Below are 56,479 nucleotides of genomic sequence, written 5' to 3'. Positions count from 1 at the left end.
GGTGCTGCCGTACACCGAGGAGCAGGGCATCGCCTTCCTGCCGTTCTCGCCGCTCGGCCGGGGCTTCCTGACCGGCGGCATCACCTCCTTCGACGAGCTGTCCGCCGACGACTTCCGCCGCCGGCTGCCGCGCTTCCAGCAGGACGCGCTGAAGGCCAACCTGGCGCTGGTCGAGAAGGTCCGGGCGGTCGCCGGACGGACCGGTGCCAGTCCCGCGCAGGTGGCGCTGGCCTGGGTGCTGGCGCAGGGCCGGTACGTCTTCCCGATCCCGGGCACCCGGACGCCGCGCTACCTGGTGGACAACGTGGGCGCGGCCGGGATCGAGCTCTCGGCGGCGGACCTGGCCGAGCTGGACGCGCTCCCGGCCGCGACCGGCGAGCGTTACTGAGGCGGCGCAGCGAGCGCGGGCGGTGCCGCGCCGGGGGTCGGTGGCCCGCCGGGAGCCGGTGCCGCGCCGGGAGTCAGCGCTCCATCACCCACACCAGCTGCCGTCCGGTCTCGCCCGGAGCCCGGACGGCGGTCTCGGCGACCCGGTCCAGCCGGTAGCCGAGCTTGCGCGGGACGGCCGCGCTGGCGCCGTTCGCCCGGTCGCAGCGGATCTCCACCCGGGTGATCCCGGGCAGTGCCAGCGCGGCCTCGGTCAGTGCCCCGGCCGCGGCGGTGGCGATGCCGCGGCCGACGTGCCCGGTGGCGACCCAGTAGCCGATCTCCAGCGCGCCCGGCCCGATCCGCCCGTGCAGGCCGAAGGCGCCGATCACGCCGCCGGGTTCGGCGTCCAGGCCGGCCAGGTACATGAAGTCGGTGCCGGCCTCCCAGGCGGCCGCGCCGGCCCTGGTCAGCTCGGCGGTCCGGGCCCGGGAGGGGGCCTCGGCCGCCCACTCCATCCAGGGCCGCAGGTGGTCCAGGTTGGCGCGGACGGCCCGGTTCAGCGCGGCCGCGTGGGTGCTGCGGCGGCGCCGCAGCCAGAGGCCGCCGGGCAGCCGCAGCCGTTCCGGCGGCCGCCCGGTGGTCACCGCCGCCACCGGCGGGGCGAGGCCGCAGGACCGCGACTGTGCTTGGCTCATGACGGCGATTATGTCCTTGGCCGGGACCTGTCACCATCCGGTGTCCCCCCGGTGGCGGGCGCGCCCGCCCGCGCCCCGGCGCGTCAGAGCCGGACCATCACCTCGTCGAGCTCCTTGCGCCGCAGGTCCGGCACGCGCGCCCCCTCGGCCGGGTAGCCGACCGGGATCACGTACGCCGCGCGCTCCTCCGCCGGGCGGTCGCACACCTCGTTGAGGAACTTCATCGGACTCGGGGTGTGGGTCAGCGTGGCCAGCCCGGCCTGGTGCAGCGTGGCCAGCAGCAGCCCGACGGCGATCCCCACCGACTCCTTGGTGTAGTACGGGCGCGGCGAGTCGGGGCCCTTGTGCACCTCGAACACCACGATCACGGCCGGCGCGTCCTCCAGGAACGGCTTGCGCCAGTCGGTGCCGATCGGAGCGAGGGCGGCCAGCCACTCCTCCGACGCCCGGTGGCCGTAGAACTCGCGCTCCTCGGTCTCGGCCGCCTCGCGCAGCCGCCGCTTGCGCTCCGGGTCGGTGATCACCACGAACCGCCAGGGCTGGACGTGCGCGCCGCTGGGCGCGGTGCCGGCCGTCCGGATCGCCCACTCGACGACCCCGTCCGGGAGCGGGCGGGTGGAGTAGTCGCGGACGGTCCGGCGCCGGGCCATCACGTCGTGGAAGGACCTGCTGCGGGCCTCGGCCTCGTGGGCGGGCACCGTCATGGGGGCGAGCGGGACGGTCGGGTGGGACGTCCCCGCCACGGCGCTGTCTGTGCTGTCAACCATGGCGGACAGCACAGCACATGACGGCCCCTCCGGGAAGAGGTACAGACCGATAGGTACAGACCGATAGGTACAGACCGGGAGGTAGAGACCAATCGCCGGGTCGGTGCCGGCTCAGAGCTCGTGCACCCGCCCGTCCCGGACCTCGATCCGGCGGTTCACCGACACCGTGTCCAGCATCCGCCGGTCGTGGGTGACCAGCAGCAGGGTGCCGGTGTACGAGCCGAGCGCGGACTCCAGCTGCTCGATCGCCGGCAGGTCCAGGTGGTTGGTGGGCTCGTCCAGCACCAGCAGGTTGACCCCGCGGGCCTGTAGCAGCGCCAGCGCGGCCCGGGTGCGCTCGCCGGGGGAGAGGGTGGCGGCCTGACGCAGCACGTGCACCGCCTTGAGGCCGAACTTGGCCAGCAGCGTGCGCACGTCCTCCGGCGCGAGTTCCGGCACGGCGGCCGCGAAGGCCTCCAGCAGCGGCTCACCGCCCAGGAACAGGCCGCGCGCCTGGTCCACCTCGCCGACCACCACGCCGGAGCCCAGCGAGGCGCTCCCGCCGTCCAGCTCCAGCCGGCCGAGCAGGGCGGCCAGCAGGGTGGACTTGCCCGCGCCGTTGGCGCCGGTGATGGCGACCCGGTCGGCCCAGTCGATCTGCAGGTCCACCGGGCCGAAGGCGAAGTCCCCGCGTCGCACGCTCGCCCCGCGCAGGGTGGCGACCACCGAGCCGGAGCGCGGCGCGGTGGCGATCTCCATCCGCAGCTCCCACTCCTTGCGGGGCTCGTCGACCACGTCCAGCCGCTCGATCATCCGCTGGGTCTGCCGGGCCTTGGCGGCCTGCTTCTCGGTGGACTCGGTGCGCATCGCGCGCCCGATCTTGTCGTTGTCGGAGGACTTGCGGCGGGCGTTGCGCACGCCGTTCTCCATCCAGCCGCGCTGCATCCGCGCCCGGGCCTCCAGCCCGGCCTTGGTGTCGGCGTACTCGTCGTACTCCTCGCGGGCGTGCCGACGGGCCACCGCCCGCTCCTCCAGGTACGCCTCGTAGCCGCCGCCGTACAGGTTGACCTGCTGCTGGTGCAGGTCCAGCTCCAGCACCTTGGTCACGGTGCGGGCCAGGAACTCGCGGTCGTGGCTGATCAGCACGGTGCCCGTGCGCAGGCCCTTGACGAAGGCCTCCAGGCGCTCCAGACCGTCCAGGTCGAGGTCGTTGGTGGGCTCGTCGAGCAGGAAGACGTCGTAGCGGGAGAGCAGCAGCGAGGCGAGGCCGGCCCGGGCGGCCTGGCCGCCGGACAGGGCGGTCATCGGCAGGTCCAGCGAGACCTTCAGCCCGAGCGAGTCGGCGACCTCCTCGGCGCGCTCCTCCAGGTCGGCGCCGCCGAGGTCCAGCCAGCGCTCCAGGCCGACGGCGTACGCGTCGTCGGCGCCCGCCCGGCCCTCGACCAGGCCCTCGGTGGCCTCGTCCAGCGCGGCCTGCGCGGCCGCCACCCCGGTGCGGCGGGCCAGGAAGTCGCGCACCGACTCGCCCTCGCGCCGCTCCGGCTCCTGCGGCAGGTGGCCGACGTTGGCGCTCGCCGGGCTCAGCCGCAGCGAGCCGCCCTCGGGGGCGTCCAGGCCGGCCAGCAGCCGCAGCAGGGTCGACTTGCCGGCACCGTTCACGCCGACCAGGCCGATCACGTCGCCGGGGGCGACGACCAGGTCCAGGCCGGAGAAGAGGGTGCGTTCGCCGTGGCCGGCGCTGAGGTCCTTGACTACGAGTGTCGCGCTCATGATGGGGCCGATTGTAGGAGGAGCGGCCCGTGCGACGGAAAAAGCGGGGGCCGCGGCAGTCCTGCCGCGGCCCCCTGATCACCCGGCCCTGATCACCGGGCCTTGATCACTTGGCCTTCTTCGAGAAGTACTCGAACATGTGCTGGGCCACGTCCTCCAGGTACGGACCGGCCTCGTAGGTGTTCGCGCCGTTGCCGATGGAGGTGTCGCTGACCAGCGCCGGCTTGCCGTCCTTGGTCGCGTACCAGCCGCCGCCGCTGCTGCCGCCGGTCATGTTGCAGCCGATCAGCAGCATCGCCGGGCGGCTCGGGTCGCCGGTCTTCTTGGACGGCTTGCCGCCGTCGCAGTGCTCCAGCTCCACGCCGTCGAAGGGCTTGCCCTCGGGGAAGCCGTAGTTGCTGACGGCGCCGACCTGGTCACGCGGGGCGTTGAACCAGAGCGGGACGGAACCGCCGACGGTCTCCTCCAGCGACTTGCCGCCCGGGTTGGGGTTGGAGACCTTGATGATGCCGAAGTCGTACTGGCTCCACGGGCCGCCCTTCTCCGGGTCGGCCTCGCCGGCCCACTGCGGCGAGACCATGCCGGAGGTGGCGGTCCACTCGCCGTACGGCTCGGCGTCCTCCAGCTTGGCCTGCTTGTTGCCGTTGCTCAGCACGCCGTTGCTGTTGAAGGCCGGGGCGAAGGTGATGTCGGTGTAGTACTTGTTGCCCTTGCCGCCGTGCAGGCAGTGGCTGGCGGTCCACACCAGGTTGCTCTTGCCCGGGTTGGCCGGGTCGGAGACGACGGTGCCGGAGCACACGTAGTCCTCGTTGCCGTCCTTGAAGAAGATCTTGCCGTTGACGTGCATGTTCTTCGGGAACGGGTGCGCCACGGGCTTGGCCGGGACCACAGCGGGCAGCTGGTCCGCGCCGCCGCCCGGCTGGGCCGCGGTGGGCTGGGCGGCGGTGGGCGCGCTGGTGGCCGACGCGGCGCCGGTGGGCTGCGCGGGCGGCTGGGTCGCCTCCGGGGCGGGCTGGGGCAGCGGCTTCGGCTTGGCCTCCAGCAGCTTCTGCAGGGTCCAGTAGCCCTTGACCGCCGGGGTGATCACGTTCGCCTGGGCCCACTTGTCCCAGTCCTCCAGCTTCCAGGTCTTCAGCTCTTCGAGCGTCGGAAGCTTGATCGGCGCCGCGCCCGGGGTGCCGGCGGCGCTGGCCGCGACGCTGGGAGCCGCGGTCACGGCCGGATCGGCGTTGTCGGGGCCGCACGCGGTGGCGACCACCATGGTCAGCGCGGCGACGGAGGCGCCCAGGACGGCACGGCCCGGCCGGGATATCGGTGACATGAGTTCAAATCCCCCTGTTGACTACCGCCATGCGACCCGATCCCCGGGTGCGGCCCGCTTCGGCCGCCGGCATGGCAGGTGAGGAGTCTGCCATGCGGCCGGGGGACTCCTGACATCCGCCCCTGACCGGGACGGGGACGGCACCGGATCGGCACCGGATCGGCACCGGGTCCCCGCCGGGTCCCCGTCGGACCTTCGTCGGGGCCGGGTCCCCGCCGCGACCTCCGTCGGGGCCGGGTCCCCGCCGCGACCTCCGTCGGGGGTGCGTCCCCGCCGCGGCCTCGGGGCCGGTAAATCGGTTGCGGGTGGCGTACGGGCTGCCTAACGTGGTCCGGGTCATCAGCCAGACAAGGAGAAGGCCGTTGCTCTACTGAGGTCCCGGGACACCGCCCCCGCCGCGCAGGCCCTGCTGCCGTTGCGCGGTGCGCGAGTGTGCGACCTCAGTCACGGCCCGTGGCGCTCCTCTTCGTGACGCCACCCCTTCGTTCTCCTCCGGCCGTCCCCGGTTCCGCACCCGCGGTGTCTCCCCGTGTTGCTCACCACCCCTTCGGCAACCACCCCGGGAGGCCTGTATGGCACACCAACCCACCACCACCGCCGTCCTCTGCACCGAGCTCTCGTTCGAGTGGCCCGACGGCAAGCCCGTCCTGGACGGCTTCCAGCTCGCCGTCGGCCCCGGCCGCACCGGCCTGATCGGTCTCAACGGCGCCGGCAAGTCCACCCTGATGCGGCTGATCGCCGGCGAGCTCACCCCCACCGGCGGCACCGTCCGGGTCGACGGCGAACTCGGCTACCTGCCACAGGGACTGACGCTCGACACCACATTGCGGGTGGACGAGGCGCTCGGCGTCCGCGGCGCCCGCGAGGCCCTGCACGCCATCGAGTCCGGCGACACCGACCAGCGCCACTTCGACGTGATCGGCGACGACTGGGACGTCGAGGAGCGCGCCCGCGCCACCCTCGACCGGCTCGGCCTCCACCGCCTCGGCCTCGACCGCACCACCGGCGAACTCTCCGGCGGCGAGGTGGTGCTGCTGCGGCTGGCCGCCCTGCTGATGGCCCGCCCCGACGTCCTGCTGCTCGACGAGCCCACCAACAACCTCGACCGGGCCGCCCGCGAGCGGCTCTACGAGACGGTGGCCGGCTGGAACGGCGTGATGCTGATCGTCAGCCACGACCGCGAACTGCTCCGGCACGTCGACCGGATCGCCGACCTTCGGGACGGCGAAGTCACCTGGTACGGCGGCGACTTCGACGACTACGAACGCACCCTCGCGGCCCAGCAGGAGACGGCCGAGCGGCTGCTGCGCAACGCCGAGGCCGACGTCCAGCGCCAGAAGCGGGACTTGGCCGAGGCCCGCGTCCGGCTGGACCGCAGCGCCGCGTACGGCAAGAAGCGCTCGGTCACCCGCAACGACCCGCACATCTTCGCCGGGATGCTCAAGCGCAAGGGCCAGGAGACGGCCGGCCGCCTCCAGGGCATGCACACCGAGCGACTGGAGGAGGCCAGGGCGCGGCTCGGCGTGGCCGAGGAGGCGGTGCGGGACGACGCCGAGATCCGGATCGACCTGCCGCGCACCGCCGTCCCGGCCGGCCGTACCGTGCTCACCCTGGACAAGGTCCGGCTGCCCTACGGCGCCACCGCCGACCTCGACCTGCGCGGGCCCGAGCGGATCGCCCTGGTCGGCCGCAACGGCGCCGGCAAGTCCACCCTGCTGCGCACCATCGCGGGCGAACTCGCCCCGCTGGCGGGGGAGGTCATCACCCCGGTGCCGCTGCGGTACCTCCCGCAGCGGCTCGACCTGCTGGACGACGAGCGCTCGGTCGTGGAGAACGTCAAGCTGTTCGCCCCCGGCACCGGGGACAACGCGGTCCGCGCCCGGCTCGCCCGCTTCCTGTTCCGCGGGGCCCGGGCCGACCGGCCCGCCGCCACCCTCTCGGGCGGCGAGCGCTTCCGCGCGACACTGGCCGCCCTGCTGCTGGCCGACCCGCCGCCGCAGTTGCTGCTGCTCGACGAGCCGACCAACAACCTGGACCTCGCCAGCGTCCGCCAGCTCACCCAGGCGCTGGCCGCCTACCGGGGGGCGCTGATCGTGGCCAGCCACGACCTGCCGTTCCTGCGCGGCCTGGGGCTCACCCGGTGGCTGGAGCTGGACGGCGAACTGCGGGCGGTGGAGCCGATGTAGCGCCTGGCATCGCTGCCGTGCCTGCCGTTGTTACTCCCGGTCGCCCTGGGCGCCCTGGTCGGCCCGGTTGCCCTGGGCGTCCTGCCGGCCCTGGGTGTCCTGTCGGCCCCGGGCGTCCTGTCGGCCCCGGGCGTCCTCGACGAGCATCCGGCGGGCCGTGCTCAGGGCCGAGTCCCTGAGCACGGCCAGCTCGTCCGGGGTGAACACCGGGGTGCGGACGTTCGGCGGGATGCCCGGTCCGTCGAAGGTGCCGCCGTTCCGGGTGAGGTACTTCTCGTTCGGCAGGCCGACCATCAGGTCCGGCGAGAGCTTCTTGATCATCACGTCGGAGAAGACGCCCTGGGTGTTCTCGCCGACCCGCAGCACCTTGGGGGAGCGGCCCATCATGGCCTGGGTGAAGGTCTCCGCCGCACTGGTGGAGATCGAGGAGGTGAGCACCGCCACCGGGCCGTTGAAGCGCGTGCCCGCCGAGGGGTGCACGGTGACCGGCTCGGGCCGGGTGAACTTCGCCGGGTCGGCCGGGTCGTTGCGCGCCACCTTCCGGTAGGCGACGTAGGGGCGGTCGGTGAGCCGGGCGGCGATGTGCAGCCCGAGCGCGTCCGAGCCGCCGCCGTTCAGCCGCACGTCGACGACCAGTCCGGCCGGGCGGTCCGGGCCGGCCAGCAGGGCGTCCAGCGCGCGGTCCAGCTCGTCGAGCTGGCTCTGGTGGCCGCCCGCGGCGTACCTGCCGAAGCTGCTCACCCGGAGGTAGCCGATGCCGTCGGGGAGCCGGCCCACGCCGAGCCGGCCGTTGGCGAAAGGCTGCTCCGGACCGGTGAGCCGGGCGGCCGAGGCCTGCCGGGCGCGGGCGGCCAGCTCCTCGGTCTCCTCGGTCGACCCGGGCCGCTGCCCGCCGAAGACCAACTCGGGGTGCCCGTCGACCACCCGGGCCAGTGAGGTGTGGGCGTCGCCGAGCGGGCGGAGCATGTCCACGAGGACGGCCTGCAACTGGTCGACGGTCGTCGTCGGGGTGATCGTGCGCCGCTTCTCGTCCCGGACGGCGTGCCAGTCGATGCCCTTGGCGGCGAAGAAGGGGTAGTTCTCCTCGAAGTTCTCCCAGAACCGGTCGAAGACCGCGAGCGGGTCGTTCGCAGCCGGCGTGGCGCACAGCGGCGGCAGGGCGTCCAGACGGTTGAGCGTCTTGCTGCCGACCCCGCCCTCCTCGTGCTCCACCGCTCGGTTCCGGCCCCGGGGGGTGAGCGTCAGGGCGTTGTCGCCCATGCCGTAGCGGGTGGTGCCGTCCGGTCCGGGTGCCGCGGTCCGCGTCCCGGTGATCCACCCCGGCACGCAGCTGTGCGCCGTCACGTCGTAGGTGGTGAGCCGGTCCCCGGAGACCGCGACCAGCAGGCCGTAGCCCTCCGTCCGCCAGACCCCGTCCAGCGGGTTCGCCCGCCCTTCCTGGGCCGCGGCCGCCCCCGGCGCCGCCAACCCCACCGCCGCCGCGAGCGCCACCGCCGCGGCCGCCGCCCTGCCCGTGCTCCTGCGTGTCATCTCCGGCCTCCGCCGAACCCCGGTCTCCCCCGCGGAACCCCTCCGCCACCGCTCCCGGCCGACGCTAGGGCGGGCCCACCGTCGGGGCGTCATCCGGCGAGCCGCACCCGCTTCCTCCTGCGGGCCCATCCGCTTCCTCCTCAGGGCCCATCCGGGGCCGGGAGGAATGGTCCCCGGTGGTCTCGACAGCGGACCGGTGCGCCGTCGGGCAGGAGTTCGCCGAGGCTGAAGGTCTCCGTGGCTGAAGGTCGCCGAGGCTGAAGGTCTCTGCGGCGGACGGGCGTCAGGCCTGCGGCGCGGGCCGCAGCCGGCCCGCGATCCGGGTCCCGAGCCGGTCCAGTCCGACGACGAGGGCGGCGAGCACCACGAACTCGACGGTCAGCAGGGCGATCTGGCCCCAGACGTAGCCGTAGCCCTTGGTGGTCGGGTCGAAGAAGAAGTAGGGGTAGGGCATCGGGTAGTCGTCGAACAGCGCGTTGCGGGCGAGCACGATCGCCGCGTAGCCGAGCGGGAAGCCCAGCCAGAGCGGTATGTCCTTCCAGGCCGCGGCGTTGCGGGGCTTGAGCACCAGCCAGTCGACGATCACCATGCCCGGCGTCACGTAGTGCAGGAAGAACGACGACCAGTGCGCCAGCCTGTCCGGCCCGCTCACCAGCCCGGGCAGCGGGTTGGCGCCGTGTTCGAGCAGGATGTGCGAGACCAGCCCGGTGATCAGGATGTACAGCGTGGCGGCGCCGCGCAGCCGGGGCGCGGGCGCGTCCACGGTGCCGCGCTTGAGCATCCAGTACACCGCGCCGATGAAGTAGCCGAACACGATCACGTTGCTCTGCACGGTGAAGTAGACCAGCGGCGCGGTTCCGAGGATCAGGCCGAGGCCCGCCGAGAGCACGATGCCCATGCGCCACCACAGCGCGGGCCGGGTCCGGACAGTCATGCGGCCACCAGTTCGTTCCAGGCGATACGGGAGGTATCGGAGGTTTTCGGGGGAAAACCGCACTCTACTCGCTGGTGACGATCGGGTGGAATCCACGTTCGATTTGCGCGGCGCCGAGGAAGCGGTTTGAGCGGGTGTCAGCCCGGCAGCACGAAGCCCGACTCGTACGCCGCGATGACCGCCTGGGTGCGGTCCCGGGCGCCCAGCTTGGCCAGCACGCTGCCGACGTGCGTCTTCACCGTCTCCGGGCTCACCACCAGTTGCCGTGCGATCTCGCCGTTGCTGAGCCCGGTGGCCATCAGTCGCAACACCTGGCCCTCCCGCTCGGTCAGCCGCCGGATCGGCCCCCGGCCCGCCCGGTCCGCCCGCTCGGCCTCCCGGCGCCGGTCCGCGCCGTGGCGCAGCGCGAGTTCGCGGACGGCCGCCGGGAACAGCAGCGAGTCGCCGCGCGCGACCAGCCGCACCGCCTGCACCATCTCCTCCGCCCGGGCCCGCTTCAGGAGGAACCCGGCGGCGCCCGCGCGCAGCGCGTCGTACACGTGGTCGTCGTGCTCGAAGGTGGTGACGACCAGGATGCGCGGCGGCGCGGCCATCCCGTTGACGAGCTGTTCGGTGGCCCGGATGCCGTCGATGCCGGGCATCCGGACGTCCATCAGCACCACGTCGGGGCGCAGTTCGCGCACCAGCGGGACGACCTCGGCGCCGTCGGCGGCCTCGCCGACCACGGTGAGGCCCGGTTCGCTGTCGATCACCACCCGCAGGCCCAGGCGGACCAGCCGCTCGTCGTCCGCGATCACCACCCGGATGCTGTCCGCGGCCCGGCCCACGCCTTCGTCCGCACCTTCGTGCTCGTTCACGTCGTCCCTCCCACCGGCAGCCAGACGGCCAGCCGCCACGTCGTTCCGTCCTCGCCGGGCCCCGCCGTGCTGCCGCCGTGCAGGGCCGCCGCCCGTTCCGCGATCCCGCGCAGTCCGCGTCCGCCGCCGGGGCGGCTCGGCCGGGCGGGGCCGAGCGGGTTGGTCAGCTCGATCTCCAGCCGGTCGCCGGCCAGCCCGACCCGGAGCCTGGCCGGCGCGGGCCCGGCGTGCCGCAGCACATTGGTCAGGCCCTCCTGCACGATCCGGTACGCCTCGCGGGAGACCGCCGCGGGCAGGTCGCCCAGCCCGGGCGCCAGCTCGCCGTCCACCGCGACCCCGGCCCGGCCGAGCTGGCGCAGCAGGTCGTCGAGCCCGCCGAGGGTGGGCCCGGACGGCTCGGCGGCCTCCGGGTCCTCCTCGCGCAACAGCCCGAGGACGGCGTCGAGTTCGGCGACGGCGCCCCGGGCGGTCTCCTCGATCGCCGCGAGCGCCTCGGCGGCGAAGTCCGGGTTGCTGCGCAGCACCCGGGCGGCGGCCGAGGCCTGGATGCCGACGGCGCTGAGCGCGTGCCCGACCGAGTCGTGCAGCTCGCGGGCCAGCCGGTTGCGCTGGGCGAGCACGGTGGCCCGGCGCTCGGCGGCGGCCACCCGCTCCTCGGGGGTCGGGCCGAGCAGGACGGGCGCCCAGCGGGCGAGCAGCGCCCCGCAGGCGGCGTTGGTGCCGACGATCAGCAGCAGCACGCCGAGGCCGAGGGCCGGGCCGGTGACCAGCCAGCCGGGGAAGTGCCGCTCCCACATCCGGACGAACTCCCTGGTCCCCGCGAAGCCGAGGACCAGGACCACCGCGAAGGGGGTGCCGGCCAGCGTCATCCCGGCGACCACCCCGCCGAACAGGACGTGCAGCACGTACCAGAGCGCGGTGCGTCGGCGGGCGGTCCAGGAGCGGGCCGGTCCGGTGGCGAGGTCCTCCGGCCGGGCCACCGCGCACAGCGCCCGCGCGGCCGCGCCCTCCAGGCCCCGCACCGTCGGCACCAGCGCGGTGACCGCGGCCATCGGCAGCGAGGTGAGCAACGACAGGACGTACATCAGCAGTTGGCGGGCGGGTGACTGGTCCGGGTCGAGCGCCCCGTACAGCACCACCGACAGCATCCAGTACGGCATCAGCAGCGCGCCGCCCAGCACCAGGTGCACCCAGCGCAGGCGGGCCCGACGCCCCAGCGCGGCCCCCGCCGCACGCCGCAACCGGCGGCCCACCCCCGTGATCACCCGCGCGACTCTACGGCAGCGGCGCGCCGGCGGGCGCCCCATTCGGTCAACGCCGTCGCCCCGACCGCCAGGACCAGCACCGAGGCCACCACCTGGGCGCTCTGCACCAGGGGTGTCAGCCCTGGCACGGCCGTCCGCAGTTCGGTCACCCGGGTCGTCGTCACCCCGAAGGCCACCAGCTGCCAGCCGCCCCAGCCGAACAGCGAGCCGGCCGCCGTCCACACCACCAGCAGCGGCCCGAGCACCCGGCGCCCCGGCCGGATCCGGAAGACCAGGACCAGCAGCGCCGCCGCCGCGGCCACCGCCATCACCGCGGCCACCCCGTCCATCACCGCCACGCCCCGGCTCCGGGCCTCGGCCATGTCCCGCGGAAGTCCGGCGGTGCCGCCGAGTGCCCAGTAGGCGCGGACCGCCGCGACGCCCGCGGCGAGCAGCGCGGCGACGCAGGCGAGGACGCGCTGCACGGTCAGGGTGGGGGAGCCGGGCAGGTCACCGATCCGCTCCCGCAGCAGCCCGGCCCAGCGCTGTCGGGCGTACAGGGCGAAGGCGGTGAGCAGGGCGAGGCCCTGGACGGCGAAGCCGCCGTACACGACGAGGAAGACCCAGTCGCCGATGCCCTTGTCGTCCGGGTCGCCGTGCTCCGGCCCGAGCACCAGGACGCTCAGCAGGTACAGCGGCAGTGCGATCAGGATCGTGCCGAGCAGCCCGGTCGCCACCCACATCGGGAACGCCACCAGTCCGGCCGGTGCCCGCCGCCCCCACGGCCGGGCGAACGCCAGCGCCAGCGCCACGGCGATCGCGTCCATGCCGAAGGTCAGCAGGTTCACCAGCCACAGCCGGTCCATCTCACCGGGGGCGTCCGACCCCACCGGGTGCCCGGTCAGCCAGAGCAGCTTCAGCGTCAGGTACGGCCCGGTCGCCGCCACCGCCGTCCACGCCGCCCCGGTCCGCACCGCGTGCTCGTTGATCCTCATGCCCCCACCGTCCCGCCGGGCCCCGCCCCGGGGCCTCCGCCCACGGTGCGATCCCGCTCCCCCCGGCGGGGGATCTCCGGCTCAGGCCGGTGCGAGGGCCGGGGCCATCCGGTGGATCACCCGGTCCTCCTCGTCGGTGCGGCCGTCCGGGTCGGCGACCAGCCCGAGCCGCTCGGCGAGCCGGCGCGAGGGCAGGTTGTCCGCGTGGATCAGGGCGATCACCGGGATGCCGGGGTGGCGCGGCAGCCCCTCGGCCATCGCCGCCCGGGCCGCCTCCGCCGCGTACCCCTTGCCCCAGGCGAACGGCCGGAACCGGTAGTAGAGGTTGAACACCCGCTCCCCGTCCAGGGTGTGCAGGTAGAGCCCGGCGAACCCGATCACCGCCCCCGGGTCCTCCCGGGTGGCGACGGCGCAGTACCCCACCCCGTCCCGCACCCAGTCGGCGACGAACCCGTCCAGCATCTCCTGCGCCTGGGCGATGTCCCGCTGCGGCCCGTTCGGGTTGTACCGGTTGGTCTCCGGATCCCCGTGGATCGCGAACACCGCCTCCAGGTCCCCCTCCTGGGGCCGCGTCAGCACCAGCCGCTCGGAGACGGCGACGATCGTGCGGGAGCTTCGGTCGGCGTGGTCGGTAGTGGTGGTCATGGCGCTTCCCCGTGTCTAGCGTAATAGGTCTAAGGCAAGATAGGCCATTACCACACCACCCGCCCACCCATTTCCGCCCGCCCACCCCCTACAGGATCGGCTCGCAGCCGACCGCCTCGCCCCCGACGGTGAGGAACTGCTTCCAGGCCTCGTCGGAGGTGGAGAACAGGCGTCCGAGTTGCCTGACCGTACCGATCCGGAAGTAGGTGGGGCGACCGTGGCAGGTCACCACGATCTCGTCCCGGGGAAGGGAACCCGCCCAGCGGGCTCGGCCGAATGCCGGCGAGGTGTCCCGGTCGGCGGCGTCCGGCCGGAGCCGGGGCTCGGTGGCGATGACGAGGGCGGAGGTGCCCTCGTGATCGCCGTCCGGCGTGATCTCGCACGTCCACAGCGGATCGGACCCGACGGTCACGGCCTCCTTGTAGCGCTTGTCGGCGGCGCGCAGGACGGTGATCCCCGGCAGGCCGCAGACGGCGTCGCCGTCGAGTTCCCGCTCGGTGCTCGCCGGGGTCAGCTCGCGCAGGGCGGGCAGCGGCGTCCTGCCGCAGCCGCGCTGGTCCGCCGTGCGATTGGCCGTCGACACGGCGAGCCGGGCGAGCTTCAGGGGGTCGAACTGGCCGCCGCCATAGGCGCTGACCTGGACCCACAGCCCGTTGGGACAGTCCGCGGGGAGCAACGCCCAGGCCTCCGAGTCGCGGACGGCACCGACCGCGCCGCCGTTCGCCGAGGCGGCGAACGTCCGGGCGCCGGAAGCGATCGGGAGGTGGAAGATGTCCTTGCTCTGGCCGAAGGACACCATGACGTGCCGATCGTCGCCGAACATCCCGCCGGCCACCATCACGGTGCATGTCGCCGTGACGCTGCTGTACGGCTCGGCGCTGACCTTGCCCGCCCCGAGCGCGTCGTTCAGCGCCTGCGAACTCACCGTGCCGTCGCACACGCTCTTTGGGCCGTAGTCGTTGGTCATGTCGTCCCGCAACAGAGCCCACCCGCCGATCCCCAGGCCAACCGCCGTCGCCGCCACCGCCAATGTCACGACCCCGGCCCGCACGCGCAGGGCGCGGGTGGTGAACCCCCGCCGGTCGAGCGCCGCGTCGACGTGCCCGGCGAGGCCTGCGGAGGCCTTGTCCACGCCTTCGCTTCCCATCGTGTGCTTGCCCCCTCGTCTGCTGTGCGATTGGTCGGACCGGTCAGACGATCGGCTCGCAGCCGATCGCCTTGCCCCCGGCGGCGAGGAACTGCTTCCAGGTCTCGGTGGTGTCCGGAAACGGTTCCCGGACGGTGATGTCGGAGTCCATCCGGAAGTAGGTCGGCTTGCCCTGGCAGGTCGCCACCACCTCCCTCTGCGTCATGGGGGAGCCCGCCCAACGCGAGCGGCCGAACGCCGGCGACGCGTCCTTCTCGGAGAGCGGGCCGCGAACCCGGGGCTCGGTTCCGATGGAGAAGGAGATCGCGGAACGGCCCTGGTCCGTGCTGATCCGGCAGACCCACAAAGGGTCGAACGCGGTGTTCACGTTCTCCTTGTAGCCCTTGCCCCCGGCCGCACCGGAGGCCGTGAACCCGGGCAGGCCGCAGATCGAGGCCGGATTCAGCTCGTGCTCCTGCCCGGGCTGTGACAGCTCGTGCGGAGCGGGGAGCGACTTTCCGCATCCCTTGTCCGCGGCGAGGCCGTTGGCCGCCGCCACGGCGAGGCGGGCGAGCTTCCCGGAGCCGGGCCCGTCGGGGCCGCCCGACTTGACCTCGACCCGCAACCCGTTGCCGCACCCCTCGGGGAGGAGTGCCCAGGCCCGGTCGTCGCGAGCTGCCCCGGTCGCGCCGCCGTTCGCCGAGGCCGCGAACAGCCGGTCTCCCGATTCGGCCTGGTAAGGGCCGAGGTCGTCGGCCTGAAGGACCTGCACGAAGACGGCCCGGTGGCCGCCGAACATCCCGTGGCTCACCGTTGCCGTACAGAACGCTCCGCCACTGGGCGACTGCCAGGCACCGTTCGTCTCGCTGCCGACGGGGCCGGACCCGAGCGCGTCGTTCAAGGCCGCCGAGCTCACCGCACCGTCGCACACGCTGTCCGGCCCGAACGTGTTGCTCAGGTTGTCCGCGAGGAAAGCCCCCACTCCGGCCGCGACCGCCGCCACCGCCACCATGGTGACCGCCGCCCGGGCCCGCAGCGGCCAGGTGGTGAACCCCTTCCGGTCGAGCGCGGCGTCGGCCTTGTCGACCAGCCCCTTGGAGACCTCCTGCTGTCCTTCCGTCATGCGATCACCCCTTTCCGAAGGCCGCGGTGTGGGCCTGGGTGATCGACGTCTGGTAGTGGACGTTCGCCGAGTCCGCCAGTTGACCGAGAAGGAGGTCGCGATCCGGCACACCGAACTGGTGGGCCTTCTCCATGAGCATGGCCTGCACCTGGGACTGGCCCATGGTGTAGAGCTTGCTCAGGTCGCCCTGCGCCTTGGTGTCGATCTCCGAGTTGACCTTGGCCGCCCATTCGGACGTGGCGACATCGACGTAGCGCTGGGCTATGTCACCCACCGGCAGCCAGCTGGCGCCCGGCAGCATATTCGCCACCGTGCCGACGTAGTGGTAGTCCATCTTCGCTTTCCAGTTGACCTTGAACTGCTCGTCGGACTTGTGGTCGGTGATGGTGTCCGCCTGGACGGCGTCGAGTGCGCCGAGCGCCTTGCCGGCTTGGTTGACGAGGCCTTCGAACTTCGGATCCGGCCGGCCGTTGACGTCCCTGAACGCCTCCGGTCCGTACTCGGCCATCCGCCGGGCCACCTCCTGGGTCTCGGCCAGATGGATCAGGGCGTACGACTCCGGATCCTCGGCGGTGCCGCGGATCACCCGGAGCAACTGCTCGCGAGTGGTGCTCAATCCACCGGGTTCGGAGGGGCCGGGAAGGTCCTTGCTGAGGATGTCGTGGGTGTCGGCGACGTACTCGCTGACCATGGTGGCCATGGGGCGGCGGAGCCCCGAGTACATGGCGTTCTCGTTGCCCGCCTTGTCCCCGCCCAAGGTGGAGAGCGCGGTGTCCATGATCCGCGTCATCGTCGCGTCGTGCGGGCGTACTGGCGGCTGGCCGGGGCCGTGACCGGTCGCGGCGGACTCCAGCATCTCCGCGAACATCCGGTGGGAGGTGTCGCGCAGGACGCTCTGGGGGAGCCTGCCCTCCTGGCCCTCGTCGAGCCAGGTACGGTCCTTGAGCAGGTGGACGAGGTTCTGGTTCTTGCTCGGGTCGAGGAATTCCTGGGTCGTCGCCACGTCGCCCTTCATCATCCTCAGCAGCGGGGCCAGAGGGTCGCCCTTCCGGGGGTCGTCGATCCAGCCGGGGCCCCACAGTTCCTCGCCCTTGACCTTGCTGGAGGCCTCGAAGTCGAGCAGGTCGGTGCCGACCCTGCGCACGAAGGCCTTGTCGAAGTCCCCCTTCGCCTCCATCAGCGAGGTCAGTGCCGGGTAGTTGTCGTTCCACCCCGCCGCCGAGCCGCCGGGGCGGCGGGCCGCCGCGAAGAGCCGGTCCTCCCACTCCTTGCCCATCCCGCCGTCGCGGGTGGCGCTGGCGAGGGCGACGGACAGGTTCTTGTAGACGTCCTGGTAGCCCGCGGCGTTGTGGTTGCCGTGGGCGAGGCCGTCGTAGACCTTGCTGTACTCCAGCAGGGCCTCGGGGCCGGTCTTGCCGCCGGCGTTGAGGCCGTTGAGCAGGGTGGTGGAGAAGTCCTTGTTCTCCGCGTTGGCGGCCATCAGGGCCTGCAGCTGCTTGAGCTGGTCGTCGGAGAGGCTGCCGGCCTTGGACATCAGGTCCGTGGCCCGCTTGGCGTCGGCGACCGGACCGGCGCCGCCCGGGGTGGGGTTGAAGGCGGTGGTGCTGGTGCCGATGTCGGCCTGGAGGTCGACGGTGGCCCGCTGGTCGGCGGCGGTGGCCTTCGCGACGGCCTTGCCGAGCCGGTCCGACAGCGCCTGGGCGTTGGCCCGGATGGTGCGTTCGGCCTCGGGGTCGTTCCGTGACTCCTTCGGTACGGTCCAGTTGACCGCACCGTCCGCGGTGACGCTCAGGGTGGTGTCGGCCTGGGCGTCGTGGAGTGCCGTGTCGAGGTCGCGGCGGGCGGCGGCGAAGTCCTCGGCGGCGGTCTTCATGATCGCGGCGAGGGCGGTGGCGACGGCCGAGGCCTGCTTGAAGTCGCCGTCGATGCCCTGCATCGCCTTGGTCGCCTCGTCGGCGGCGTCGCCCGTCCAGCCGGCCCGCTGGGCGGTGCTGGTGAGGTCCTTGGCGACCCGGCCGTCCATGGAGGTGAGGGCCTTGGCCACGCCGGCCCAGGCCTCGGCGGCCTCGTTCACCCCGGAGAAGTCGGCTTCGTGCAGTTCCTTGAAGGACACCATCTCTTCGTTCCCCCTTGCCTTCTACCGACCCGGACGGAAGCCGGCGGCGATGGCGGCTTCGTTGGACTGGTAGTACTGCTGTGTCCGGTCGAGGTTGTTGGCGGCGCTGCCGAGCTTGCCGTGCAGGGTCTTGCACTGCTGCAGCCAGCGTTCGGTGCTGCCGGTGAGGGCGCCGCCGAAGGAGAAGCCGCGGATCCTGGTCGACGCGGTGCTCGCGTACTCGGTGAGGCTGTGCGCGCCCGCGCCCGCCTTGCCGTTGGCGTTGTCGAGGTCGGTGGCGATCTGGCGGGCTATCGCGGCCGAGGCGGTGAGCTCGTACGGGGTGTCCAGCCGGGTGGTGGCCTTGCCGGGCGGCATGAGGGGGAGCGGCGGCACGGTGGTGTCGCTCGGCTGTGCCGGATTGGCGTACGGCGACTTCGCGGCGTACGTGGACGCCGGGCCCGGCATCGGGTCCTTGGCCGGTGCGACCGGTCCCGTGACGAAGTTCGGGCTACCCATGTGCGGAAATCCTCCCCATTCGGCGATGCGGCCGCTCCCCTGCGGCATGACGACCGTACAGGGGGGCACCGTCAGTGCACTGACCCACCCTCCGTCATTCCGGGTGTGCGGGGAGTGGCCGGTCTCAGCGGGGCGCGGCCGAGGGGGAATTGGCGGTTCGGCGCGAGGGCGGAGGTCTTGTTACCGGCGAGTCGCTTGCCTATCATCCCGAGTGTTACAGCTTTACTGTCAAACCCGTCGGGAAGGGTTCAGCTGCCAGTGGGTGACGCGAGCGGTGCGCCGGAGGCCGGGGGGCCGCTGGCGGGTGTGCGGGTGGTGGAGCTCGCCGGGATCGGGCCGGGGCCCTTCGCGGCGATGCTGCTGGGGGACCTCGGGGCGGACGTGGTGCGGGTGGACCGGCCGGAGCCCTCGCCGCTCGGCATCGATCCGGCGTACGACCTCAGCAACCGCAACAAGCGCTCGGTGCTGATCGACCTGAAGTCCCCCGAGGGCCCCGGGCGGGTGCTGGACCTGGTCGAGCGGGCGGACCTGCTGATCGAGGGCTACCGGCCCGGTGTCGCGGAGCGCCTCGGCGTCGGGCCGGAGGTGTGCCTGGCGCGCAATCCGGCGCTGGTGTACGGGCGGATGACCGGCTGGGGGCAGCACGGCCCCAGGGCGGCGACCGCCGGGCACGACCTCGGGTACGCGGCGGTCGCCGGGGTGCTCGGGATGGTGGCCGCGCCGGGCGGGGCCGAGGAGGCCCCCGGCATCCCGGCCAACCTGCTGGGCGACTACGCGGGCGGCTCGCTCTACCTGGCCGTCGGCCTGCTCGCCGGTCTGCACCACGCCCGGGCCACCGGCACGGGCCAGGTGGTGGACGCCGCGATCGTGGACGGCGCGGCGCACCTCGGCAGCATGCTGTGGGGCCTGCTGGCGGCCGGTCACTGGCAGGACCGCCGGGGCGTCAACCTGCTCGACGGCGGCGCGCCGTTCTACGCGCTCTACCGGGCGGCCGACGGCGGGCACCTGGCCGTCGGCGCGCTGGAGCCGCGCTTCTACGCCGAGTTCGCCCGGCTGCTGGAGCTGGGCCCGGACGCGCCCGGCCAGTACGACCCGGCCCGCTGGCCCGAGCTGCGGGCCCTGATCGCCGCCCGCTTCGCCACCCGGACCAGGGCCGAGTGGGAGGCCGTCTTCGCGGGCTCGGACGCCTGCGTGGAACCGGTGCTGACGATGCGTCAGGCCGCCGTGGACGGACACCTGTCGGCGCGCGGGACGTACGTCGAGGCGGACGGTGTCACCCAGCCCGCCCCGGCCCCGCGCTTCTCCGCGACCCCCGGCGCCCTGCGCCGCCCGCCGGCCCGCCCGGGCGCGGACACCGGCGAGGTGGCCCGCGACTGGGGCGTCCCCTCCCTGGAACCCGGCGCCCCCTCCCCGGAACCCGGCGTCCCGCCACTCGGCCCCGGCATCCCGTCCCCCAACCCTTCGGCAGAGCAAGGAGAGTAGCGTTGCAGCGCGAGATCTTCACCGAGCAGCACGACGACTTCCGGGCCACTGTGCGGGCCTTCCTGGCCAAGGAGGTGCTGCCGCACTACGACCGCTGGGAGAAGGCCGGCATCGTCGACCGCTCCGCCTGGCTCGCGGCCGGCCGCCAGGGCCTGCTCGGCCTCGCCGTCCCCGAGGAGTACGGCGGCGGCGGAACACCGGACTTCCGCTACGCCGCGGTGCTGGCCGAGGAGTTCGCCCGGGCCGGCGCCTCCGGCCTGGCGATCGGCCTGCACAACGACATCATCGGCCCGTACCTCACCTCGCTCGCCACCGAGGAGCAGAAGCGCCGCTGGCTGCCCGGATTCTGCTCGGGCGAGCTGATCACCGCGATCGCGATGACCGAGCCCGGCACCGGCTCCGACCTCCAGGGCATCCGCACCCAGGCGGTCGACGAGGGGGACCACTACCTGCTCAACGGCGCCAAGACCTTCATCTCCAACGGCATCCTCGCCGACCTGGTGATCGTGGTCGCCCGCACCACCCCCGAGGGCGGCGCGCACGGGCTGAGCCTGCTGGCCGTCGAGCGCGGAACGCCCGGCTTCGAGCGCGGCCGCAACCTCGACAAGATCGGCCAGAAGGCCCAGGACACCGCCGAGTTGTTCTTCGAGGACGTCCGGGTGCCGAAGGAGAACCTGATCGGCGAACTCAACGGCGGCTTCGTCCACCTGATGCAGAACCTCGCCCAGGAGCGGCTCACCATCGCCGCCGCGGCGATCGCCGGCGCCGAGTACCTGGTCGAGATCACCACCGACTACGTCAAGCAGCGCGAGGCCTTCGGCCGTCCGCTCGCCAAGCTCCAGCACGTCCGCTTCGAGATCGCCGAACTGGCCACCGAGTGCGCCGTCACCCGGGCCTTCGTGGACCGCTGCATCACCGAGCACGACCGCTGGGCGCTCACCCCGACGGACGCCTCGATGGCCAAGTGGTGGGCCACCGAGCTGCAGAAGCGCACCGCCGACCGCTGCCTCCAACTGCACGGCGGCTACGGCTACATGAGCGAGTTCCCGGTCGCCCGGGCGTTCACCGACGGCCGCATCCAGACCATCTACGGCGGCACCACCGAGATCATGAAGGAGATCGTCGGCCGTTCCCTCCTCGGCTGACCGTTCCACCCCCGAGCTTTTGGGCGACCCCGCTCACCCCCTGCCCCGAAACCCGCTGAAAGGCGTTCCACCGTGACCACCGAAGCGTACGTCTACGACGCGATCCGCACCCCGCGCGGCCGGGGCAAGGCCTCCGGCTCGCTGCACGGCACCAAGCCGATCGACCTGGTCGTCGGACTGATCCACGAACTGCGCAACCGCTACCCCGGGCTGGACCCGGCCGCGATCGACGACATCGTGCTCGGCGTGGTCAGCCCGGTCGGCGACCAGGGCTCCGACATCGCCCGGATCGCCGCCATCGCGGCCGGCCTGCCCGACACCGTCGCCGGCGTCCAGGAGAACCGCTTCTGCGCCTCCGGCCTGGAAGCCGTCAACCTGGCCGCCGCCAAGGTCCGTTCCGGCTGGGAGGACCTCGTCCTGGCCGGCGGCGTGGAGTCGATGTCCCGGGTGAAGATGGCCTCCGACGGCGGTGCCTGGTTCGCCGACCCGATGACCGCCTACGAGACCAATTTCGCCCCCCAGGGCATCGGCGCCGACCTCATCGCCACCATCGAGGGCCTCTCCCGCACCGACGTGGACGCCTTCGCCGCCGAGTCCCAGGCCCGCGCCGCCAAGGCCCAGGCGGACGGCCTGTTCGACCGCTCGGTCGTCCCGGTGCGCGACCGCAACGGCCTGGTCGTGCTGGAACGCGACGAGTTCATCCGCCCCGGCACCACCGTCGAGACCCTGGCCGGCCTCAAGCCCTCCTTCGCCGCCATCGGCGAGGCCGGCGGCTTCGACGCCGTCGCCCTCCAGAAGTACCACTGGGTCGAGGCCATCGACCACGTCCACCACGCGGGCAACTCCTCCGGCATCGTGGACGGCGCGGCGCTGGTGGCCATCGGCAACCGCGAGGTCGGCGAACGGTACGGGCTGCGCCCGCGCGCCCGGATCGTCTCCGCGGCCGTCTCCGGCTCCGAGCCGACCATCATGCTCACCGGCCCCGCCCCGGCCACCCACAAGGCGCTCGCCAAGGCCGGGCTCACCGCCGCCGACATCGACCTGGTCGAGATCAACGAGGCCTTCGCCGCGGTCGCGCTCCGCTTCATCCGCGAACTCGGCTTCCGCCACGACCAGGTGAACGTCAACGGCGGCGCGATCGCGCTCGGCCACCCGCTCGGCGCCACCGGCGCGATGCTGCTCGGCACCGTGATCGACGAACTGGAGCGGCGCGACCTGCGCTACGGCCTGATCACCCTCTGCGTGGGCGGCGGCATGGGCATCGCCACCATCGTCGAGCGCATCTGAGCCCGCCCGTCGCCCGCCGCCACCCCTCCTGGGACACGCCGGGCGTGGCACCTCCTCCGCAGACCGGTAGACCTGGAGACCGTGAACCCATGAGCGACACCACCACCATCCGCTGGGAGCAGGACCAGGACGGCGTGGTCACCCTCGTCCTCGACGACCCCGCCCAGTCCGTCAACACCATGAACGAGGCCTTCGCCGCCGACTTCGAGACCGTCGTCGCGCGGCTGGCTGCCCTGGCGTCCTCGGACGCGCTGCGCGGCGTGGTGATCACCTCCGGCAAGAAGACCTTCTTCGCCGGGGGAGACCTGCGGATGCTCTCCGCCGCCCGCCCCGAGGACGCCGCGGCCGTCTTCGAGAAGTCGATGCGGATCAAGCGCTCGCTGCGCACGCTGGAGACCCTCGGCAAGCCGGTCGTCGCCGCGCTCAACGGCAGCGCGCTCGGCGGCGGTCTGGAGATCGCCCTCGCCTGCCACCACCGGATCGCGCTGAACACCCCCGCCGGCCGGATCGGCCTGCCCGAGGTGACCCTCGGCCTGCTGCCGGGCGGCGGTGGCGTGGTCCGTACGGTCCGGCTGTTCGGCATCACCGACGCCCTGCTGAAGTTCCTGCTCCAGGGCCGCCAGTACCGTCCGGCGCAGGCGCTGGAGCACGGACTGGTGCACGAACTGGTCGACACCTCCGAGGAGCTGGCCGCCCGGGCGCGCGCCTGGATCGAGGCCAACCCGAGCGCCGTCCAGCCCTGGGACGTCAAGGGCTACCGGATCCCCGGCGGCACCCCGGCCACCCCGGCCTTCGCGGCCAACCTCCCCGCCTTCCCGGCCAACCTGCGCAAGCAGCTGAACGGCGCGCCCTACCCGGCCCCGCGCAACGTCCTGGCCGCCGCCGTGGAGAGCGCCCAGGTGGACGTCGACACCGCGATGTCCGTCGAGGCCCGCTACTTCACCGAGCTGGTCTGCGGACAGACCAGCAAGAACATGATCCAGGCGCTGTTCTTCGACATGCAGGCGGTCAACTCCGGCGCCGGACGCCCGAAGGACGTCGAGAAGCGGCCGGTCCGCAAGGTCGCGGTGCTCGGCGCCGGGATGATGGGCGCGGGCATCGCCTACGCCTGCGCCAAGGCCGGCATCGACGTCGTGCTCAAGGACGTCAGCGTCGAGGCCGCCGAACGCGGAAAGGCCTACTCCGAGGGGCTGCTGAACAAGGCCGTCGCGCGCGGGCGCTCCACCGAGGCCGGGCGCGACGAGCTGCTGGCCCGGATCACCCCCACCGCCGAGGCCGCCGACCTGGCCGGCTGCGACGCGGTGATCGAGGCCGTCTTCGAGAACACCGAGCTCAAGCACAAGGTGTTCCGGGAGATCGAGGGCGTGGTCGACGCCGACGCGCTGCTCTGCTCCAACACCTCCACCCTGCCGATCGGCGTGCTCGCCGAAGGCGTCGAGCGCCAGGGCGACTTCATCGGGCTGCACTTCTTCTCGCCGGTCGACAAGATGCGGCTGGTCGAGATCATCCGCGGCCCGCGGACCGGGGACGAGGCGCTGGCCCGCGCCTTCGACCTGGTCCGGCAGATCGACCGGACCCCGATCGTGGTCAACGACTCGCGCGGCTTCTTCACCTCGCGGGTGATCGGCCAGTTCCTCAACGAGGGCGTCGCCATGGTCGGCGAGGGCGTCCACCCGTCCAGCATCGAGCAGGCCGCCGCCCAAGCCGGCTACCCCGCCAAGGTGCTCTCCCTGATGGACGAGCTCACGCTCACCCTGCCGCGCAAGATCCGGGACGAGTACCGGCGCTCGGTCGAGGCCGTCGGCGGCACCTGGACGCCGCACCCGGCGGACGCGGTGGTCGACCGGATGGTCGACGAGTTCGGCCGCCCCGGACGCAGCGGTGGCGCGGGCTTCTACGAGTACGGCGAGGACGGCAGGCGCGGGCGGCTCTGGCCGGGGCTGCTGGAGCACTTCCCCGCAGGGGCGGCGGACGTCCCCTTCGAGGACCTCAAGGAGCGGATGCTGTTCAGCGAGGCGCTGGACTCGGTGCGCTGCCTGGAGGAGGGCGTGCTGACCTCGGTCGCCGACGCCAACGTCGGCTCGATCCTCGGCATCGGCTTCCCGGCCTGGACGGGCGGCGTGTTCCAGTACATCAACGGCTACGAGGGCGGCCCGGCCGGCTTCGCGGCCCGCGCCCGCGAACTCGCCGCCGCGTACGGCGAGCGGTTCGCGCCCCCGGCGCTGCTGGAGCGGGTGGCGGCCGAGGGCAGGACCTTCACGGACTGACCGGCCGCCGACCTGCTCGGATCCCGGTGGGGCCGTGCGCCGCACGGCCCCACCGGGCCTCCGCCCCTACCCGTACCCCTACGCCTGTACCTGCTCCTGGGCCTGTACCTGCTCCTGTTCCTGCCCTTGCTCCTGGCGCAGTTCCTCGCCCAGTTCCTCCCGCAGGTACCGCTGGAAGGCCGTGACCAGCGCCTGCGCCACCATCGGCTGGATGTGGTCCGTCAGCGCCCGCATCCGGGCCAGCTCCTGGGGCGCGGGCTCGCTCTCCCGGTACGGCTTCCACACCGTCTCGCGGAACAGCCGCTGCAACTCCCGGGCCGTCGCCCGGCTGTGCTCCACGACCACCGACCGGGCGGCCAGCAGCGTCTCCAACGGGATCGGCACGTCCAGGATCCGCACGCCCAGCGGCAGCAGTCCGGGATCCACCCGGAACACCTCCGGATCCCCCGTCCGCTCCAGCGCCCCCATCGCGGCGAGCCGCCCGACCTGCTCCTCCGTCAGCCCCCGCCCGGCCCGCCGCTCCAGCTGAGCCCTGGTGGCCTCCTCCGGGGCCTCCGGCGTCCAGGACGCCACCAGCGCACGGTGGATCGCCAGGTCCAGCGGTGAGCTGTCCTGCGGCAACCGCGCCAGGTACCGCTCGATCGCCGCCAGCGTCAGCCCCTGCCGCTGCAACTCCTCGATCAGCTCCAGCCGGTCCAGGTGCGCCGCCCCGTACAGCCCCACCCGCCGCGGCCCCAGTTCCGGCGGCGGCAGCAGCCCCTTCGTCCCGTAGAACCGCACCGTCCGCACCGTCACTCCGGCCCGCGCCGCCAGCTCGTCCACCGTCAGCCGCAACCCGACCCCCACCCCGCCGTGCTCCCCCACCCGCCGCCTCCCGCGCTGGCACACTCCTGCTGTGACAGCAGCAGTGTGACAGTGCCCGTCGCCCCGGGTCCATCGGTGCACCGGCTCAGGAGGGCGGTCGGCGTCCGGTGGCGAGGCCGCGGGCGTAGCGGCGGAGCAGGTCGTGGGGGTAGGCGTACCGGCGGGGCGCGGGGGAGACGAGCAGTCCGACGTCCACCAGGGCCTCGGTGAGCACGCTCGTCTCCGCCTCGGGGCGCTGCCGGCGATCCTCTACGTGATGTCGGTCGTGTCGACCGTGTCGGTCTTGCCGCCGCTCCGACAGCGCTGGGCCGGCGGGCTGCCGGTGGGGAGCATCGGCGCGGTGCGGGCTCCGCGCCCTGTGGGTCAGGCGAGGGCGGCGTGGTGGCGGCGGGTGACTTCGGGGTGGGCCCTGGTGTAGCCCTTCCACTCGTTGAGGCCGAAGTCGGCGAAGAGCGGGTTGGCCGGGTCCTCGGTGGCGCCGGGGGCGTGGTGGGCGAGCGGGAAGTCGAGCGGCTCGATGTGGGCGTCGAGGCGGGGGTTGTAGAAGAACGGCACCGAGAAGCGCTCGCGGGCGCCGGGTGGGCTGACCACGCGGTGGCTGGTGGCCTTGAGGTAACCGTCCGTGGCCACCTCCAGCAGCTCGCCGAGGTTGACGACGAAGGCGCCGTCGAGCGGCGGGACGTCCAGGAAGGTGCCGTCCGCACGCTCGACCTGGAGGCCGCCGACGGTGTCCTGCAGCAGCAGGGTGATGAAGCCGTAGTCCTTGTGGGTGCCGACGCCCTGGCCGGTGCCGTCCGGGGCGCTGCCGGGGTAGCGGACCAGCTTGAGGCGCAGGTGGGGGTGGCCCGCGAAGGCCTCGTCGTAGAAGTCGGGGCGGGCGCCGATCGCGGTGAGCAGCTCGTGCAGCAGGCGGCGGGCGACCCCGCCGAGGTGGTCGATCCAGCCGAGCGCGGCGGTGCGCAGCTCGGGGAGCGCCTCGGGCCACTGGTTGGGCCCCTCCAGCCACCAGTACGGGGGCTCGCCGGTGCCGGGGACGTGCGGGGGCAGCTCGGCGCCGATGTCCAGTTGGTCGCGCCAGTCCTGGCTGCCGCCGGTGCGCTCGTCGCCGGTGCGGGTGTAGCCCCGGTAGTGGGGGGAGTTGAGGTTGCTCACGGCGAGCCGGTCGGCCTCGGGGAGTGCGAAGAAGGCGCGCATGGCCCGGGCGAGTGCGGTGGTCTCGTCCGGGGTGACACCGTGGCCGACGAGCTGGAAGAAGCCGACGCCGGTGGCCGCGTCGCGGAGCTCGTCGTGCAGGCGGCGACGGTCCTCCGGGCTGCCGTCGGCGAGCGACAGGTCGATCACCGGGAGGGCGTCCGCCGGGGCGGAGTCGGTGCCGGTCTCGGATATGGGCGTGTACTGCTGCGTCATGTGTGACATCCGCTGGGTCTCGTCCCGGCTGGTCCCGGTGGTCGACCGGGGACGGCCGGAGCAGCGCCTGGTGCGGCGGGTGCTCGGGGAGCCGGGAGGTGGTGGCGGCCGGGCAGGGGTCGCCGGTGAGGGTGGGTGGCGCGAGGTTCAGCCGGAGCGTCGACAGGACATGGTCGTCACGCGGAGCAGGTCCACGTGGCGGCGGCGAACAAGGATGAGCACCTCACCAGCCTAATTGACCCGTTCTGGAGCAGGCGAGCCCCGTGCAGCGGAGGGCAACTCGCCACTTGTCGGTGATCTATCAAGTTGTGCGGAGTGGGTGCCGAGCGCGGGCGATGGCGGCTCCTTTCAGGAGTTGTTGAGGTAGGCCAGGACGGCCAGGACCCGACGGTTGTCGTCATCGGAGGGCTGGAGGTCGAGCCGGACGAAGATCGACGCGGTGTGCTTGGCGACCGCCCGCTCGGTGATCACCAGCTGCTGGGCGATCGCCGCGTTGGACCGGCCCTCCGCCATCAGCGCCAGCACCTGCCGCTCGCGCGGCGAGAGGGTGGAGACCGGGCCGGCCGAGGAGTTGTGGGTGAGCAGTCGGGTGATCACCTCCGGATCCATGACGGTGCCGCCCTGGGCGACCCGCCGGACGGCGTCGATGAACTGGGTGCCGTCCATCACCCGGTCCTTGAGCAGGTAGCCGATCCCGCCGGTGCTGCCGGCGAGCAGCTCGCGCGCGTAGAGCTGCTCCACGAACTGCGACAGCACCAGGACGGGCAGGCCCGGGTGGGCCCGGCGGGCCGCGAGCGCGGCCCGCAGCCCCTCGTCCGTGAAGCCCGGCGGCAACCGGACGTCGACCACGGCGATGTCGGGGCGGTCCGCGGCCACCGCGGCGAGCAGCTGCTCTCCGTCCTCCACCGCCGCGGTGACCTTCATGCCGTTGGCCTCCAGCAGCCGGGTCAGGCCGTCCCGGAGGAGGAAGAGGTCTTCGGCGATGACAACGCGCACGGGATCTCCAGGTTCACAATGGTCGGCCCGCCGGACGGGCTGCTGATCGCGAGCACCCCGTCGAAGGCGGCCAGTCGGCGTTCGGTTCCGCTGAGGCCGGTTCCCCGGGACGAGTCGGCGCCGCCGCGCCCGTCGTCGGTGACCGATATCCGCAACAGCCCGTCACTGTGCCCTATCTCGATCCACACCTGCGAGGCCCCGGCGTGCTTGACCACGTTGGCCAGCAGCTCCGTCACCGCGAAGTAGGCCGCCGACTCCACCGGGGCGGATACCCGGCCGGGCAGGTCGCCGCTGAAGCCGACCGGCAGCGGCATGTCCAGCGCCGTCGCCCGAACCGCGTCGGCCAGGCCGCGGTCGGCGAGCACCGGGGGGTGGATGCCGCGGACCAGGTCCCGCAGCTCGCCCAGCGCCTTCACCGAGGACAGCCGGGCCTCGGCCAGCAGCGGCCCGAGGGCGTCCGGATCGTCCTTCAGCTGCTCGGCCACGGTCAGCAGCATGCCCAGGGCCACCAGCCGGGCCTGTGCCCCGTCGTGCAGGTCCCGTTCGATCCGGCGCAGCTCGGCCGCGCCGGCGTCGATGGTGTCCGCCCTGGTCCGCGCGAGGTGGCTGACCCGGCGGGCGAGCTCGGCCCGCCGGGAGGGCCCGAGCAGGGCCCGGGCGGCCTTCTCGTGGAACCGCAGGACCGGTGGGGCGGCCCACAGCACGGCCAACGGGGCGACGGTCAGACCCATCGCGTAGACGACGCCCAGGGCGAAGAACCGGCCGTTCCGGCCGAAGACCTCCAGGGCGACCGGGGTCAGCAGGACGATCGCGGCGGTGAGCAGCACGGCGGCGCCGGTGAGCAGGGTCCAGGCGAAGTCCCGCCAGATCGCCGGGTCGGTGAGCCAGCCGCCGGTGCGCAGCCGTCGCCAGGGCCCGGCCCCGACCGGCCGACGGTACGGCACCGGGATCGGCCGCCCGCTCCACTTCCCGACCGTCCGCCTGCTCTCCGTCGCGCCCCAGCGGGCCCCGAACAGCCCGAGCACCAGCAGGGAGGGCGCCAGCCAGAGCGAGCCGGACCGGCCGCCGGGCGCGGCACCCCCGTAGAGGTGCGTCGCCAGCAGCGCTATCGCCCCCGGGGCGAACAGCGCGGCGCCGACCGCCCGGCCGCCGCCCCCGGTGGCCCAGCAGAGCGCCCAGAGGGCGACCGGCCCCATCGGCACCAGCAGGATCAGCGGTCCGCCCGGGTGGAGGTCCAGGGGCTCGTCCGGTCCGAACAGCGCGGAGGCCAGCAGGACCGGCCCCGCCAGCAGCGCGAGGAAGCCCGTCACGGCCAGCGTCGCCGCGTACCAGGCCCGCACCCCGTCCGCGCACGCCCGGCCGACCCTCAGGGCCAGTTCTTCCAGCACTCCCGCGTTCATGACGCGCCCCCTCTCCCTTCCGCGGCCCCCGTCCGGGGACCTCGGAGCCGCGGGCCCGGAGCGGCGGACCCGAAGCCGTCGCCCCGAAGCCCCGCGGACCCCGGTTTCGATCTTTCGATGGGTCAGTCTGCCCGTCCGGGTCGCCCGGCGCTCTAGGCCTGAACACCCAGTTCGGGGTGTATCTGGATACACCCCGCAGAGGCCGTCCAGACGGCTGTCGGCACCCCGCCGCGGATTCGTAGCGTCATGTCCCGTCAGCCGGCCCGGGGTTCCCGGGGCCGGACCCCGAACCGTGGAGGGCCCGTGAACGCGCCGATCATCCGGATCCGCGGCGTCAGCAAGACGTACGACCGATCCGACGCCGCCCGTCCCGCCCTGGCCGGGCTCGACCTGGAGGTCCGGGCCGGCGAGGCGCTGGCCGTGCTCGGCCGCTCGGGCAGCGGCAAGTCCACCCTGCTGAACCTGGTCGCCGGCCTCGACCGCCCGAGCGAGGGCGAGGTGGAGGTGGACGGCGTCGCCGTGCACCGGCTCGGCGAGGCCGCGCTGGCCGAGTACCGGCGGGCGCGGATCGGCATGGTGTTCCAGTTCTTCAACCTGCTGGACGACCTGACCGCGGAGGACAACGTGCTGCTCCCGGCCCAGCTCGCGGGGATGCGGCGGGAGCCGGCCCGGGCCCGGGCCGGGGAACTGCTGGAGCGGCTGGGAGTGGCCCGGCACGCCAAGGCCTTCCCCGGCCGGCTCTCCGGTGGCGAGCGCCAGCGGGTCGCGGTGGCCCGGGCGCTGATGAACCGTCCGCCGCTGCTGCTGGCCGACGAGCCCACCGGAGCGCTGGACACCGCCTCGGCCGCCGACGTCCGCGACCTGCTGCGCGGGCTCAACGCGGAGGGCCAGACGATCCTGCTGGTCACGCACGACACCGCGCTCGCCGACGCCTGTGCCGACCGGACGATCGAACTGCTCGACGGCCGGCTGGTCCGGGACACGGCGGCCGCGCCGGTGCCGGGCGGTGGCCGATGAGCGCGCTCGGCAAGGTGGTGCGCGCCGGGGTCGGCCGCCGGCGGGTGCAGACCCTGGTGATGGTGCTCACCACGATGGTGTCCGTGACGGCGTGCATCCTCGCGCTCGGGCTGCTGGTCGCCGCCCAGGGCCCCTACCAGCGTTCCTTCGCGGACCAGCGCGGTGCCCACCTCAACGTGCTGTACGACCGGGAGAGAGCGAGCCCCGCCCAGCTCGCCGGGACGGCCCACGCGCCCGGCGTGACGGCCACGGCCGGCCCCTACCAGGCGGTGACCGTCCAGCCGCGCTCCGGCCCCGACACCCGGATCCCGCCGGCCGGGAGCCCGCTGCCGCCGATGACGCTGGTCGGCCGTGCCCAGGACGGCCCACTGGACGGCCTGCGGATCACCGAAGGCCGCTGGATCGAGGGCCCCGGTGAGGTGGTGTTCCTGGACGGGCACTCCCCGCTGGCGGTCGGCGACAGCATGGAGTTCCCGGACCGGCCGGGGCACCCGACGCTCAAGGTCGTCGGCCTGGCGGCCTCGGTCTCCTGGAGCGCGGACGGCTGGGTCGCCCCGGAGCAGGTGGCCGGGCTGGCGGCGCCCGGCACGGTGCCCGCGGTCCAGTACCTCTACCGCTTCGCCCACGCCGACGACGACGCCGAGGTGGCCGCGGACCGCGCCGCGCTGGCCGCCGCCGTCCCCGGCGACGCGCTCGCCGCGGTCACCTCCTACCGGTCCGCCCGGGAGGAGGCGAACCGGACGGCCTCGACCTTCGTCCCGTTCGTCACGGCCTTCGGGGTGCTCGGGCTGGCCATGTCGGTGCTGATCATCGGCGTCGTGGTCAGCGGCGCCGTCAGTGCCGCCACCCGGCGGATCGGCATCCTCAAGTCCCTGGGCTTCACCCCCGCCCAGGTGGCACGCGCCTACGTCGGCCAGGCGCTGATCCCCGCCGGGCTCGGCACGGCGCTCGGCGTGCTCCTCGGAAACCTGCTCTCCGTACCGGTCCTCGGGCTGGCCCACAAGGCCCTGCGCGGCGGGCTGCTCGGCATCCCGGTCTGGGTGGACGCCGTGGTCGCGGTGGCGGCGCTGGCGGCCGTGGCGGGCACCGCGGTGGTACCGGCCCTGCGGGCCGGGCGGCTGCGGACGGTGGAGGCACTCGCGGTCGGCCGGACGGCTCCCGGCGCCAAACGGGCGGCCGCCCGTCGCACGGCCGGCGGGGCGGGGGCGGCGGGTCCGCTGTCCCGGGCGCAGGACCTGATCGGCCGGCTGCCGGTGCCACGTGCGTTCAGCCTCGGGCTGGCCTCCCCGCTCAACCGGCCGGGCCGCTCGGCGACCACCGGTGCCGCCGTGGTGCTCGGCACGGTCGGGGTCACCCTCTGCGTCGGTCTGACGCTCTCGCTGAGCTCCATCCAGGAGGGCCTGACGGCCGACCGCGCGGGCAAGGTGGTGGTCCAGGTCCCGATCGAGGGCGCCGCGCAGCCCGTCGACCACGTGGACGAGGCGGCCGTGGCCAAGGCCGTCGAGTCCCGAACGGGCACCCGCGCCTGGTACAGCACCGCCCCGGCCCCGGTCGCCCTGGCCGGGAACACCGGGCGCTCAGAGGTGGTCGCGTTCAGCGGCGACGCCTCCTGGAGCGGCTTCCAGCTGGTCTCCGGCCGCTGGTTCCACGGCCCCGGCGAGGTGGTGGTGGCCGACGCCTACCTGCGGGCCAACGAGGCGAAGGTCGGTGACACCGTCACACTCACCGACCACGGCCGCAGCACCCCGGCGAAGATCACCGGCGAGGTCCTGACCACCAACGACGTGGTGTTCACGGACCGGGCCACGCTGGCGCCGCTCGGTGGCGCGATCCACGCCGAGGCGCTCACCTTCCACATCGACCTCACCCCGGGCACCGACGCGCAGTCCTACGCGGACGGGCTGGACCAGGCCGTGAAGCCGATGGGCCTGGGCGCCGAACCCGGCGGGGAGCACCTCAACATCGTGGTGCTGGCGATGAACACCCTGGCGGGCGTGCTCACACTGCTGCTCTCCGTGGTGGCGGGGCTCGGGGTGCTCAACACCGTGCTGCTGGACACCAGGGAACGGGTGCACGACCTCGGGGTGCTCAAGGCGCTCGGGATGGCGCCCCGGCAGACGGTCGGCATGGTGCTCACCTCGGTCTGCGGCAGCGGGCTGGCGGCCGGATTGATCGGAGTCCCGATCGGTGTCCTGGTGCACCACCAGGTGATGCCCGCGATGGCCCGGGCCGCCGGAATCGGGGTGCCGGACGCCGACCTCGCCGTGTTCGCCCCGCCGGTGGCGGGGCCGCTGATACTCGGCGGCCTGGTGCTGGCCCTGCTCGGCGCCGCCCTCCCGGCCACCTGGGCGGCCCGCACCCGGACGGTCACGGCGCTGCGCACGGAGTGACAAGGAGGAAGGACCAGGAGCGGAGCCACCCGGCGTCCGGCCCGGTCCGGGAGCCCCCCGTAAGGCTCCCGGACCGGACCGGACCGGGTTGAGCCAGGCCGGGTCGGTCCGGCTCGACCCGGCTCAGGACAGCCGCGCCGCCGCGTACTCCTCCATGGCGGCACGCTGGTACGCGGCCAGGCCCGGGGCGATGGCCTCGTACGCGGCGCTCCACTGCTCGTTCTCGGTGCAGGAACGGGCGATCGCCAGGTACTCCTCGGCCGGAACCGAACGGATGGTGCGGAGCAGTTGGTACTCCTCGTCGATCTTGCTCTGCACGGGCTCGGCGCCGGCCGGGTGGCCGGCCGCCATCAGCTCCGCCAGGTGGATCATGCGGGCGGTCCGCTCGCGCTGTCCGGCCTCGATCTCGGCCGGAGACATCGCGGCGGTCGCGCGCCGAGCCGCCTCGGCGTGCTCGGGGAAGTCGCGCAGGCTCGCGTCGACGTCGTCGGGCTGGATGCCCTCGAACAGGTTCTCGGGGCGGTTGATGGTCATGGGCGTGCCGTCCTTCCGGGAGCGTTCCAGGTCGGCGATCGTGCGGGAGACAGTGGTGGCCAGGGCGTCGAGCCGGTCGCGCTCGGCGACCAGCCGGTGGCGGTGGCCCCGCAGGGCCTCCAGCTCGTCCACCTGATCGCCCAGGATCCGGGCGATCTCGGTCAGCCCCACGCCCAGTGCCCGCAGTACCAGGATCTGTTGCAGTTGGAGCAACTGCCGTTCCTCGTAGTAGCGGTGGCCGTTGGAGCCGATCCAGGCCGGGGGCAGCAGCCCGATCTCGTCGTAGTGCCGCAGCGTCCTGGCGGTCACGCCGGACATCCGGGCCACTTCGGCGATGGGCCAGGCCATGGCCGCCTCCCTCGTTCTCCATGTCCCCACGTTCGCGTGGACCGGGGCCGGTTCTCCGGCCCTGGTCACGACGGTAGAGGCTGCCGTTGCGGCAGCTTCAAGCCCGAGACTCCCGCCGGTTTACCCGCTGCCGCACACCGCCGCACACCGCCGCACACCGCCGCGCGCCGCCTGTGCCTCTCTACCTCGCCTGCCTCTATGCCTCGCCGGGCCACGCCTCGCCGAACCAGTCCAGGGACTGCCCGTGCGGCCCGGTGAAGGCCACCGGCCGCTCGTCCAGCGCGAGCGCGAACAGTCCGGAGCCGACCGGGGCCGGGCGGGGGAGGCGTCGGGCGACGGTCGGCAGCACGGAAACCGCCTCGTTGGAGATCCAGTGCCCGGGCAGCTCACGCATCGTCGCCGCGAACTCCTCCCGCTCCTCCGGCGACAGGTACGCGAGCACCGCGCTGTGGAACACCACCGGCGTCGACCCCGCCGGGGCCCGAGCCACCAACTCGCCCACCGTCGCGTTGAGATCGCCGCGCACCAGCAGCGGCGGTTCGGCCCGGGCGACCCGGGCGGCGCCGCGCAGCCGGTCCAGCCGGTGGGTCTGCTCGGGCCAGACCAGCGACTCCAGCCAGCGCACGTCCTCCTCGGCCCGCACATCCAGCGGATTGAGGTCGATCCCGGCCCGCCACACCACCTCGGGCAGCCGCTCCCGCAGGGATCCGGGGAACGGCACCGGACCGCTCACCGCGCAGTCCAGCGTCACCGGGCTCGCCTCGGCGCCGAACTCGGCGACCGGGGTACCGGCCCGGCTGCCGTTGCCGCTGCCGCTGCCGCTGCCGCTCTCGCTCCCGCCCCCACTCCTGCGCCCGTCTCCGGCCACGTACCGGTACCGGTACCGGTACCGGTACCGATACCGGTCCGGGTGCAGGCAGAGTCCGGCCGAGGCGCCGACCTCGATCAGGGCGAGCGGCTGCGGCAGCGCGGCCAGCAGCGGCAGCAGGGTGGCGCAGCGGCCCGCCTCGTTGGTCTGCGTCCGCCGCTCCAGCATCGTCGCCGAGACCCCGGCCCAGTGCTCCGCCGTCCAGCCGTGGAAGGCCGGCCAGCCCTCCGTCACCGGCCCGCCCAGGTGCCGGACCGCGCCGAACAGCAGGTTCGGCTGCCGCTTCGCGATGGGCAGCCCGTCCAGCAGCGCACACAACTGCCGGTCCTCGGCGACGCGTTCGGCCAGCTCCTGGTAGATCGGCGAGTTGCCGTGCGCCTCCCTCTCCGCGAACGCGCGGTAGAGCTCCCCCGTATCGCTGCGCATCCCTCGCAGCTCCCTTCGACGCCTTCTCAAGTGATCGAATCGGCTCAGCCTACGCCTGGCCCGTCACACCTCCCGCAGCACGTCGACCGGCGCGCCACCCCTCCCGCCGCCCGCAGCGTGTCGACCGGCGGGCCGGTGCACCGGCGCCCCGGCCACCGCCCGTCACCAGAGCCTGGCCGGGCGAAGCGCTCAGCCGAGCAGGCCGCCCATGTGCCCGTCCTCGGCGAGCAGTCGCCAGGAGCAGCCGGGCGAGGCGAACGCCTCCGGGTCGACGGTCTCCACCAGTCGGTCCACCACCGCGCTCAGCAGCGCCTGCGGATCGAACACCGCCCAGGTGCCCCGGGCCCGGCCGTATTCCCAGCGGTCCCACTCGGCGCGCAGCCGCTCGTACGTCCAGAGGGCGTAGAGCAGGGCGGACAGGTCGCGGTTCAGGTAGGCCTCGGGGTGGCCGTCGTCGTACCAGTCCGGCAGCTCCAGCCGGCCGGTGGCGCAGTCCAGGGCGATCGTGAGGTCGGTCGGCCAGTCCCCGAGGGCGAGGTAGTCCCGCTGGTACGGCCGTTCCTCCTCGCCGTCGAAGTACTCCGGGTACGCCTCGCCCATGGTGACCAGCGGTTCCTCGCACACCCCGAACATCGCCCCGCCCAGCGGCAGGCCGACCTCGGTCAGCAGCCGCCGGGTCGGCTCGTGTACGAGAGCGGCGGGCAGCTCCTCGGGCCGGAACCGGTGCACCCGGCCGGGGCCGCCGTCCTGGTCCGTCAGCGCCGCCAGCTCCGCCACCAGCTCCGGGGCCGTCTCGTACGCGGGCCCGCCCGGCCCGCCCGGCAGCGCGCCCCAGCCCAACGCCCGCACCAGCAGCGCGGTGCCCCAGTGCGGGGGCGGCGCGGACCCGTCGTCGAACAGCCCGGGATCGATCTCCCGCATCCGCCGCTCGGCCCCCGCCAGCACCTCGGCCACCACGGTGGGCCCGCGCCGCCCGTCCAGCGCCTCCGGCCGCCGGGCCCCCTCGGCCACCGCGTCCACCGCGCGCACCAGGCCCGCCAGCGCGGCCACGCCGGAGGCCAGCAGGTCGCGCCGCGGGCCACCGTTGTCCAGGAACACCTCGCCGGTCACCCCGTCCAGCAGCACCAGGCTCCCGCCGGCGGCGAACGGCGTGCAGTACTCCGTTTCCCCGAGGACGAACAGCCGCTCCGCCTCCGCCGGGAACGCCGTCAGCTCCCCGTCCCCGAGCGCCTCGAAGTCCAGGAACGCCCCGGTCGCCGGAAGCCCCTCCCGCACCAGGAAGTCCCGACTCCCCGCGTGCACCACCTCACCCGGCAGCTCCGCTGCCCGCACAAACCCCACGTGCCCCAACCCTTTCCCTGCCTGCCCCGTGACCCACAGACCCTAGCGGCCCGGCCCGACAACACCGAGGACTCCCGAGCGGGGGAGGGGTGTGGCGGCGGGTCGGTGCGAGCGGCCGGCCGGGGGCGGGGTGGTTCGGTTGGTCGCCCGGGGCGCTCGCCGTGTGGGGGCGGAGGGGAGCGCGCCCGGGCGGCTCACGGCAGCGCGGCCCCGTCGACGTTCCAGTGCTCGGGCAGGTCCGCGTCGCAGAAGACGCAGGCGTAGTGCTCCTCGCGGACGAGGTTGCACCGGGCGCACCGGGGGCAGCGGCGGAAGACCACCGCGTGGGTGAAGGTGTCGGGGTGCGGCAGTCGGAGGCGGGCGAGGGCGGCGGCGACGGCAGGCCAGGACGTGGTGTCGGGGCAGTAGCCGGTGGAGTGGTTGCTGACCGTCTCGACCTCCCATCCGCCCGGGTGCCGCCGGAACCCGATCTCCCCGGCACTCAGCACCAACTCCCCGCCCGCACAGTCCACATGCTCGCTGCGGCGCGGAGCGAGCCGCAGCGCGCCGCCGAGGTCGACCGCGAAGGTGAACGGTTCCGCGAGTTCCTCCGCCGACCGCCCCTCCACCCAGGCGGCGAACTCGCCTTCCGTCCGCAACCGTTGACCGCCACCACCGGTGCCGTCGCCCGCTGCCCACAGCTCCGGTGGCCCCACGTACCGGTACGCCCTCCCGAAGCCGTCCGCCACCTCCGCCTCGATTCCGCGCCCGGCCAGCCGCGCCCGCCAGTACGCCATCTCGACGGCTGTCCCGCTGAGGCCGAAGTCCCGCAGCTCGTCCAGGAGTTCCCGCGCCTGCCGGAGTGTGATGCCCGCTCCTTCGCGGAGCGTCCGCAGCGCGGCCACCGGGTCGGTGAGCGGCCCGGTGAGCCGGAGCCGGGCCGGTCCGTGGGCGGTCAGCAGCGTCTCGCGGACGTCCTGGGGTGCGGCCTCCGGGCCCGCGTCCTCGCAGCAGGCGGCGCCGCACTGCGGGCAGAAACGCTCGGCGTCCCACCACAACTCCCGTCCGTGCAGCAGGAACTGTCCGAAGCTCCGGACCGCGTCGCCTCCGCAGTCCGCGCACCGGACGGTCACTCTCGCACCCTGTTCCGTACCCGTCACGCCGGAGGTCCCCATGCCCGACACCCTAGGGAGCCGCTTCGCTGCCGCTCCACCCGGCCCGTAGAGTGCGGGGATGAAGCGCTACCTGCTGACCGGCACCCCGGGGGCCGGGAAGACGGCGATCCTGCGGTGGCTGGAGTGGGCGGGCCATCCGGTGGTCGAGGAGGCCGCGACGGACGTCATCGCGCTGCGGCAGGCCCAGGGCGAGCCGGAGCCGTGGACGGACCCGTCGTTCGTGGACGCGGTGGTCGACCTGCAGCGGCGGCGGCAGGAGGAGGCCGTCGGCCGACCGGGGGAGGTGCGGTTCTTCGACCGCTCGCCGGTGTGCACGTACGCCCTGGCGGTGCACCTCGGCCATTCGGTGACCCGGGCCCTCACCCGGGAGCTCGACCGCATCCGGGAGGCGGGGGTGTACGAGCGCAGGGTGTTCTTCGTGGAGAGCCCGGGCTTCGTCACCCCGTCCGAGGCCCGGCGCATCTCGTACGAGGAGTCGCTGCGGTTCGAGCGGATCCACCGGGAGGCCTATGCCGGGTTCGGGTACGTGTGCGTCCCGATCGCCCCGGGGCCCCTCGCCGACCGGGCGGCGGCCGTGGTGCGGCACGTCGGCGCGGACGCGGCCCCGCACGAGAGCTGACGGCCCCGGCCCCCTCGGCCCCTCTGGCCCCTCGGCCCCTCCGGCTCCCACCCCCCTCCGGCTCAGGCCAGTCCGCCGGCCTGCCGGGCCGCCTGCTCCACGCGGTCGTGGTGGGTCCGCCACCAGTCGGCGTCGCCGGGGGCGGTGTTGGCGCCGTCGGAGCGCTGGCCGGTGGCGCCGTCCACGAGTTCGCGGACCAGGTCGGCGTGTCCGACGTGGCGGTGGGTCTCGGCGATCATGTGGACGAGTACCCGGTGCAGGGTCTGTTCGTGGCCGGCGCCGAACGGGACCGTGCCGACGGCGTCCAGCGGCAGGGCATCGATGGTGGCGTCGGAGTGTGCCCAGACCCGCCGGTAGCGCCCGGTGATCTCCTCGGTGCTCTCGTCCGCCCGCGCCCACAGGTCGCCGTTCGGCTCGGTCCCGCCGGTGATCCACACGGGGGCCGGTTCGGGGAAGGGGCGGCCGAAGGTGTCGCCGAAGTACAGCGCCTCGGCGCCGGTGACGTGCTTGACCAGGCCCAGCAGGTTGGTTCCGGTGGGGGTGAGCGGGCGGCGCAGGTCGTACTCGGAGAGGCCTTCGAGCTTCCAGAGCAGGGCGTCGCGGGCGTCCTGGATGTAGATCCGAAGGTCGGTCTTGTCATCTGTCACAGTCATGGGATCAGTCTGCTGATCACGGAATGCCTGTCCATCGATTTCCCGCCCCGCGGACTTCTGGCCAGGAGTCAACTCGTGCCAGGATCAACCCCGTTCGCCCGAGGCCGGAACCCTGGCCGAACCCCCGGCCGCCCCTGGCCGGATCCCCACGGCCGCCCCTGGCCGGATCCCCACGGCCGCTCCCGGTCGGACCCCTGGAGGAGCAGCCATGGCAGACGACCCCTGGTCCTGGGACGAGACGCTGTTCGCCGGAACAGCCGCCCACTACACCCGCGGCAGGCTCCCGTACGCCCCCGGACTGGCGGAGGCGCTGGCCGAGGCGCTGGGGCTCGACGGGCGGGGGCGGCTGCTCGACGTGGGGTGCGGGCCGGGCACGCTGGCGCTGGGCCTGGCGCATCTGTTCGGCGAGGTCGTCGGAGTGGACCCGGACGCCGGGATGATCGCCGAGGCGCGCCGGGCCGGCGCCGCGGAGCCCAAGGCCACCTGGGTGCGGGCCCGGGCCGAGGAACTGCCGTCGGGCCTCGGCACCTTCACACTGGCGACCTTCGGCCAGTCCTTCCACTGGATGGACCGCGACCTGGTGGCGGCGACCGTACGGTGCGTGCTGCGGCCCGGCGGCGCCGGGGGTGGCGCACGTCTCGGACCTGAAGGGCGAACCGCGGCCCACCGAGGGGCTGCCGCACCCGCCGGTCCCGTACGCCGCGATCGGCGAGCTGGTCCGGCACTACCTCGGCCCGGTCCGCCGCGCCGGGCAGGGGCTGCTGCCGCACGGCACGCCGGACGACGAGGCCGCCGTCCTCGCCCGGGCGGCCTTCACCGGCCCGCAGCGGATCGTCGTCCCGGGCGGGCGACCGCTGGAGCGCACGGCCGACGAGGCGGTCGCGGGCGTCTTCGCGCTCTCCTCCTCGGCCCCGCACCTCTTCGCGGAGCGCCGCCCGGCCTTCGAGTCGGACCTCCGCGGCCTCCTCGCCCGGACCTCGCCGTCGGGGCTCTTCTCGGAGCGGCAGCCGAGCAGCGAGGTGTTCATCTGGCGCACCGCAGAGGAGCGTTGACGGTCCGGGACGGGACACGGGACACCGGAGACCGGAGACCGGACAGGAGGGCCGTCCCCGCCCCGACCCCGTCGTCGACGCTCTCGCCGCCGACGCAGGGGAGCGGAGCAGCCGGGGAGCGGTCAGCGGACGATGTCGAAGACCTGCTTCTGGAGGCCGTTCCCGTACACCTCGTGCTCGACCAGCTTCAGCTTCTGGGTGTCCTTGTCCGTCGTGCTGAACAGGCGCTTGCCGGCGCCGAGCAGCAGCGGGAAGACGAGCAGGTGGTAGCGGTCGATCAGACCGGCGTCCGAGAGGGCGCGGTTCAGGGCGGCGCTGCCGTGGACGATGATCGGGCCGCCCTCGGTCTCCTTCAGCGCGGCGACCTCGTCGAGCGAGCGCAGGATGGTGGTCCCGCCCCAGTTCGGCACCAGGTCGTCCTCGGTGAGGGTGGTGGAGACGACGTACTTCGGCAGCGTCTTGTAGCGGGCGAACTCCGGCATGTCCGGCCACACCGGGCTGAACGCCTGGTAGCTGACCCGGCCGAGCAGCATCGCGGTGGCCTCCTCCTGCTCCCGCCCCTTGATCTCGAACGCCTCGGGGAGGAACTCGATGTCCTTGAAGGTCCAGCCGGAGTTGCGGTAGCCGGGTTCGCCGCCGGGGCCCTCGACGACGCCGTCGAGCGAGATGAAGGCGGTGCTGATCAGGGTGCGCATGGGTGGTTCCTCGGTTCTCGTGCGGATCTGGAGCGGTCGGGCCGGTCAGGCCGGTCAGGCCGGTCAGGCCGGTCAGGCCGGTCGGGGCTGTCGGGGCTGTCGGATCGACGGGCCGATCGGGCTGGGCCGGTCGGGGCAGTAAGTCGGTCGGGCCGGGGAGGTCCGGCCGGCCGGAAGGAGCAGGTCAGCCGAGGGCCCCGGACAGCCACTGCTGCCAGGCGGCCTCGGACCCGTCCGGAGCCGGGCCGAAGAGGTGGTGGAACATCAGCACCAGGCCGGAGCCGTGGTGGAAGGTGTAGAGCCCGTCGGCGGTGCGGACCTCGAAGCGTTCGTCGTCCGCCCAGGCCACCTCGCCGTCCAGCGGCGGCAGGCCCGCCGGTTCGCCGTGGACCCGCGTGCCCGCGGTGACCGGGAGCGGCAGCGACAGGGCGTGGGCGAGGAGGGCCCGGACCTCCGGTTCCGGCCGGCCGGCCGACGGCGCGGCGGCGAAGACGGGGACGGCGGTGCGCCCGGGGAAGTGGGTGAGGTACTCGCGCAGCGTGTGGAGGTGGAAGGGCCAGCCGCGGCGCAGTGCGTCGTACTCGTCCTGCCAGTCGTCGCCGAGCAGGCCGCTGTGGACGACGCGGAGCACGGTGGCACCGCCGTCCCGGCCCTCGATCAGGTACTCGAAGGCCATGAACCGGCCGTCCTCGCCGGCGGCCGTACGGGTGGCCAGGCGCTTGCCGGGCTCGTAGGCGGTGACGACCGCCTCCGCGCGGTGGCCCCCGGTCTCCATGACGGCGGTGCCGCCCTCGCGCGGGTCCAGTTCGTTGCGGCCCATGAACCAGGAGTCGAGTCCCGGTCCGGTGGCGATCGCCTCCCAGACCTGTTCCGGGCTCGCCGGGAGGGAGGTCTCCAGCTCGATCTCGAACGGGTGGGTCATCGTGGGTTCTCCTGGTTCGGTGCGGTTCCGGCGCCTTCTGCCGCGCTGCCGGCGGCGTCGGCCTCCGGCCCGGTCCCGGCCGGTCCGGCCCCGGCCGCCCCCGCCTCCGCCCCGGGCTGTGCGGCGGGGATCTGGTGGAGTCCGACCACCACCCGGTGGCTGCGGCCCCCGGGGGCGGACTCGTCGTGGTAGCGGCTGACGAGGGCGGCCACGGACTGGGCCAACTCCTCGGCGAAGGCGGCCCGGTCGGCCGCGGAGGCGAACCGCACCTGCGCGTCGATGCCGAAGGTGGCGACCCGCCGCCGGGCCCGGGAGGCGCCGGTCAGCAGGGACCCGACCTCCTGCACCAGCCGGGAGCCGAGCGCCAGCAGCCAGCGGGCGGAGAGCTGGTCGGGGGAGCGGGCGGGGTCCGGGCTCACGGCGGCCAGGACGTTGGGGGAGATCACGTAGGAGGCCGCGGTGGCGCGGTACACCCGTTCGGTGACGTTGCCCTTGCGGCGCTCCTCGGCGAGTTCGACGAGGCCGTGCCGCTCCAGTTCCTTCAGGTGGTAGTTGACCTTCTGCCGGGGCAGCCCCAGCCGGGCGGCCAGCATGGCGGCCGAGCCGGGCTCGGTCAGGGCGGCGAGGAGGCGTGACCGCATGGGGTCCAGCGAGGCCTCGGCCGCAGCGGGTTCTTCGATCACGGCGACTTCCAGCACCGTTCCAGCATCCAGCCGACAAAAAAATTTGTCAAGGAAAAAACACTTGTCGGTAATCCGGTCGGGCGAGTGCCGCCGCCCGACCGGCGGAACACGGGGTCGCGGGGCGGAGGCCCGGACTTCGACGGGACGAGCCCTCCCGCCGCCGCCCCTCGGCCCCCGCCCTCCCGCCGCCGCCCCTCGGCCCCCGCCCTCCCGTCCTCCTGTCCCCGCCCTCTCGCCGCCACCCCTCGCCGCCGCCCCTCGGTGCCCGCCGCCCTTCCGCCCCCCGCCGCCCTCCGGCGGGAGCCGCTCAGACGGTGGAGCCCGTGAACGCCGACCGCACCTCCTCCCCGTGCTCGTCGTGGCGGTCGGCGACGGCCAGCTTGCACCGGCCGTCCTCGCAGGAGCGCTGGAGGCGGCCCCGCGAGACGGTCTGCGCCAAGCCGATCGCCCAGCACGTCGGGCAGCCGCGCAGGGCGAGCAGGCCGACCGGCAGGAGGGCCAGGCCGACCGGCCCGACCGCCGGGACGAGGGCGACCGAGCCGATCAGCGAGCCGATGCCCACCACGCCGCGCACGACGTGTTCGGCCAGGGACTTGCTCGCGAAGTCGGGGCCCCCGGGTCCGGTGGCGGTTCCGGGCTTCGTTCCGGGCTTCGTTCCGGTCATCGTTTCCTCCACGGGCGGATTCAGGTGGCGGGCCGCAGTGTCCGGTGGACCGCCGAACGGGCCCGGTGCAGACGGGACTTCATCGCCGCCGTGCTGAGGCCCAGCGCGTCGGCGACCATCCGGCCGCTGTGGCCCTGGACGTCCCGCATGATCAGCACTCGGCGCTGGTCGGGGGGCAGGGCGGCGACCGCGGCCGCCACCGTGCCGGCTTCCAGGCGGCGCAGGGCGGTCTCCTCGGCGGAGTCCACGCAGACGTCCTGTCGCAGCGGTGCGCCGTGGTCCCGCAGCCGGGTCCGTGCGCGCCGGAGGCACTCGTTGCGGACGATGCGGAACATCCAGGACGCCAGGGCGCCGGAGGCCCGCAGCATCCCGATCTTGCGGTACAGGATGATCAAGGCCTCCTGTGCCGCGTCCTCCGCGTCCTCCGGGGTGGCGCAGAGGGAACGGGCGAACCGCTGCACATTGGGGTGCGATCCCGACACCAGCGCGGCGATCGAGTCGACGTCGCCGGCCTGCGCGGCGGCGATCAACTGCTCGCCGGGCCAGGTCGATTCAGCCACGCCCGGCTCGCTTGCGCTTCACGGCCAGCATGCAGGTGCAGAGCAGCACCAGGGCGACGGCGATGCCGATTCCGATGATCATCACTACCTCCGGATCCCGTACCCGACGTTTGTCGGAACGTTTATAAGAGGCGCGGGTCGCTCCAAAGGATTCGGCCCGCGCCGCAGAAAGTCGTCCGGGTTCCCGGCGGGGCGCCGACGGCCGTGCCACGGCCCGTACGGCCTGCGCGAGCGGCCGGGTGCACGGAGAGTTGTGACTGGTCGGGGTAGTTGTCACCCGGGGCGCCTTGCGACCTGCGCGTTCGCCTCGCCGTGGTCGCGCTAGCTGTCACCGAGTGGTCGAGATTGTTGTCACCTGCCTCGCCTGGTCACGGCGGTTGTCACCGCCCGGGGCGGCGAACCGGCTGGTCAAGGTCGGCGCTCCACCCTGGCGGGTGACGACCGCCGTGCGCATCACCGGAGCACTACGCCGGCCTGACGCCTCAGGAGACGCAGGTCGTCCGCCTCGCCGCCCAGGGATGTCCAACCGGGACATCGCCGCCCAGCTCTTCCTGAGTTCGCGAACGGTCGGCTACCACCTCCAGAAGGCCTATCCGAAGCTCGGCGTCGGCTCGCGCGGGGAACCGGCGGCGCTGGTCCGACGGCGGTGGTCCGAAAAAACCGGTTGCGGGGGAGCGCGGCCCAGATCACGATGTGCGGCATGTACCTGTGCTGACGACTGCCACGTAGCAACTCACCCCTACGCGATCGACCTCTGCGCCGAGCCACCGGCCGCGCGCCGAGTCGATGACACGCGCGCTCACGCGATCGACCGCCCTCGGCGCTCGGCCATGCCGCCATGCCGCCATGCCGACATGTCGCCATGTGGCCATGTCCCGAGGCGATGAGACGCGCCGTCGCGAGTTGCCACGGAGAGATACGACCTGTCGCGCGATCGACCTCGGGACGCCCCGCCATGCGGCCACCCGCCCCGAGGCGATGACACGCGCCCTCGTGAGCACTCGTCAGATTCCAGGAACCCCGGCCGATCCATCCGATCCGGCCTGCGCGCGTTCCTGCTGAACCAGGAAACAGACCACCATGCATACCGAACGCAAGGCCCGCTGGGCCGTGCGCCAGTCCGCGCTGCCCACCGCCGTCCGCAGCTGCCCGGACTGCTCCAGCACGCGGCACCGGCCCTCGGGCAAGATCCGTGTCAACGCCAACGGCAAGCTCCTCGACGTCTGGCTGCTGCTCAGCTGCGCGGGCTGCGACCGGACCTCGAAGGTGCCCGTCCACGAGCGCGTCCACACGTCGTCGCTGGAACCCGCCCGCAGGGAGGCGTACGAGAACAACGACCTCGCCGTGGTGCGGGAACTGATGATGAGTGCGTCGCTCGCCGCCAAGAACGGCTACAGCCTGGACTGGAGCGGCACCTGGGAGCTGGAGGCACGCACGCCGCTCCACGCGATCGACGATCCGACCCCGCTGACGGTGCTGGTGAGCTTCGAGCTGCCGGTCCCGGTCCGGGTCGAACGCCTGCTCATGTCCGGCCTCGGCCTCAGCCGCAGCCGGGTCCGCCGGATGGTCGCGGACGGCCGCATCCGCCTGCCGCTCGCCCCGGACGCCAAGGTGCGCCGCGACTTCGAGCTGACGGTCCACGCTCCGGCGGCGACCCTGGCTCAGCTCGCGGCTCCGGTCGCGGCGACGCGGCGGGAGGCGGTGCGCGAACTCGGCGCCGCCGACGTCGTCGAGGCGCCGCTGCGCCTGTCGCGCGCGGTGTCCGGGGCGTAGGCCGACGGCTCGGTGCGGGGCGGTACCCGCGCGCGGCTCACGGACTCGCCGTTCGTGAGCCGCGCGGCGGGCTCCCGCGTGGTGGGTCCAGCCTCCTCCGACGACGCAGTCCGGGGTGCCGCAACGGTGGCGGCAGGCGGTGGTCGGAGCGTGGCCGGAACCCCGAGCGTCCCCAGGCCCGACGGCAGGATCGTCGCCATCGACGCAGGTCGCCAGGCTGTGCGCTTCTACCGTCACTACCCGCAGCCGGTGGCCGCGGTGCGGCGGTACCTGTCGCGCCCGACCTTGCTGCGGCGCCGGCTGGCTGCCGCCGACCGGTTGGATCCGGCGGAGGGTGGCGCGGTGGTGCTGCGCTGCCGGCCACCGATCCCGACGGCCGCACCGTGATCGCCTCCGGCACCGTCACGGCCTACGATCCGCCGGCCCTCTTGGAGCTGGGCCTCGACCCGCACGGGCGGGTCCGGTCGACCTGACCGACGAGGGCGGCGGCACGGCTCTCGCCTTCAGCGCCAAGCTGCCCGTGCCCTCCTCGGGGAGGGTTCCGGGAAGGGGGGTGACAGACATCGCGGCCAGGTGACAACTCGCCGGGACCCGCCACCGGCAACGCACCAACCGGCTCGGCGAGCTCCGACCGATCGCTGCCGCCCTCGACGCCTGCGCACGCGACCTCGCTGCCGAGATCGACCAGCCGGACACACCCCGAAACCCCTGACCGAGACCCCGGCCGCGAAGGTCCGCCCAACCCTGGGACCGTCCCCGGGTGAAGCGGTACCCAGGTCACCGGACGCGGTCACCGGCCCGATCACCCCGGGGGCGACCGCCGCTGAGGCGGCACCCCCGGGGTCGGGGTGTTCGGCGCGTCGCGCCCGTGGTGACAGATGCCGCGTTGAAGTGACAGGTATCGCGTTCAGGCACAAGAGTGCGGGTGGGTTGACCAGGTCGGACTTGAATCTTTGCGAACGAATGTTCGATCCTGGGGGTGTGCCCGTTTTCGAATCTGTTTTCGAATCCACCGCCGAGCAGCCCGCACGCCCCGTGCTCCGCCCGGTGGCGTCCCCGGCTGCCGCACCGGGGGAGCGGGGGGAGCGGGGGGAGCCGCGGGAACGGGAGGAGCGAGAGGGACGGGCGACACCGGCCACCGGGCGGACGGCGGAGCCCCCGGGGCTGCTGCCGGTGCCGTCCGCGCTGCGGGAGGTGCTGCCCGACGCCGGGCTGCGCCGGGGGACGGCGGTGTCGGTGGCGGGCGGGGACACCGGGCTGCTGCTGGCGCTCGCCGCCGGAGTGAAGGAGACCGAGGGCGGCTGGGCCGCGGCGGTCGGACTGCCGGACCTGGGGCTGGCCGCCGCCGAGGGGTACGGACTGGACCTGCGGCGGCTGCTGGTCGCGGACGATCCGGGGCCGCACTGGGCCGAAGTGGTCTCGGTGCTGGCCGGCGCGGTCGAGCTGATCATGCTGCGCCCGGACGGGCCGGTGCCGTCGAAGCTGGCCGCCCGGCTGGCGGCGGTGCTGCGGCGCAGCGGCTGCGTGCTGCTGGTCGCCGGGCCGTGGCCGGGCGCGGTGCTGCGGCTGGGGGTGCGCTCCGGGCGCTGGTTCGGGCTGGGCGACGGCCACGGGCAGCTCGTCGGCCGGCAGGTGGAGGTGGTGGCCGAGGGCCGCGGCTCGGCGGTGCGCGGCCGGACGGCCCGGCTCTGGCTGCCCGACGAGCACGGCGCGGTGCGCCCGCTCCAGGAACAGCCGCGACAGGGACGGCCGCAGCCGGTGGCGGAACCGGCGATGCCGGCACTACCAGCGCTACCGGCACTACCGGCACTACCGGCGGCGGAGCCGATGGCACCCCGCGTCGCGGCGGTGGTCTGAGATGGCGGACGACGGAACCCCCCGGGTGCTGGTGGTCTGGTGCCCGGACTGGCCGGTGGTGGCCGTCACCGGCGACGACCCGGTCGCGGTGACCGAGGGCGGGCGGATCCTCGCCTGCTCGGCGGGCGCCCGGGCGGCCGGGGTGCGGCAGGGGCAGCGGCTCAAGCTGGCCCAGCGGCTCTGCCCGGAGCTGGAGCTGCGCGACCGCGACCCGGAGGCGGAGACCCGCCGCTTCGAGCCGGTGGTCGCGGCGGTGGAGGCGTTCACGCCCCGGGTGGAGGTGATCCGTCCGGGACTGTGCGCGATCCCGGTGAAGGGCCCGGGTCGCTACTTCGGCGGCGAGGAGGCGCTGGCCGGCAAGGTCGGCAGAGCGGTGGCGGACGCCCTCGGACGGCCCCTCGTCCCGGACGCCGTCCCGGGCGCGGTGGCCGTCGAGGCCCGACCGGCAACCGCCTCCCGACCCGAAGCCGCCTCCCGACCGGCAACCGCCTCCCGACCCGAAGCCGCCCCGCAGACCCGGGCGGCCCGGGACGCAGCAGCCGCCCCGCAGACCCGGGCCGCTCCGGCCGAAGCCGCCCCGCAGGCCCGGGTCGGTGTCGCCGACGGCCTGTTCGCCGCCGTGCTCGCCGCCCGGGCCGGAGTGCTGGTCCCGGCCGGACGGACGGCGGAGTTCCTCGCCCCGTACCCGGTGAGCGCGCTGGGCGACGAGACGCTGGCCGAACTGCTGGGGCGGCTCGGCCTGCCCACCGTCGGGTCCTTCGCCGCCCTGCCGGCCGAGTCGGTCGCGGACCGCTTCGGCCCGTCCGGGACGGTCGCGCACCGGCTGGCCCGCGGCTTGCAGCCGCGCCCGCTGGTGCCGCGCGACGAGGAGCCGGACCTCGCCGTCGAGCAGCGCTTCGACCCGCCGGAGCCGCTGGCCGAGCCGCTGGTGTTCGTCGCCCGCACGCTGGCCGAGCAGTTGCACCGGCGGCTGGCCGGGGCCGGGCTGACCTGCCGCCGGGTGGCCGTCGAGGTGGCCTGCGCGGACGGTCGGACGGCCTCCCGGCTGTGGCGGCACGAGGGCCGGTTGTCCGCGACGGCGCTGGCCGAGCGGGTCCGTTGGCAGCTGCAGGCCTGGCAGGGCGCGGGCACCTTCGCCGGCAACGGGGAAGGCGGGGAGGACACGGGCTTCACCCTGCTCCGGCTGGCCCCCGACGGCCTCTCCCCGGACCAGGGCCGCCAGCTCGCGCTGTGGGGCCAGGCCGTCGCGGACGACCGGGTGGAGCGCGCGGTCGCCCGGGTGCAGGCGGTGCTCGGCCACGCGGGGTTGCGCCGGATCGAGCCGGCCGGCGGGCGCGGCCCGGGCGAGCAGGCGGTCAAGGTGCCGTGGGGCGAGCCGTACGAGGCGGCGGTGGCGGCCGACGCGCCCTGGCCGGGGCGGCTGCCGGAGGTGTGGCCCGCCGTGGTGCTGCGGGAGCCCGCGCCGGTGCGGGTGCTGGACGGGGCCGGGCAGCCGGTCACGGTGGACGGCCGGGCGGGGGTGTCGGCCCGGCCGGCCCTGGTCGTGGTCCGGGGCCGGGAGGAGCGGGTGGACGGCTGGACCGGTCCCTGGCCGGCGGTCGAGTACTGGTGGGACCAGTCGCTGGCCCGGCGCCGGGCGCGGTTCCAGGTCGTGGTGGGCGGTGGCCGGGCGCTGCTGCTCACCGTGGAGGGGGGTGCCTGGTACCTGGAGGCCGGCTACGACTAGCGGCCGGCCCGGACCCGGGGGAGTGGAACGAGCACGAGAACGACGAAGGCGACCCCGATGGGCTTCACCAGCCACCCCACCCTCCCCTGGAGCGAGCTGCACCGCCGGCTGACCGGCGCGGCGCCGGACCGCACGGTCGTCCCGCTGCGCCGCCCCGCTCCCGAGCTTCCCCCCGCTCCCGAGCTTCCCCCTGCTCCGGAGCGTCCCCCCGCTCCGGCCGGATCCCCGGTCCCGGAGCCCGAGTTCGGTCCCGGCCCCGGGAGGGCCGCCGAGCCCTGGGCCGAGCTGCACGTCCACTCCGCCTTCAGCTTCCTGGACGGCGCCAGCGACCCGGAGGACCTGGTCGCCGAGGCGGTCCGGCTGGGCGTGGAGAGCCTCGCGATCACCGACCACGACGGCCTGTACGGGGCCGTCCGGCTCGCCGAGGCGGCCCGGGGCACGGGCCTGGCCACCGTGTTCGGCGCCGAGCTGACCGTCCGCGACGGCGGGGCGGAGGAGCACCTGCTGGTCCTCGCCCGCGACCCGGCCGGCTACCGCCGCCTCTCCGCCGCGATCGCCGCCGCCCAGCTGGCCGGCGGCGCCAAGGGCAATCCGGTGTACGACCTCGCGGCGCTCGCCGGGGCGCACGACGGCCACTGGGCGGTGCTCACCGGCTGCCGGCTCGGCCGGGTCCCCGCCGCGCTGCCCGACCGGGGCGAGGCCGAGCGCCGGCTCCGTACCCTCACCGAGGCGTTCGGCCGCGAGAACGTCCACGTCGAGCTGATCGACCAGTGGCTGCCCGGCGACGACCGGCGCAACGACGCCCTCGCCGCCCTCGCGGCGACGGCGCGGCTCCCCGTCGTCGCCTCCACCAACGCCCACCACGCCGGCCCCGCCCAGGGCCGCCTCGCGCAGAGCCTCGCCGCGCTGCACGACCGCCGCACCCTCCAGGACGCGGTCGGCTGGACCAGGGCGGCCGGCACCGCGCACCTGCGCTCGGGCCGTGAGATGGCCGGCCGGCTGGCCCGCTTCCCCGGGGTGCAGCGGGCCACCGCCGAACTCGGCCGGGCCTGCGCCTTCGACTTCGCCCGGCTGGATCCGGAGCTGCCCGGTTTCCCCGTGGCCGAGGGCGAGAGCGAGATCAGCCACCTGCGCGCCCTGGTCGCGGCCGGCGGCCCGGGCCGCTTCGGCCCCGGCAACGCCGCCGCCCGCCGCCAGCTCGGCCGGGAGCTGGACGTGATCGAGGACCTCGACCTGGCCGGCTACTTCCTGATCGTGCACGACATCGTGGACTTCTGCCGGAGCCGGGACATCTGGTGCCAGGGCCGCGGCTCGGCCGCCAACTCGGCGGTCTGCTACGCCCTCGGGATCACCGCCGTCGACCCGATCCACTACGAGCTGCTGTTCGAACGCTTCCTCTCCACGGCCCGGGACGGGCCGCCCGACATCGACCTGGACATCGAGAACCGCCGCCGCGAGGAGGTCATCCAGTACGTCTACGGCCGCTACGGGCGCGAGCACGCCGCCCAGGTCGCCAATGTGATCACCTACCGGCCCCGGCTGGCGATCCGCGACGCCGCCCGGGTGCTCGGCTACCCGCAGGGGCAGGTGGACGCGTTCAGCCGGCAGACCGACTTCCGCTCGGCCCCCGGCGCGGACGCCGTCATCCCCGCCGACGTGCTCCAGCTCGCCACCCAGCTGCACGGCCTGCCCCGGCACCTGGGCATCCACTCGGGCGGCATGGTGCTCACCCGGGAGCCGATCGGCGAGATCTGCCCCACCGAGTGGGCCCGGATGCCCGGGCGCTCCGTGCTCCAGTGGGACAAGGAGTCCACCGCCGGCGCCGGACTGGTGAAGATCGACCTGCTCGGCCTCGGCATGCTGGCCGCCCTGCACGACGCCTGCGACCTGGTCGCGGAGCACCACGGTCTGCGCTACGACCTGGCCACCATCCCGGACGACGACAAGGGCGTGTACGCGATGCTGCGCCGGGCCGACACCGTCGGCGTGTTCCAGGTCGAGTCCCGGGCGCAGATGGCGACCCTGCCCCGGCTCAAGCCGGACCACTTCTACGACCTGGTGGTCGAGGTCGCGCTGATCCGCCCCGGACCGATCCAGGGCGGCTCCGTCCACCCGTACCTGCGCCGCCGCGCCGGGGCGGAGCCGGCCGGCTGCCCGCACCCGCTGATGGAGAACGCGCTCGGCAAGACCCTGGGGGTGCCGCTGTTCCAGGAGCAGATGATGCAACTCGCCATCGACTGCGCCGGGTTCACCCCGGCCGAGGCCGACCGGCTGCGGCAGGCGATGGGCGCCAAGCGCTCGCACGAGCGGGTCGCCCGGCTGCGCGACCGGCTGCTGGGCGGGATGGCCGAGCGCGGCATCCCGCCCGAGGTGGCGGAGGACGTCTACGGCAAGATCGAGGCCTTCTCCAACTACGGCTTCCCGGAGAGCCACGCGATCAGCTTCGCCTACCTGGTGTACGCCAGCGCCTGGCTGAAGCACCACTTCCCGGCGGCCTTCACCTGTGCCCTGCTGGCCAACCAGCCGATGGGCTTCTACTCGCCGCTCAGCCTGGTCGCGGACGTCCGCCGGCACGGTGTGCGGGTGCGCGGGGTGGACGTCAACGCCAGCGGGGCGCGGCCCACCCTGGAACCGTACCGGGGGCCGACCCCCGGGCCGCCGCTGACGGCAGGGCGCCCGCAGCCGGCGATCCGGCTCGGCCTGGAGACGGTGCGCGGCATCGGCACCCCGCAGGCCGAGGCGATCGTGGCCGGGCAGCCGTACGCGGACCTGGAGGACTTCGCCCGCCGCACCGGTCTGCCCGGGCCCGCCCTGGAGGCGCTGGCGACGGCCGGGGCCTTCGACTGCTTCGGGTTGACGAGGCGTCAGGCGCTGTGGGCGGCAGGGGCGTTCGCCGGGATCTCGGCCGATCTGATCCCCGGCACCACGCCCGGTGCCGAGGCGCCGGAGCTGCCCGGGATGAGCCCGGTCGAGGAGACCATCGCCGACCTGTGGGCCACCGGCACCTCCGCCACCAGCCACCCGCTCCAGCACCTGCGCGCCCGGCTGGAGCGCGGCGGCGCCCTCTGTGCCGACCGGCTCGCGGACGTGCCGCCGGGGACGGCGGTGGTGGTCGGCGGCCTGGTCACCCACCGGCAGCGGCCGCCGACGGCCGGCGGGGTGCTCTTCCTCAGCCTGGAGGACGAGACCGGGCTGATCAACGTGATCTGCAACCGCCCGGTCTGGGAGTCCCGGCGCCGCACCGCCCTGGACCGGGCCGGGTTGCTGGTGCACGGGCACATCGAGCGCGACCGGGGCGCCACCAACCTGATCGCCACCCGGCTCGCCCCGCTCCGGATCGGCCTCTGAGCGGGGCGGGCCGGTGTGCTTCCGCCCGTCGGTGCGCGTCGACGCGTCGGGGTACGGCTAGAAGGCGGGCTGGTCGGCGAGGTCGAAGATCCGCAGGTCGGTGAGGCGGACGGTGTACCAGACCTCCTGGCTGCCCCCGCGTCCCAGGCCTTCGCCCCGCCCTACGCCTGCGCCCCCGGCTGCCGCCCCTTGCCCGGCGCTCCGGCGAAGGCCTGGGCGATCGGGAGCCAGGCGGTGGCGACCGGCCCGGTGGCGGTGAGGGCGAGGTCGTCCCGGTGGCGGCGCTGGGTCACCAGCAGGCAGAAGTCCAGGGCGGGGCCGGACACCACGTCCTCGGCCCCGGCCGGGCCGATGGACCAGGTCCCGCCGTCCGGCGCGGTCAGGTCGAGCCGGACCGGCTGCTCGGGCGCGGGCAGTCCGTGCAGGGTGAAGGCGAAGCCCAGGGTGCGCAGCCCCAGGTGGGCGATGTGCCGCAGCCGGTCGGTGGGCTCACGGGTGGCGCCGAGTGCGTCCGCGACGTCCTGGCCGTGCGCCCAGGTCTCCATCAGCCGGGCAGTGGCCATCGAGGCGGGCTTCATCGGCGGGCCGAACCAGGGCAGCCGGACGTCGGCCGGGGCGGCGGCGAGTGCGGCCAGCACCTGCGCCCGACCGGCCCGCCAGCGGGCGAGCAGTGCCGCGGGCTCGGCGGCCGCACCCGTACGGGCGCCCTCCTCGACCGGGTCGGCGCCGGCCGCCACCAGTTCGGTGAAGCGCCCGCCGAGCGAGGTGCCGAAGCCCTCCGGGTCGCGCGCGGCCAGGGCCGTCCAGTCGTCGGTCCAGGCCAGGTGGGCGATCTGGTGCGCCACCGTCCAGCCCTCGGCGGGCGTCGGGCGGGCCCAGTCCCCGGCGGGCAGCCCGGCGACCAGGTCGTCCAGCACCGCGCTCTCGTCCCGCAGGTCCGCCAGCAGTCCGCCCAGGACGTCGCCCGGGGCGTTCGGGTCGGTCATCGGTTTCCCTCCGGTCGAAGCCGGTTGCCGTCCGGCAGTTGCTACCCGCCGGTAGCGTACGGGCGCACCCTATGCCCGCCCGGCCGCCGGTGTCCGCGACTCCACGAAACACGCATGTCAGGACTCTCGCCACCGGCCCCACCGCGTGTGACAATTCCGCGATGACCAGGGCTGCGGACCCCCACCTTGCGCAACCCGTCGCCGACGCTGCGCGACCCGACGACCCCGAACTGGCCGCGCGCGCCGCCGAGCTGGTGCGGGACGCCGTGCTCGGTGACCTCGCCCGCCGGGTGGTGGCCGAGTGCGGCGTCGACGTCGGCCTGGTCGGCGTGCCCGAGCCGCTGCCCGGCAGCCGCCCCGACAGCGAGGGCATGGTGCTGCGGCACTGGGCCGGCACCCGGGCCGACCTGCTGCACGACGTCCCCGTCCCGGCCGGACTCGGCCTCGGCGGCCGGGCGCTCGCCGAGCGCTCGCCGACCTGGGTGCCCGACTACCGTGCGGCGACGACGATTTCGCACCACTACGACGCGGCCGTGGCCGCCGAGGACCTGTACGCGATGCTCACCGTCCCGCTGATGGACGGCGGCACCGTGCACGGCGTGGTGTACGCCTCGCTGCGCACCGTCGTCCCGTTCGGGGACGTGCGGATCTCCGCGGTCGGCACGCTGGCGAGGGCGGCGGCCCGGGCGCTCGCCGGGGCCGCCGCCTGGAGTCGCGAGCGGCCCCGGAAGGCCGCCCCCGTAGCGCCGTTGACCCCGCGCGAGCACGAGGTGCTGCGCTGGGCGGCGACCGGCCGGACCAACCCGGAGATCGCCGCCCGACTGGGCCTGACCTGCAACACGGTGACGGGCTACCTCAAGTCCGCGATGCGCAAGCTCGGCGTCCGCAACCGGACCGAACTCGCCCTCGCGGCGAGGGAGTCGGGGCTCGTCAGTTGACCTGGCGCTCCCGCCCGGTCCAGTACGGCTCGCGCAGCCGGAACTTCTGCAGCTTCCCGGTGGCGGTGCGCGGCAGGGCATCCCGGAACTCCACCGTGGTGGGCGACTTGTAGCCGGCCAGCCGCTGCTTGCAGTGCGCGATCAACTCGGCCTCGGTGACCGCCTCGTGGCCTTCCCGGAGCACCACCAGCGCCTTCACCGTCTCGCCCCACTTCTCGTGCGGCACGCCGATCACCGCCGTCTCGGCGACCGCCGGATGGTCGTACAGGCAGTCCTCCACCTCGATCGAGGAGACGTTCTCCCCGCCGCTGATGATGACGTCCTTCTTGCGGTCGGAGATGGTCAGCTGCCCGTCCGTGAGGGTGCCGCCGTCGCCGGTGTGGAACCAGCCGTCCCGCAGTGCCTCGGCCGAGGCCTCCGGCTGCTGCCAGTAGCCGTCCAGGACGGTGTTGGAGCGCACCAGCACCTCCCCGGAGGGATCCACCCGCAGCTGGGTGCCGAGCGCCGGGGCGCCCGCCTGCACCAGCTTCTCGGCCCGCTCGGCGGCCGGCAGCGCGTCCCACTCGGACCGGGTGCGGTTGACCGTGACCGCGGGGGAGGTCTCGGTCAGGCCGTACAGCTGCATGAACTCCCAGCCCAGCTGCTCCTCGACCTGCTGCACCACCGAGGTCGGCGGCGGGGCGCCGGCCACGATCATCCGCACCCGGTCCCGGCCGGGCACCGGGCCGTCCCGGTCGGCGGCCGCGTCCAGCACCATCTGGACCACGGCCGGCGCGCCGGACAGGAAGGTCACCCCGTGCCGCTCGACCCGGCGCAGGATCTCCGCGCCGTCCACCTTGCGCAGCACGATGTGCCGGGCGCCCAGGCCGGTGAGCGAGAACGGCAGGCCCCAGCCGTTGGCGTGGAACATCGGCAGGGTGTGCAGGTAGACGTCCCGGTCGTTCGCGCCGTAGTGCAGGCCCATCAGCGTCGCGTTCAGCCAGATGTTGCGGTGGGTGAGCTGAACGCCCTTGGGGCGGGCGGTGGTTCCGCTGGTGTAGTTGATGGTGGCGGTGTCGTTCTCGTCCACCGCGTACCGCCGCGGGGTGCCGTCGAAGTCGTACAGCACGGCGTCGCTGTCCGCGCCCAGCACGAACTTGTGCTTGGCCACCACCCCGTGCAGGGAGTCGGCGACCTCGGGGTCGACCAGCAGCACCGAGGCGCCGCTCTGCTCGACGATGTACGACACCTCCTCGGCCTTCAGCCGGAAGTTCACCGGCACCAGCACCCGGCCGTGCCCGCTCACCCCGAAGAAGGAGGTCAGCAGCCGGGCCGAGTTGTGCGAGACGACCGCGACCCGCTCGCCCGGCCCGACGCCGAGCCGGTCCAGCCCGGCGGCCTGGGCCCGGGCCAGCTCGGCGACCCTGCGGTAGCTCAGCTCGCCCCAGGATTCGGCCGGCTGTGCCGGCTCGTCGACGATGCCGACCCGGTCGCCGTAGACCAGCTCGGCCCGGTCGAGGAAGTCCATCACGGAGAGTGGAATCTGCATGCGCCCACTGTCCTCCCCCGCCCGCGCCCTGCACACCCCCGAACGGGGGTGTCACCCGCCCGTGGGCACCGGATCCGCCTCCCCGGCCGCCGTCAGCGCCGCCACCAGCCGGTCGCGGGCCTCCGTCTGGGCGGCGATCCGGCGCTCCAGCACCGCCAGCCGCTCCCGGGCGATCCCCAGCACCCGCGCGGACGGCCGGCCCGCCAGCACGTCCCCGTCCAGGCACCCCAGCAGCGGCCGGAGGTCCTCCAGGGTGAGCCCGGCGGCGACCAGCGCGCGGATGTTGCGCACCCGGACGACCGCCGACTCGCCGTACTCGCGGTAGCCGTTCGGCGCCCGCCCGGACTCGATCAGCCCGGCCTGCTCGTAGTGCCGCAGAGCGCGCGCGGTACTGCCCGTCCGGGCCGCCAGCTCGCCGATCCGCACCGCCACCCGTCCCCTCCCGGTCAGCCCACCAGCGCGCCGCCGTCCACCGAGAACACTACGCCGGTCACGAACGCGGCCTGCGGCGAGGCCAGTTGGATGATCGCCCAGGCCACCTCCGCCGGGCGGCCGATCCGGCCCAGCGGGGTGTGCTCGATCTGCCACCGCCGGATCGCCGCCCGCTGCTCGGGGCCGTACCCGGAGTGCTCGCCGATCGGCGTGTCGATCGCCCCGGGCGCCACCGCCACCACCCGGACCCCGCGCGGCGCCAGCTCCACCGCCCAGCTGCGGGTGACCGTCTCCAGTGCCGCCTTGCTCGCCGCGTACACCGAGTTGCCCGGCCAGCCCCGCTGCCCGACGGCCGTGCTGACGTTGACCACCACGCCCCGGCTCCGCTCCAGCTCGGGCAGCGCGGCCTGCCCGAGCAGCACCGGGGCGACCAGGTTGGTGGCCAGCAGCGCCTCGACGCCCGCCCGGTCGAAGTCGCCGAGGCCCTGCCGGCTCTGCACGATCGCGGCATTGTTGACCAGCACGTCCAGCCGCCCGAACCGCTCCACGGCCACCCGGACGATCTCCTCCGGGGCGTCCGGCCCGGTCACGTCCGCGGTCAGCGGCTCGATCAGCGCCGGGTGCGCGGCCGCCGTCCCGGCCAGCGGTTCGAGCCGCCGTCCCACCGCCAGCACCCGCGCCCCCTCGGCCGCGAAGGCCCGCGCCGTCTCCCGCCCGATCCCCGTCCCGGCCCCGGTGACCACCACGACCCTGCCCCGCGTCCCGCTCTCGTCGTTCATGTCCCCACCCTGCGACCCTGCCGCCAACGTCAGGGTCAAGCGGGAGCCCCGCCCGCCGCTCGCCGAACCCGCCGCTCGCCGAACCCGGCGCTCGCCGAACCCGGCGCTCGCCGAACCCGGCGCTCGCCGAACCCGGGGCGATAACCGGGCGCGGGGGCCCGGGTAGGGCCCCAGCCAGGAGTG

The 56,479-nt window shown here is 74.2% G+C and carries 48 protein-coding genes and 2 pseudogenes (1 of these 50 cut by a window edge); 17 read left to right on the top strand and 33 right to left on the bottom strand.

Annotation, left to right across the window (positions count from 1 at the left end; all coding sequences use genetic code 11):
• A protein-coding gene (locus ACWGKU_RS08175) for an aldo/keto reductase (protein WP_452177225.1) crosses the window boundary here: on the top strand, window positions 1–388 show its 3' portion. The gene continues 566 nt to the left of window position 1, outside the view; the window shows 388 of its 954 coding nt (coding positions 567–954); its start codon lies beyond the left edge, outside the window; its stop codon occupies window positions 386–388.
• A gap of 73 nt (window positions 389–461) precedes the next feature.
• On the opposite strand, the gene ACWGKU_RS08170 is transcribed toward ACWGKU_RS08175, so the two are convergent.
• The 4 genes from ACWGKU_RS08170 to ACWGKU_RS08155 all read right to left on the bottom strand — a co-directional run bounded on the left by ACWGKU_RS08170 (window position 462) and on the right by ACWGKU_RS08155 (window position 4,901).
• Window positions 462–1,064, bottom strand: coding sequence for a GNAT family N-acetyltransferase (locus ACWGKU_RS08170; protein ID WP_380538722.1), 603 nt, complete (start codon window positions 1,062–1,064; stop codon window positions 462–464).
• An 83-nt stretch (window positions 1,065–1,147) separates the two neighbouring features.
• Entirely contained in the window at window positions 1,148–1,831 is a 684-nt protein-coding gene (locus ACWGKU_RS08165; RefSeq protein WP_359900059.1) for a nitroreductase family protein, read from the bottom strand.
• A gap of 111 nt (window positions 1,832–1,942) precedes the next feature.
• Window positions 1,943–3,580 carry an ABC-F family ATP-binding cassette domain-containing protein gene (locus ACWGKU_RS08160; RefSeq protein ID WP_380538724.1) on the bottom strand — a complete coding sequence of 546 codons (1,638 nt, stop codon included), beginning with the start codon at window positions 3,578–3,580 and terminating at the stop codon, window positions 1,943–1,945.
• A 106-nt stretch (window positions 3,581–3,686) separates the two neighbouring features.
• Entirely contained in the window at window positions 3,687–4,901 is a 1,215-nt protein-coding gene (locus ACWGKU_RS08155; protein ID WP_401051437.1) for a trypsin-like serine peptidase, read from the bottom strand.
• A 572-nt stretch (window positions 4,902–5,473) separates the two neighbouring features.
• Between ACWGKU_RS08155 and ACWGKU_RS08150 the strand changes: the two genes are divergently transcribed.
• Entirely contained in the window at window positions 5,474–7,087 is a 1,614-nt protein-coding gene (locus ACWGKU_RS08150; protein ID WP_452177224.1) for an ABC-F family ATP-binding cassette domain-containing protein, read from the top strand.
• Between the two features lie 30 nt (window positions 7,088–7,117).
• On the opposite strand, the gene ACWGKU_RS08145 is transcribed toward ACWGKU_RS08150, so the two are convergent.
• From ACWGKU_RS08145 to ACWGKU_RS08100, 10 genes are all read right to left on the bottom strand, one after another.
• On the bottom strand, window positions 7,118–8,617 hold the full coding sequence (locus tag ACWGKU_RS08145) for a S41 family peptidase (RefSeq protein WP_452177223.1): 1,500 nt from the start codon (window positions 8,615–8,617) through the stop codon (window positions 7,118–7,120).
• Between the two features lie 283 nt (window positions 8,618–8,900).
• A complete protein-coding gene (locus ACWGKU_RS08140) occupies window positions 8,901–9,551 on the bottom strand; it encodes a Pr6Pr family membrane protein (protein ID WP_452177222.1) in 651 nt (216 codons plus the stop codon).
• Between the two features lie 137 nt (window positions 9,552–9,688).
• Window positions 9,689–10,408, bottom strand: coding sequence for a response regulator (locus ACWGKU_RS08135; RefSeq protein ID WP_401049570.1), 720 nt, complete (start codon window positions 10,406–10,408; stop codon window positions 9,689–9,691).
• Window positions 10,405–11,673, bottom strand: a complete 1,269-nt coding sequence (locus ACWGKU_RS08130) for a sensor histidine kinase (protein WP_401049568.1) — start codon at window positions 11,671–11,673, stop codon at window positions 10,405–10,407. The genes ACWGKU_RS08135 and ACWGKU_RS08130 overlap by 4 nt, the downstream gene beginning before the upstream one ends.
• Window positions 11,670–12,647, bottom strand: a complete 978-nt coding sequence (locus tag ACWGKU_RS08125) for a hypothetical protein (RefSeq protein WP_401049566.1) — start codon at window positions 12,645–12,647, stop codon at window positions 11,670–11,672. Before ACWGKU_RS08125 ends, ACWGKU_RS08130 begins: the two co-directional genes overlap by 4 nt.
• Window positions 12,648–12,728: 81 nt before the next feature.
• Window positions 12,729–13,292, bottom strand: a complete 564-nt coding sequence (locus ACWGKU_RS08120) for a GNAT family N-acetyltransferase (RefSeq protein WP_452177221.1) — start codon at window positions 13,290–13,292, stop codon at window positions 12,729–12,731.
• 88 nt (window positions 13,293–13,380) lie between these two features.
• Window positions 13,381–14,439 carry a hypothetical protein gene (locus ACWGKU_RS08115; protein ID WP_452177220.1) on the bottom strand — a complete coding sequence of 353 codons (1,059 nt, stop codon included), beginning with the start codon at window positions 14,437–14,439 and terminating at the stop codon, window positions 13,381–13,383.
• A gap of 43 nt (window positions 14,440–14,482) precedes the next feature.
• The gene (locus tag ACWGKU_RS08110) at window positions 14,483–15,541 is read right to left on the bottom strand and encodes a hypothetical protein (RefSeq protein WP_401052534.1); all 1,059 of its coding nucleotides are present in this window, start codon (window positions 15,539–15,541) and stop codon (window positions 14,483–14,485) included.
• Between the two features lie 4 nt (window positions 15,542–15,545).
• Window positions 15,546–17,657 (bottom strand): hypothetical protein, encoded by a 2,112-nt coding sequence (locus ACWGKU_RS08105; RefSeq protein ID WP_452177219.1) that lies wholly within the window; start codon window positions 17,655–17,657, stop codon window positions 15,546–15,548.
• Between the two features lie 21 nt (window positions 17,658–17,678).
• Complete coding sequence (locus ACWGKU_RS08100; RefSeq protein ID WP_401052528.1) at window positions 17,679–18,155, bottom strand: hypothetical protein; 477 nt, start codon at window positions 18,153–18,155, stop codon at window positions 17,679–17,681.
• Between the two features lie 258 nt (window positions 18,156–18,413).
• Here ACWGKU_RS08100 and ACWGKU_RS08095 point away from each other — a divergent pair, with 258 nt between their 5' ends.
• From ACWGKU_RS08095 to ACWGKU_RS08080, 4 genes are all read left to right on the top strand, one after another.
• Complete coding sequence (locus ACWGKU_RS08095; protein WP_452177218.1) at window positions 18,414–19,637, top strand: CaiB/BaiF CoA transferase family protein; 1,224 nt, start codon at window positions 18,414–18,416, stop codon at window positions 19,635–19,637.
• Between the two features lie 2 nt (window positions 19,638–19,639).
• Window positions 19,640–20,782 carry an acyl-CoA dehydrogenase family protein gene (locus tag ACWGKU_RS08090; RefSeq protein WP_452177217.1) on the top strand — a complete coding sequence of 381 codons (1,143 nt, stop codon included), beginning with the start codon at window positions 19,640–19,642 and terminating at the stop codon, window positions 20,780–20,782.
• Between the two features lie 72 nt (window positions 20,783–20,854).
• Window positions 20,855–22,069, top strand: a complete 1,215-nt coding sequence (locus tag ACWGKU_RS08085; protein WP_359900090.1) for an acetyl-CoA C-acetyltransferase — start codon at window positions 20,855–20,857, stop codon at window positions 22,067–22,069.
• Between the two features lie 89 nt (window positions 22,070–22,158).
• The gene (locus tag ACWGKU_RS08080; RefSeq protein ID WP_452177216.1) at window positions 22,159–24,336 is read left to right on the top strand and encodes a 3-hydroxyacyl-CoA dehydrogenase NAD-binding domain-containing protein; all 2,178 of its coding nucleotides are present in this window, start codon (window positions 22,159–22,161) and stop codon (window positions 24,334–24,336) included.
• A 78-nt stretch (window positions 24,337–24,414) separates the two neighbouring features.
• Here the strand turns inward: ACWGKU_RS08080 and ACWGKU_RS08075 are convergent, their stop codons facing one another.
• The 5 genes from ACWGKU_RS08075 to ACWGKU_RS08055 form a co-directional block, all read right to left on the bottom strand.
• Window positions 24,415–25,200, bottom strand: coding sequence for a MerR family transcriptional regulator (locus ACWGKU_RS08075; protein ID WP_452177215.1), 786 nt, complete (start codon window positions 25,198–25,200; stop codon window positions 24,415–24,417).
• An 85-nt stretch (window positions 25,201–25,285) separates the two neighbouring features.
• Window positions 25,286–25,414, bottom strand: a complete 129-nt coding sequence (locus ACWGKU_RS08070; protein ID WP_452177214.1) for a hypothetical protein — start codon at window positions 25,412–25,414, stop codon at window positions 25,286–25,288.
• A 149-nt stretch (window positions 25,415–25,563) separates the two neighbouring features.
• Window positions 25,564–26,607 carry an isopenicillin N synthase family dioxygenase gene (locus tag ACWGKU_RS08065; RefSeq protein ID WP_359900096.1) on the bottom strand — a complete coding sequence of 348 codons (1,044 nt, stop codon included), beginning with the start codon at window positions 26,605–26,607 and terminating at the stop codon, window positions 25,564–25,566.
• 348 nt (window positions 26,608–26,955) lie between these two features.
• Entirely contained in the window at window positions 26,956–27,603 is a 648-nt protein-coding gene (locus ACWGKU_RS08060) for a response regulator (protein ID WP_380538753.1), read from the bottom strand.
• Window positions 27,555–29,003 (bottom strand): sensor histidine kinase, encoded by a 1,449-nt coding sequence (locus tag ACWGKU_RS08055; protein WP_401049158.1) that lies wholly within the window; start codon window positions 29,001–29,003, stop codon window positions 27,555–27,557. Before ACWGKU_RS08055 ends, ACWGKU_RS08060 begins: the two co-directional genes overlap by 49 nt.
• Window positions 29,004–29,306: 303 nt before the next feature.
• Between ACWGKU_RS08055 and ACWGKU_RS08050 the strand changes: the two genes are divergently transcribed.
• Together ACWGKU_RS08050 and ACWGKU_RS08045 are read left to right on the top strand one after the other, a co-directional pair.
• The gene (locus tag ACWGKU_RS08050; RefSeq protein ID WP_401049160.1) at window positions 29,307–30,020 is read left to right on the top strand and encodes an ABC transporter ATP-binding protein; all 714 of its coding nucleotides are present in this window, start codon (window positions 29,307–29,309) and stop codon (window positions 30,018–30,020) included.
• A complete protein-coding gene (locus ACWGKU_RS08045; RefSeq protein ID WP_452177213.1) occupies window positions 30,017–32,410 on the top strand; it encodes an FtsX-like permease family protein in 2,394 nt (797 codons plus the stop codon). The genes ACWGKU_RS08050 and ACWGKU_RS08045 overlap by 4 nt, the downstream gene beginning before the upstream one ends.
• A gap of 123 nt (window positions 32,411–32,533) precedes the next feature.
• On the opposite strand, the gene ACWGKU_RS08040 is transcribed toward ACWGKU_RS08045, so the two are convergent.
• From ACWGKU_RS08040 to ACWGKU_RS08025, 4 genes are all read right to left on the bottom strand, one after another.
• Window positions 32,534–33,292: a MerR family transcriptional regulator gene (locus ACWGKU_RS08040; protein ID WP_452177212.1), complete on the bottom strand. Its 759-nt coding sequence runs from the start codon at window positions 33,290–33,292 to the stop codon at window positions 32,534–32,536.
• A 196-nt stretch (window positions 33,293–33,488) separates the two neighbouring features.
• The gene (locus tag ACWGKU_RS08035; RefSeq protein ID WP_452177211.1) at window positions 33,489–34,586 is read right to left on the bottom strand and encodes a DUF2332 domain-containing protein; all 1,098 of its coding nucleotides are present in this window, start codon (window positions 34,584–34,586) and stop codon (window positions 33,489–33,491) included.
• A gap of 189 nt (window positions 34,587–34,775) precedes the next feature.
• Window positions 34,776–35,918, bottom strand: coding sequence for an SUKH-4 family immunity protein (locus ACWGKU_RS08030; RefSeq protein ID WP_452177260.1), 1,143 nt, complete (start codon window positions 35,916–35,918; stop codon window positions 34,776–34,778).
• Window positions 35,919–36,121: 203 nt separating this feature from the next.
• A complete protein-coding gene (locus ACWGKU_RS08025; RefSeq protein ID WP_452177210.1) occupies window positions 36,122–37,039 on the bottom strand; it encodes a hypothetical protein in 918 nt (305 codons plus the stop codon).
• A gap of 100 nt (window positions 37,040–37,139) precedes the next feature.
• Between ACWGKU_RS08025 and ACWGKU_RS08020 the strand changes: the two genes are divergently transcribed.
• A complete protein-coding gene (locus ACWGKU_RS08020; protein ID WP_452177209.1) occupies window positions 37,140–37,700 on the top strand; it encodes an AAA family ATPase in 561 nt (186 codons plus the stop codon).
• A 62-nt stretch (window positions 37,701–37,762) separates the two neighbouring features.
• Here the strand turns inward: ACWGKU_RS08020 and ACWGKU_RS08015 are convergent, their stop codons facing one another.
• Window positions 37,763–38,353, bottom strand: coding sequence for a DinB family protein (locus ACWGKU_RS08015; protein WP_452177208.1), 591 nt, complete (start codon window positions 38,351–38,353; stop codon window positions 37,763–37,765).
• A 208-nt stretch (window positions 38,354–38,561) separates the two neighbouring features.
• On the opposite strand from ACWGKU_RS08015, the pseudogene ACWGKU_RS08010 reads away from it, so the two are divergent.
• Window positions 38,562–39,405: pseudogene (locus ACWGKU_RS08010) on the top strand (class I SAM-dependent methyltransferase).
• A 122-nt stretch (window positions 39,406–39,527) separates the two neighbouring features.
• Here ACWGKU_RS08010 and ACWGKU_RS08005 read toward each other — a convergent pair.
• The 5 genes from ACWGKU_RS08005 to ACWGKU_RS07985 form a co-directional block, all read right to left on the bottom strand.
• A complete protein-coding gene (locus ACWGKU_RS08005) occupies window positions 39,528–40,100 on the bottom strand; it encodes a dihydrofolate reductase family protein (RefSeq protein ID WP_401053948.1) in 573 nt (190 codons plus the stop codon).
• Between the two features lie 184 nt (window positions 40,101–40,284).
• The gene (locus ACWGKU_RS08000; protein ID WP_452177207.1) at window positions 40,285–41,022 is read right to left on the bottom strand and encodes an SRPBCC family protein; all 738 of its coding nucleotides are present in this window, start codon (window positions 41,020–41,022) and stop codon (window positions 40,285–40,287) included.
• A complete protein-coding gene (locus ACWGKU_RS07995) occupies window positions 41,019–41,720 on the bottom strand; it encodes an ArsR/SmtB family transcription factor (protein WP_452177206.1) in 702 nt (233 codons plus the stop codon). Before ACWGKU_RS07995 ends, ACWGKU_RS08000 begins: the two co-directional genes overlap by 4 nt.
• 292 nt (window positions 41,721–42,012) lie before the next feature.
• Window positions 42,013–42,369: a hypothetical protein gene (locus ACWGKU_RS07990; protein ID WP_452177205.1), complete on the bottom strand. Its 357-nt coding sequence runs from the start codon at window positions 42,367–42,369 to the stop codon at window positions 42,013–42,015.
• Between the two features lie 20 nt (window positions 42,370–42,389).
• Window positions 42,390–42,929, bottom strand: a complete 540-nt coding sequence (locus ACWGKU_RS07985; RefSeq protein WP_452177204.1) for an RNA polymerase sigma factor — start codon at window positions 42,927–42,929, stop codon at window positions 42,390–42,392.
• Window positions 42,930–43,400: 471 nt separating this feature from the next.
• Here ACWGKU_RS07985 and ACWGKU_RS07980 point away from each other — a divergent pair.
• The 6 genes and pseudogenes from ACWGKU_RS07980 to ACWGKU_RS07955 form a co-directional block, all read left to right on the top strand.
• Window positions 43,401–43,564, top strand: a pseudogene (locus ACWGKU_RS07980) (response regulator transcription factor); the annotation flags it as partial.
• A 445-nt stretch (window positions 43,565–44,009) separates the two neighbouring features.
• Window positions 44,010–44,702, top strand: a complete 693-nt coding sequence (locus ACWGKU_RS07975) for a DUF1062 domain-containing protein (RefSeq protein WP_452177203.1) — start codon at window positions 44,010–44,012, stop codon at window positions 44,700–44,702.
• Window positions 44,703–44,852: 150 nt separating this feature from the next.
• The gene (locus ACWGKU_RS07970) at window positions 44,853–45,089 is read left to right on the top strand and encodes a hypothetical protein (RefSeq protein ID WP_452177202.1); all 237 of its coding nucleotides are present in this window, start codon (window positions 44,853–44,855) and stop codon (window positions 45,087–45,089) included.
• A gap of 594 nt (window positions 45,090–45,683) precedes the next feature.
• Complete coding sequence (locus ACWGKU_RS07965; RefSeq protein WP_452177201.1) at window positions 45,684–46,559, top strand: hypothetical protein; 876 nt, start codon at window positions 45,684–45,686, stop codon at window positions 46,557–46,559.
• Window position 46,560: 1 nt separating this feature from the next.
• Entirely contained in the window at window positions 46,561–48,285 is a 1,725-nt protein-coding gene (locus tag ACWGKU_RS07960; protein WP_452177200.1) for a DNA polymerase Y family protein, read from the top strand.
• A gap of 57 nt (window positions 48,286–48,342) precedes the next feature.
• Complete coding sequence (locus ACWGKU_RS07955) at window positions 48,343–51,633, top strand: error-prone DNA polymerase (protein WP_452177199.1); 3,291 nt, start codon at window positions 48,343–48,345, stop codon at window positions 51,631–51,633.
• Window positions 51,634–51,794: 161 nt separating this feature from the next.
• Here the strand turns inward: ACWGKU_RS07955 and ACWGKU_RS07950 are convergent, their stop codons facing one another.
• Complete coding sequence (locus ACWGKU_RS07950; protein WP_452177198.1) at window positions 51,795–52,619, bottom strand: TIGR03084 family metal-binding protein; 825 nt, start codon at window positions 52,617–52,619, stop codon at window positions 51,795–51,797.
• Between the two features lie 161 nt (window positions 52,620–52,780).
• Between ACWGKU_RS07950 and ACWGKU_RS07945 the strand changes: the two genes are divergently transcribed.
• The gene (locus ACWGKU_RS07945) at window positions 52,781–53,557 is read left to right on the top strand and encodes a helix-turn-helix transcriptional regulator (RefSeq protein WP_401048956.1); all 777 of its coding nucleotides are present in this window, start codon (window positions 52,781–52,783) and stop codon (window positions 53,555–53,557) included.
• Here ACWGKU_RS07945 and ACWGKU_RS07940 read toward each other — a convergent pair.
• From ACWGKU_RS07940 to ACWGKU_RS07930, 3 genes are read right to left on the bottom strand one after another with little or no spacing between them, the layout of a single operon-like run.
• Entirely contained in the window at window positions 53,550–55,085 is a 1,536-nt protein-coding gene (locus tag ACWGKU_RS07940; protein ID WP_452177197.1) for an AMP-binding protein, read from the bottom strand. The two genes, ACWGKU_RS07945 and ACWGKU_RS07940, sit on opposite strands and share 8 nt — an antisense overlap.
• Before the next feature lie 51 nt (window positions 55,086–55,136).
• On the bottom strand, window positions 55,137–55,511 hold the full coding sequence (locus tag ACWGKU_RS07935; RefSeq protein ID WP_401048962.1) for a MerR family transcriptional regulator: 375 nt from the start codon (window positions 55,509–55,511) through the stop codon (window positions 55,137–55,139).
• Window positions 55,512–55,531: 20 nt separating this feature from the next.
• The gene (locus ACWGKU_RS07930; protein WP_452177196.1) at window positions 55,532–56,296 is read right to left on the bottom strand and encodes an SDR family NAD(P)-dependent oxidoreductase; all 765 of its coding nucleotides are present in this window, start codon (window positions 56,294–56,296) and stop codon (window positions 55,532–55,534) included.
• Between the last annotated feature and the right edge of the window lie 183 nt (window positions 56,297–56,479).

This window comes from Kitasatospora sp. NPDC054768, from assembly GCF_053612025.1.
Note: the sequence above shows the minus strand (reverse complement) of the source record. Positions and strands in the feature narration are given on the sequence as shown.

Bases quoted from the DNA above. Each gene is read 5' to 3' on its own strand.
- ACWGKU_RS08110 (WP_401052534.1), bottom strand. From the start codon at position 15,541: ATGACGGAAGGACAGCAGGAGGTCTCCAAGGGGCTGGTCGACAAGGCC.
- ACWGKU_RS08115 (WP_452177220.1), bottom strand. From the start codon at position 14,439: ATGGGAAGCGAAGGCGTGGACAAGGCCTCCGCAGGCCTCGCCGGGCAC.
- ACWGKU_RS07955 (WP_452177199.1), top strand. From the start codon at position 48,343: ATGGGCTTCACCAGCCACCCCACCCTCCCCTGGAGCGAGCTGCACCGC.
- ACWGKU_RS08080 (WP_452177216.1), top strand. From the start codon at position 22,159: ATGAGCGACACCACCACCATCCGCTGGGAGCAGGACCAGGACGGCGTG.
- ACWGKU_RS08165 (WP_359900059.1), bottom strand. From the start codon at position 1,831: ATGGTTGACAGCACAGACAGCGCCGTGGCGGGGACGTCCCACCCGACC.
- ACWGKU_RS08105 (WP_452177219.1), bottom strand. From the start codon at position 17,657: ATGGTGTCCTTCAAGGAACTGCACGAAGCCGACTTCTCCGGGGTGAAC.
- ACWGKU_RS08160 (WP_380538724.1), bottom strand. From the start codon at position 3,580: ATGAGCGCGACACTCGTAGTCAAGGACCTCAGCGCCGGCCACGGCGAA.
- ACWGKU_RS07940 (WP_452177197.1), bottom strand. From the start codon at position 55,085: ATGCAGATTCCACTCTCCGTGATGGACTTCCTCGACCGGGCCGAGCTG.
- ACWGKU_RS07950 (WP_452177198.1), bottom strand. From the start codon at position 52,619: ATGACCGACCCGAACGCCCCGGGCGACGTCCTGGGCGGACTGCTGGCG.
- ACWGKU_RS07945 (WP_401048956.1), top strand. From the start codon at position 52,781: ATGACCAGGGCTGCGGACCCCCACCTTGCGCAACCCGTCGCCGACGCT.
- ACWGKU_RS08020 (WP_452177209.1), top strand. From the start codon at position 37,140: ATGAAGCGCTACCTGCTGACCGGCACCCCGGGGGCCGGGAAGACGGCG.
- ACWGKU_RS07975 (WP_452177203.1), top strand. From the start codon at position 44,010: ATGCATACCGAACGCAAGGCCCGCTGGGCCGTGCGCCAGTCCGCGCTG.
- ACWGKU_RS08035 (WP_452177211.1), bottom strand. From the start codon at position 34,586: ATGCGCAGCGATACGGGGGAGCTCTACCGCGCGTTCGCGGAGAGGGAG.
- ACWGKU_RS08000 (WP_452177207.1), bottom strand. From the start codon at position 41,022: ATGACCCACCCGTTCGAGATCGAGCTGGAGACCTCCCTCCCGGCGAGC.
- ACWGKU_RS08040 (WP_452177212.1), bottom strand. From the start codon at position 33,292: ATGGCCTGGCCCATCGCCGAAGTGGCCCGGATGTCCGGCGTGACCGCC.
- ACWGKU_RS08125 (WP_401049566.1), bottom strand. From the start codon at position 12,647: ATGAGGATCAACGAGCACGCGGTGCGGACCGGGGCGGCGTGGACGGCG.
- ACWGKU_RS08065 (WP_359900096.1), bottom strand. From the start codon at position 26,607: ATGACGCAGCAGTACACGCCCATATCCGAGACCGGCACCGACTCCGCC.
- ACWGKU_RS08005 (WP_401053948.1), bottom strand. From the start codon at position 40,100: ATGCGCACCCTGATCAGCACCGCCTTCATCTCGCTCGACGGCGTCGTC.
- ACWGKU_RS08120 (WP_452177221.1), bottom strand. From the start codon at position 13,292: ATGACCACCACTACCGACCACGCCGACCGAAGCTCCCGCACGATCGTC.
- ACWGKU_RS08100 (WP_401052528.1), bottom strand. From the start codon at position 18,155: ATGGGTAGCCCGAACTTCGTCACGGGACCGGTCGCACCGGCCAAGGAC.
- ACWGKU_RS08170 (WP_380538722.1), bottom strand. From the start codon at position 1,064: ATGAGCCAAGCACAGTCGCGGTCCTGCGGCCTCGCCCCGCCGGTGGCG.
- ACWGKU_RS07990 (WP_452177205.1), bottom strand. From the start codon at position 42,369: ATGACCGGAACGAAGCCCGGAACGAAGCCCGGAACCGCCACCGGACCC.
- ACWGKU_RS07930 (WP_452177196.1), bottom strand. From the start codon at position 56,296: ATGAACGACGAGAGCGGGACGCGGGGCAGGGTCGTGGTGGTCACCGGG.
- ACWGKU_RS08145 (WP_452177223.1), bottom strand. From the start codon at position 8,617: ATGACACGCAGGAGCACGGGCAGGGCGGCGGCCGCGGCGGTGGCGCTC.
- ACWGKU_RS08150 (WP_452177224.1), top strand. From the start codon at position 5,474: ATGGCACACCAACCCACCACCACCGCCGTCCTCTGCACCGAGCTCTCG.
- ACWGKU_RS07960 (WP_452177200.1), top strand. From the start codon at position 46,561: ATGGCGGACGACGGAACCCCCCGGGTGCTGGTGGTCTGGTGCCCGGAC.
- ACWGKU_RS08155 (WP_401051437.1), bottom strand. From the start codon at position 4,901: ATGTCACCGATATCCCGGCCGGGCCGTGCCGTCCTGGGCGCCTCCGTC.
- ACWGKU_RS08045 (WP_452177213.1), top strand. From the start codon at position 30,017: ATGAGCGCGCTCGGCAAGGTGGTGCGCGCCGGGGTCGGCCGCCGGCGG.
- ACWGKU_RS08055 (WP_401049158.1), bottom strand. From the start codon at position 29,003: ATGAACGCGGGAGTGCTGGAAGAACTGGCCCTGAGGGTCGGCCGGGCG.
- ACWGKU_RS08015 (WP_452177208.1), bottom strand. From the start codon at position 38,353: ATGACTGTGACAGATGACAAGACCGACCTTCGGATCTACATCCAGGAC.
- ACWGKU_RS08140 (WP_452177222.1), bottom strand. From the start codon at position 9,551: ATGACTGTCCGGACCCGGCCCGCGCTGTGGTGGCGCATGGGCATCGTG.